The following is a 57,671-nucleotide window of genomic DNA, read 5'->3' on the forward strand; positions in this document are numbered from 1 at the left end:
GTGCGTACGAACGCACCGGGCCGCCGGTTACCTCCGGGCGCTTTCACGGATCAGGCGACGGTCACCGTGCCGGCCCCCTCCCCCACCGATTCGGATCCCTCCACACTCACCCGGAACACCCGGTCGGTCCCCTCCGCGGTGACGTGCACACCGGCCCCGTCCCGTACGACACGGAACACCGCGGCCGGGGCGCCGGTCAGGTCCGGCACGGTCACCGTGCGCTCGTCCGTACCGGAGCCGAAGACCCGCAGGGTGAGGCCGTCCAGCCAGTCGCCGTCCGGGCGCTGGTCGTCGGCGCCCCAGGGAAGTACGGCGCCGTCCCTGACCAGCAGGGGCACGCTGTCGAAGCCATGGGTCTCGTGCCGCCAGACGGGCCCGGTGATGCGCTCGCCGGTGAGCAGCGAGGTCCAGGTGCCCTCGGGGACGTAGTACTCGACCTCGCCGTCCTCCGTGAAGACCGGGGCGACCAGCAGGTCCGGGCCGAGCATGTACTGCCGGTCCAGCGTGCGGGAGGCGGGGTCGCCGGGGAACTCCGCCAGCATCGGCCGCATCATCGGGACACCCGTACGGTGCGCCTCGGCGGCCACTCCGTAGAGGTAGGGCATGAGCCGGTGCTTGAGCAGGGTGAACTGCCGTGCCACGTCGACGGCTTCCTCGCCGAACTCCCACGGCACGCGGTAGGAGACGTTGCCGTGGAGCCGGCTGTGCGAGGAGAGCAGGCCGAAGGCCAGCCAGCGCTTGAAGACCGCCGGGTCGGGAGTGCCCTCGAAGCCGCCGATGTCGTGGCTCCAGAAGCCGAACCCGGACAGGCTCAGCGACAGCCCGCCGCGCAGCGACTCCGCCATCGCGGTGAACGAGGCGAAGCAGTCGCCGCCCCAGTGCACCGGGAACTGCTGGCCGCCCGCCGTCGCCGACCGGGCGAACAGCACCGCCTCACCCACACCTCGCTCCTTCTCCAGGAGCTCGAAGACGGTGCGGTTGTAGATCTGCGCGTAGTAGTTGTGCATCCGCTCCGGGTCGGAACCGTCGTGCCAGACGACGTCCGTGGGGATGCGCTCGCCGAAGTCCGTCTTGAAGCAGTCGACACCCTGGTCGAGCAGGACCCGCAGCTTGTCGTTGTACCAGGCGCGGGCGGCCGGGTTGGTGAAGTCGACCAGTGCCATACCCGGCTGCCACAGGTCCCACTGCCAGATGTCACCGTTGGCCCGCCGCACCAGATAGCCGTGTTCGGCTCCCTCCGCGAACAGGGCCGACTTCTGGGCGATGTAGGGGTTGATCCACATGCTGATGCGCAGCCCGCGCTCCTTGAGGCGGGCCAGCATCCCCTCCGGGTCGGGGAAGACCTCGGGGTCCCAGAGGAAGTCCGACCACTGGTACTCGCGCATCCAGAAGCAGTCGAAGTGGAAGACGCTCAGCGGGATTCCGCGCTCCGCCATGCCGTCGACGAAGGAGGTGACGGTCTCCTCGTCGTAGGACGTGCAGAAGGACGTGGTCAGCCAGAGACCGAACGACCAGGCCGGGGGCAGCGCGGGCCTGCCGGTCAGGGCCGTGTAGCGGGACAGGACGTCCTTCGGGGTCGGGCCGGCGACGATGTAGTACTCGATCGACTGGTCCTCGACGCTGAACTGCACCTGCCCGACGGACTCGGAGCCGATTTCGAAGGAGACCTTGCCGGGGTGGTTGACGAAGACGCCGTAGCCGCGCGATGACAGGTAGAACGGGATGTTCTTGTAGGCGAGTTCACTGCTGGTACCGCCGTCGGCCTGCCAGATGTCGACACTCTGGCCGTTCTTGACGTACGGGGTGAAGCGCTCGCCGAGACCGTAGACGTTCTCGCCCACGTCCAGGGCGAGTTGGGCGATCATGTGATGGACACCGTCGGGCGTGGTCGCGAACGCCGTCCCCTTCGCGTCCACCTGGGTGAGCCGTCGGCCGTCGCCGTCGAGGAAGGTGATTCCCCAGGGTCCGTCGCCGTCCATGCGTAGCGTCAGCGGCCCGCTGGTGAGCTCCGTGACCGCACCGTCCCGGCGGGTGCGGGCGACGGGGGTCGCCGTGTCGTCCGCGAGCAGCGTGAAGTCCGGCCCGCGCCGGGCCTTTCCCGCGTGATGGGTGGTGCGTACGCCGATGACGCCCTCGGCCGGGGAGAAGCATTCGACCGTGATCAGCGGTGTGTTGAGCGTGTCTCCGCGCGCCGCGACAGGCTTGACCGCCGCGTACGCCGTGAACCGGTCGTCATCGACACGCAGATCGCGGATCTCCGTTGCGTAGGACGCGCGGACACCCTCACGCATCAGCCAGAAGCCGTCGGTGAACCTCATGCGGACTCCTTGCCGGGGATGACGTCGATGCGGGCGAGACGCAGGGACCCGGAGAGGCCGATACTCAGCTCGTGCACCCCACGGAGGTCGAGCGCGGTCTCGACGGTGCGGTACTCGTACGGGCCCTGGTCGCCGGAGAAGAGGGTGCTCAGGCTGTGTCCGCCCACACTCACGGCGATGGCTCCCTCTCCCGAGACGAGGAAGGCCAGTCCGGCCACGCCCTCGCCGAAGTCGCACGCCCGGTAGACGAGATGCCCCTCTCCGCCCGCGGAGGCGGGGGCGACGACGTCACCCTCCGTCTTCCTGCGGTCGAGGATCACCGTGTCCTTCTGCCTGTCGTAGTCGGCGGCCTCCAGTCCTCGCGCCACCACAGGCCGCGGGCCCCGCGCTTCCCCGTCGACGACCTCTGTGGCGGTCAGCCGGATGTCGGCGCTCGACGCGCCCGCGAGGATCTCGTACGCGCCCGGCTCGACGGCCCATCGGCCGTGCGCCACACTCCAGTGACCCAACTCCTCTACGGGCACGACGAATTCGACGCGCTCCGCGGCGCCGGGTGCGAGGTGCACCCGGCGGTGGCCGACCAGCTTGCGCAGCGGCAGGTCCACGTGATCGCCCAGGCCCGGGAGCCGGCGTCCCAGGCCCTTGGGGGCCGGCTCATCCTTCTCCGCGGGCCCGGCCGCGCGGACGTACACCTGGGCCACCTCGTCGGCGGCGGTCGCCCCGTCGTTGGTGACGGTCAGTGATACCCGCAGCTGCTCACCGTCCACCTCCGTCCGCAGTGCGGAGTAGCTGAAGCCGGCGTAGCCGAGGCCGTGTCCGAAGGGGAAGAGCGGGGTGCCGCTGAAGTAGAGGTACGTCTGCCGGGAACCGATGATGTCGTAGTCGAACAGGCCCGGCAGATCGTCGTCGCTCGCGTACCAGGTCTGCGGGAGCCGTCCGGCCGGGGAGACGTCACCGGCGAGTACGCGCGCGAGCGCGGTACCGGCGGCCTGGCCTCCGTGCGCCGTCCAGAGCAGGGCCGGCAGTCCTTCCGCCGCGTCGACGACGGCGTACGGGTAGGCGGAGGCGAGGACGAGGACCGTACGCGGGTTGGCGGCGTGCGCGGCGCGCCACAGACGGTCCTGCTGGGCGGGGAGGGCCAGGGTGGTGCGGTCCTCGGTCTCACGGCCGTTGATGTGGGGGTCGTTGCCCGCGACGACGATCACGGTGTCGGCGGCCGCGGCGACCCGGGCCACGGCGTCGGCGCCGTACTCGACGGTCTCCGGCTCGAAGACCGTGGCGTCGTCCCGGGAAATCTTCTCGCCGGATTCGGCAACCTTCGCGCCGTCGGCGGCGACAGACACGTACCCACCGGTCCCGATGTGCAGAAGGCGGTGCCCGCCGTCGTGCCCCTCCACCGCTTCCAGGCGGAACGTCTCCTGGACGACCCAGCCGCCCGGCTCGTCCGCGGACGCCCTGACGTATCCGTCGTCGGCGACGGAGAGGTACAACCCCTCGTCGGTACGCAGGGTGAGAACGCCGTCGCCCCAGTCGACGAGGGCCAGTTCGGTGGCCTCCTCGCCGCAGGTCAGCGGGGGCAGGTCGGTGCGGCCGGCGAGGAGGGCCGGGTCGAGGGCGCCTTCCGCGCCCCGCGCCTCTGCGTCCTTCGCCCCGTCGGCCACGGGCACGCGGAGCCAGCCGTCGGAGCTCTTCAGCCGGACGCGGTCGACGCCCTCCGTGAAGAGGACGTTCTCGGCGCCGTACCGTTCGCGGATTCCGTCGAGCGTCGTCGAGCGGTGCATGAGCGTGCCGCTGTACCAGTCGAGCTTGCAGGCGTCGGCGAGAAGTCCGACCACTGCGACGGTCCGACCCTGCTCGGGCTCCAGGGGCAGCAGGCCGTCGTTCTTGAGCAGCACGACGGCCTGTTCGGCTGCCTCGAGGGCGAGCGCGCGGTGCTCCTCGGTGTCCAGGTCGTCCACCCGTGCGTACGGATCGAGCTCCGGGTCGAACTCTCCGAGCGCGAAGCGCATGGCGAGCAGCCGGCGGACCGCCGTGTCGATGTCGCTCTCGTCGATGAGCCCCTTGGCGAGCGCGTCGCGGATGCGGCCGGTCATGACCGTGGAGTCCGTGCCGTGGTCGGTGAAGCTGTCGACACCCGCCTTCAGGGCGGCCGCGGTGGCCTCCTCGTGGGTGTCGAAGTAGTGCTCGGAATCGACCAGGTTGGAAGGCGCGCCCGCGTCCGAGCAGACGACGAGGGGCTGGTCGGTCCAGCGCCTCAGGTGCTGCTCAAGGAGCGGCGAGACGTGGTTCGGGCGGCCGTTGACCAGGTTGTAGGCGGGCATGACTCCGGCCACGGCCCCGGCCCGCACGGCGTCGCGGAAGGCCCGCAGGTCGTACTCGTGCAGGACGCGCGGGCGGACCGACGAGGAGGCGGTGTCACGGTCGGTCTCGTTGTTGTGCGCGAGCCAGTGCTTGAGAACGGGGGCGGTGCGCCAGTAGCGGGGGTCGTCCCCGCGCAGCCCCCGGGTGTAGGCGACCGCGATGGCGGAGGTGAGGGCCGGGTCCTCGGAGTACCCCTCCTCGCCGCGGCCCCACAGCGGGTGGCGCAGCAGATTCACCGTCGGCGCCCAGACGTTGAGCCCGACGCGGTCGTCCTGGGCGCGCTTGGCCCGCACCTCGTTGCCGACGGCCTCGCCGATCCGGCGGACCAGGTCGTCGTTCCAGGTGGCGCCGAGGCCGACGGCCTGCGGGAAGACGGTGGCGGGCCCCATCCAGGCGACCCCGTGCAGGGCCTCCTGTCCGGTGCGGAACGGGCCGAGCCCCAGCCGCTCCACCGCCGGGGCGAACTGATGCAGCATCGCGATCCGCTCGTCGAGCGTGAGCCGTCCGAGCAGATCGTCGGTGCGCCGGGAGAAGGACAGCTGCGGGTCGCGGAAGGGAAGCGGATGGTCCGTCACGTGCGGGTCCCCTTGGAGAGGTGGGAGGTTTTCCGGTCTGCGGGTGCCGAGTGGTCCCTCGGCGCGAGGAGAAGATCTTTCGAAGCGCTTCGATGCTCTGCGGCCAACCCCGCAGGTGTCAAGGGCGCTACCGCCCCAAAGAGGCTCTTCCGGACGCATCGGAGCCACATCGCACCGGGAAACGGTTCGGAAACAGGTCGGAGGAATATCGAAACGAACTCTTGTGTGGCCGGGACCCTTCACTTAACCTCGCTGCAACATCGAAGCGCTTCGACGAGGCAGCCCGTTGACCGCTTCAGCTCAGCCGGTGCAGTGCCGACCGGCTCGGCCGGTAACGCCCCTACCTCAGACACAGGGCCGAGCGGCAGTCGCCGCCGCGGGCCGTCCTGTTGCACCACGAAGGGTTGACGCAATGACGCCGAACTCCCCCTCCGCTCCCAGCCGGAGACGATTCCTCGCCTCCTCCGTGGTTGTCGCGGCAGCCGTGGGCGGCGGGATGCCGCTCCTCGCCGCCTGTGGCGGCGGTTCCGGTGGCTCGAAGAACGAGGGCACCACCACGGGTCAGAAGCTGAAGGACATCCTTCCCGCCTACGTGCCCTCGAAGGCCGTCACCCCTGACATCCCCAGCAAGAACGGCTCCGCCGACGGATTCACGACGGCGCTCCCGGCCGACAAGCTGGCCGTGTCCGTGCCGAAGAAGCTGGGCAAGGGCAGCGAGATCAGCATCATGGCCCCGCTGTGGGGCACCTCGCCCGGTGAGGGCAACGCCTACTGGACGGCGATGGACACGGCCGCCGGCGTCAAGGTCAAGTGGCAGAACCAGGACGGCAACGTCTACGGGCAGAAGCTCGGCGCGGTGCTCGCGTCCAGCTCCATCCCGGACGCCGTCGTCGTCCCGGGCTGGGAGCTCAGGGGCAAGATCCCGAGCGCCATCGCCAACAAGTTCGCCGACCTCGGCCCCTACCTGTCGGGCGACAAGGTCAAGGCCTACCCCAACCTGGCGGCCATTCCCACCGGCGCCTGGCAGCGCGGCATCTTCGCCGGCCAGCTGCGCGGGATCCCCATGCCGGCCGAAGCCACGCCCAACATCACCCCCTTCTACCGCGCCGACATATTCGAGGAGAAGGGGTACGAGGTCCCGACCAGCACGAAGGAGTTCTACGACCTCTGCAAGGAGATCAACGCGCCCACGAGCAAGGTGTGGGCGTGCAGCGACATGACCTGGTCGGCGTACAACTTCTTCGGGGTGCTGCCGGAGAAGCCCTACTACTGGCAGCTGGTCGACGGCAAGCTGGTGAATCGCTACGAGACCCAGGAGTACCTGGAGGCGCTGGAGTGGTCGCGCTCGCTGTACTCGGCCGGCTTCGTGCACCCGGACGCCAAGGCGGAGACCGGCGACATGCGCACCACGTTCTCCTCCGGCAACGTCCTCATGTACAACGCGGACATCTCCGACTGGTACGCGGCGACCGCCGTCCAGCGCCTGGACAAGCCGGAGTTCCGGATGGGGGCGATGGACATCTTCGCCCACGACGGCGGTGACCCCGTCCTCTACGCGGCCTCCCCCTCCAACATCTGGTGCTGCGTCAGCAAGAAGGCCGACAAGAAGGTCGTCGAGGACCTCCTCGCACTGGCCAACTTCACCGCCGCTCCGTACGGGACCAAGGAACAGCGTCTGCGGGCGTACGGCGTGGAGGGCACCCACCACACCCTCAAGGACGGGGTGCTCGTCAAGAACGACAAGGGCAACAACGAGGTCTTCGCCACCTACGAGTACATCGCCACCTCCGCGCCGTACCGCGCGTACCCGGACTACCCGGACGTCGCCAAGGGTGTCATCGAGTGGCAGCAGCGCCAGGGCGCGCACCTGAGGAAGCCGCTGTTCCACGGCATGCAGATCCAGGAGCCCACCCGGTACACCGAGCTCAACGCACAGTTCGAGGCCCTGGAGAAGGACATCGTGCGCGGCCGCAAGAAGGTCAGCGACATGCAGCAGCAGGTCTCGGACTGGAAGACCAAGGGCGGCGACAAGCTGCGCGACTGGTACAAGAAGCTGCTCGACGAGACCGGTGAGTCGGCCTCCTGACATGTCACTGAGCACAGATGACCGGCGCGCGCAGGGGTCCTCCTCTGCGCCGCCGTCGGTCGAGAAGGATGGACCTGCCCGCGGGCAGGTCCAGGCAGCCGCGAAGATGCCACTGCGGCACCGGCTACGGCGTGACCGGACGCTGCTTCTGATGACCCTGCCGGCGATGCTGCTGCTGCTGGTCTTCGCCTACATCCCCCTGGCGGGCAACGTCGTCGCCTTCCAGGACTACGACCCGTACGTCGCGGACAACGCCTTCCAGGCAATCACGCAGAGCCCCTGGGTCGGTCTCGAGTGGTTCCAGCAGATGGTGAACGACCGGCTGTTCTGGTCGGCGCTGGGCAACACGCTGACGATCTTCCTGTTGCAGCTGACGCTCTTCTTCCCGGTGCCGATCCTGCTCGCGCTGTTCATCAACAGCTTCGTGCGACCCCGGGTCCGGGCGGTGGCGCAGGCGATCCTCTACCTGCCGCACTTCTTCTCCTGGGTCCTCGTCATCACGGTCTTCCAGCAGATGTTCGGCGGCGCGGGGCTCATCGCGCAGACGCTGCGGGAGAACGGCTACGAGGGCTTCGACCTCATGACGAACCCCGGTCTGTTCAAGTTCCTGATCACCTTCGAGATGATCTGGAAGGACGCCGGCTGGGGTGTCATCGTCTTCCTCGCCGCCCTGGCCTCGGTCAGTCCGGAGCTCTACGAGGCGAGCGCGATGGACGGCGCGAACCGCTGGCGCCGGATGTGGCACGTCACGCTGCCCGCCCTGCGCCCGGTCGTTGCACTGCTGCTGGTCCTCCAGGTGGGCAACGCGCTCACCGTGGGCTTCGAGCAGATCCTGCTCCAGCGCACGGCCGTCGGGCCGGGCGCCTCCGAGGTCCTCGATACCTACGTGTGGAACGTGGGCATCCAGTACGGCGGCTTCAGCTACGCGGCTGCCGTCGGGATCGCCAAGGGAATCTTCGGTCTGCTGCTGGTCCTCGGGGCCAACAAGGTCGCCCATCTCATGGGTGAGCAGGGGGTGTACAAGAAGTGAGCGGCCTGCTCTACCGAATGACCGGCGTGGCCGGGGTCAAGCCCGGTACGCGGGGCCGGCTGCGGCCGGTGTGGGAGGAGGAGCCCACGAAGGCGGGCCTCGCCTCCAAGGGCGTGGTCCTGGTCCTGGCCTGTCTGGCCGTGCTCTTCCCGCTCTGGGTCGTGATCGTCACCAGCCTCTCCTCGGTGAGAACCATCACCGAGGCCGGTGGGCTGGTGGTGATCCCGCGCGGCATCACGTTCGTCGCCTACCAGGAGCTCCTCGGCGGCGGCCAGGTCACCCGGGCCGCGGTGGTCAGCATCTGCGTGACCGTGGTCGGGACGCTCTTCAGCATGGCCGTGTCGATCATGTGCGCCTACGGCCTGTCCCGGCCGGGTTCCGTGCTCCACCGGCCGCTGCTCCTGTTCATGCTCGCCACGATGTTCTTCGGGGCAGGCCTGATCCCCACCTACCTGGTGGTCCAGGGGCTCGGACTCACCGATTCCTATCTGGCCCTGATCCTCCCGAGCGCGCTGAACGTCTTCAACATCCTGGTCCTGCGCGCCTTCTTCATGAGCACGGCGCAGGAGCTCGTCGAGAGCGCCCGCATCGACGGGGCGGGTGACTTCCGCATCCTGTGGCAGATCATCATGCCGCTGTCCCGCGCGGTCATCGCGGTGATCACGCTCTTCTACGCGGTCGGTTACTGGAGCGCCTGGTTCAACGCGTCCATCTACATCAGCGACCCGGAGATGATGCCGCTGCAGAACGTGATGAACCAGCTGGTCCTCAAGCAGGAACGGCCCACCGGTCTGACGCAGGTCATCAACACGGGCCACCTCTCCCTGCTCGCCATCCAGATGGCGGTCATGGTGCTGGCGCTGATCCCGGTCGCGTTCCTCTCGCCGTTCGTGCAGAAGCACTTCAAGGAAGGCATGCTCACCGGCGCCGTCAAGGGCTGATCCGCACCGCCTGCACCGCACTCACCTGTCACTCCCCTCCGGAGGGTCTTCGTCATGCGCGCTTCGTCGGTCCCGCAGCCAGAACCCGTCCCGCACCCGCGGCGCCGGACCGTCCTGGCCGGTGCGGCGGTGGTCGCGGCCTCGGCGTCCGTGCTGCCGGCGGCAGCGACGGCCGCGGCCGCCGGGCGGCCCGCGAAGTACCGGCCGCACCGCTGGCGCACCGCCGCCATCGGCGGGACGGGCTTCGTGACGGGCATCCTCTTCCATCCGGCCGTGCGCGGTCTCGCCTATGCCCGCACGGACATCGGCGGCGCCTACCGCTGGGACGACCGCAGGTCCCGGTGGACGGCGCTCACCGACCACCTCGGCTGGGACGACTGGAATCTGCTGGGCGTCGAGGCGATGGCCGTCGACCCGGCGCACCCGGACCGGCTGTACCTGGCACTCGGGACGTACGCGCAGGCGTGGGCGTCCCCGGGGGCGGTCCTCAGATCCGATGACCGTGGCGCGACCTGGGCGCGTACGGATCTCGATGTGCGTCTCGGGGCCAACGAGGACGGCCGGGGCTGCGGCGAGCGGCTCCTGGTCGATCCGCGCGACAGCGAGACGCTCTGGCTCGGTACGCGCCACGACGGGCTGCTGCGCTCGGAGGACCGCGGTGCCACCTGGACCGTCGACGCCTCCTTCCCGGCCACGGCGTCGGCGAGCGGCCAGGGCGTCACCCTGCTGGTGGCGGCCGGCCGGACCGTTTACGCGGGCTGGGGGGACGGCGGCACGGCCCTCTACCGTGGAGACGCCTCCGGCGGCTGGGAGGCCGTCCCCGGGCAGCCGTCCGCCGGTGCTGCGACGAGGCTGCCGGTCCGTGCCGCGTACGACGCGGGCAGCCGTGCGCTGTACGTGAGTTACGCGGACGGACCGGGCCCGAACAACCAGGCCGACGGTTCGGTGCACCGCCTCGACACGGTGACCGGGACCTGGACCGACGTGACCCCCGTGGCCCCGGGCGACGGCGACGCGTTCGGGTACGGCGGGGTCGCCGTCGACACGGCCCGCCCGGGCACGGTCGTCGTCTCCACGAACAATCGCTGGGGAGCGGTGGACACCCTGTTCCGCTCCACGGACGGCGGGACGAGCTGGACCTCGCTCAAGGACACGGCCGTGCTGGACGTGTCGGAGACCCCGTATCTGAAGTGGGGCGGGGAGCCCAAGTTCGGCTGGTGGATCCAGGCCGTCGCCGTGGACCCGTACGACTCGCGGCACATCGTGTACGGCACCGGCGCGACGATCTTCGGAACCCGCGACCTGGTGCACTGGGCCCCGGAGATCCGAGGTCTGGAGGAGTCGGCGGTGCGACAGCTGATCGCGCCGCCCTCGGGCGCCCGGCTGATCAGCGGGCTGGGGGACATCGGGGTCATGTACCACGACTCCCTGACCGCGTCCCCGTCGCGCGGCATGGCGTCGAACCCCGTGTTCGGCACGGCTACCGGACTCGCCCTGGCCACCCTGAAGCCGTCGTACGTCGTACGGACGGGCTGGCCGTCGGGCTCCGACTCGGCCGGCGCCTGCTCCCGCGACGGCGGGGCGAGCTGGCAGCCCTTCGCCTCCCAGCCCGCGATCGCCGCTTCGGCACCCGGTCCGGTGGCGGTCTCCGCCGACGGGGCGACCCTGCTGTGGTCGTTCGTCCACTGGGACGGCACGAAGTACGCGGCACACCGGTCCACGGACGGCGGGGTCACATGGGCCGAGGTCGCCACGTTCCCCAAGGGCGGCACTCCGGTCGCCGACCCGCTCGACCCGAAACGCTTCTACGTGTACGACACGGACACGGGCACGGTCTCCCTCTCCGCGGACAGGGGCGCCACCTTCACCGAGGGTGCGAAGGGGCTCCCTTCGGGGGATGTGCAGTTCCGCATCGCCGCGGCGCCGGGACGCTCCGGCGACCTGTGGCTGTCCGCCAAGGACAACGGGCTGCTGCGCTCGACGGACGGCGGTCGGACGTTCACTCCGGTGGCCGGCTGCCAGGCCTCGCACGCCCTCGGGTTCGGCAAGGCCGCCCCGTCCAGGAAGGGGGCGGGCTACCCGGCGGTCTTCCAGACCGGGCGGGTCTCCGCGACGTACGACGGTGTGGCCGTGCTCCGCTCGGACGACGCGGGCGCGACCTGGGTCCGTATCAACGACGACGCCCACCGGTGGGGGTGGACCGGAGAGGTCATCACCGGTGACCCACGAGTCCACGGCCGTGTCTATCTGGGCACCAACGGCCGCGGCATCCAGTACGCAGATCCCCAGTAGAGGAACGAGACGTCCATGCCGTCCCTGCACGACGCCACCCGTGGCCGCATCCTCTTCGGAGGCGACTACAACCCCGAGCAGTGGCCCGAGGAGGTGTGGGCCGATGACGTCCGGCTGATGAAGGAGGCCGGGGTCAACACCGTCACCGTCGGTGTCTTCTCCTGGGCGATGATCGAACCCCGTCCGGGAGCACGGGAGTTCGGCTGGCTGGACCGGCTCATGGACCTCATGGGCGCCAACGGGATCGGGGTCGTCCTCGCCACGCCGACGTCGTCACCGCCGCCGTGGATGGGAGCCCTGCACCCGGAGACGCTGCCGCGCGCCGAGGACGGGACGCTCGTCAACTACGGTTCCCGGCAGCACTTCTGCCCGAGCTCACCGGTCTACCGGCGCTATGCCGCGGCCCTCACCGAGGACCTCGCCGCACGCTACGCGGACCATCCGGCGCTCACCGTGTGGCACATCAACAACGAATACTGCACGCACTGCTGGTGCGACGAGACGGCCGCCCACTTCCGCCGCTGGCTGGCATCCCGCTACACCACCCTGGGCGCGCTCAACGACGCCTGGGGCACGGCGTTCTGGAGTCAGCGCTACGACACCTGGACGGAGATCCTGCCGCCGCGCCGGGCGCAGTACATGCGCAATCCCGCCCAGGAGCTGGACTTCAAGCGGTTCACCTCCGACGCCCTGATGGAGTGCTACGTCGCCGAGCGGGACATCGTCGCCCGGCACACCCCGCACATCCCGGTGACGACCAACTTCATGCCGCTGTGGTCGGGCCAGGACGCCTGGGCCTGGGCGGAGCAGGAGGACATCGTCTCCGTCGATGTCTACCCGGATCCGACGGACCCGTGGGGCGGCCAGTACAACGCCATGCTCGCCGACATGACCCGCTCGCAGGCCCGCGGGCCGTGGATGGTGATGGAGCAGGCGGCCGGACCGGTCAACTGGCGGAGCGTCAACCACCCCAAGCCGGCCGGTCTCAACCGGCTCTGGTCACTGCAGGCGGTGGCCAGAGGCGCGGACGCCCTCTGCTACTTCCAGTGGCGGCAGTCCCGGCAGGGCGCCGAGAAATTCCACTCCGGGATGCTGAGCCACGCCGGTGAGCACGGCCGTACGTTCCGGGAGGTCAAGCGCATCGGCTCCGAACTCGCCCTGCTCGGTTCCGAGTTGAGCGGCACCGAGGTGCCCGCCGAGGTCGCCGTGCTCCACGACTGGGACGCCTGGTGGTCGAGCACCCAGGAGGGCCGCCCGTCCTCCCTGGTCTCGTACACGGAGCTGGTCCGGGCTTGGCACAGGGGTCTGTGGGAGAGCGGGATCGGCACGGAGTTCGCCCGCCCCGAAGCCGACCTGAGCGCCTATCGCATGGTGCTCGTGCCTCAGCTCCAGCTCCTCGGCGACGCGGCGGTCGACAACCTCGTCGCGTATGTGCGGGGCGGCGGCACGCTCGTGTGCGGGTTCTTCACCGGCGTCGCGGACACGGACGACCGGATCAGGCCCGGCGGCATGGACGGCCGGCTGCGTGACCTGTTCGGGATCAGCACCGTGCACGAGTGGTGGCCCCTGGACGCGGACGCGACCGTGGAGTGCGACGGCTTCCGAGGCACCCTGTGGTCGGAGGAGCTGGAACCCGACGGCAGTGCGGAGACCGTGGCCGCGTACCGCGGCGGCGAGCTGGACGGGCTTCCTGCGGTACTCCGCAAGGGCACCGCCTGGTACGTCTCGACACTGCCCGAACCCGAGGCGCTGCGCGGCCTGCTCGGCCGGGCCGCCGCCGATGCCGGGGTGCGCCCCGTGCTGGAGGGACTGCCCGCCGGGGTCGAGGCGGTGCGGCGCGGCGGGCTTCTCTTCCTGCTGAACCACGGCCGGTCCCCCGCCGGGGTGAAACTGCCGGGCCGGTACGTCGACCTGCTCACGGGTGCCGAGTCCGACGGCGCTGTGGAGCTGGACCGCTACGGCGTGGCCGTGCTCGGAGAAGCCTCCGCATGATCGACGGCACGTGGGAGCCCTGCCCCGCCACCCGCTGGGAGGACGCCTTCCTCAGCGGCAACGGCCGTCACGGGGCGATGGTGTACGGAGACCCGGCGGACGACCGGGTGATCGTCAACCACCACACCCTGGTGCGGCCCAACGGGAGCGAGGACCTCCGGCCGCCGGAGCTCGCCGACCGGCTCGACCGCCTTCAGGACGCGCTCCTGTCCGGGGACACGACGGCGGCCGAGGACTTCGGCGCGGGGCGTCCGCTGGTGTGGGTGCAGCCCTTCCACCCGGCGTTCCGGTCGCGCGTGCGCCGCACCCGGGGGCTCCACGAGGCGGTCGCCGGATACAGGCGCGAGGTCGACTTCACCACGGGTGAGGTGACCGCGTCGTACGAGGCGTGGCGCAGCGGTGTCTTCGTGTCGCGGGCCGACGACGTGGTCGTGCAGCACGTCACCGACCTCGGGCTGACCGCCGAGATCGTCCTGGACCACCTCCTGCCCGGCGCCCCCGCACAGCTGGCGGTCGGACGCTCCACCGTGCTGACCCCGGAGGGCGCGCACCTGGCACTGCGGGTGGGCTATCCGGACAGCGCACTCGGGTACACGGGCGTCACCGTGGCGCGGGTGGACGGCGGCAGTGTCTCCGTGGCCGGCGAGGGCATCCGGATCGAGGGGGCGCGGAGCCTCACCCTGACGACCCGGGTCGTCCGCGGGCCCGGCCGCCCGGACCTCGGGGAGCTGTGGGCCGCTCTGCCGCGCGAGGACTACGCCACACTGCTGGACCGGCACCGGCCGCTGCACCGGACCGCCTACGGGCGCGCCTCCTTCACGCTGCGGGACGCCGCGCCGGAGCGTGAGCTGTCCGGCAGCGAGCTGCTGCGTGCCCCGAAGTCTCCCGCGCTCCTGGAGAGACTCTTCGCGGCCGGCCGCTACCACCTGCTCTCCGCCTCGGGACTGCTGCCGCCCAGGCTCACCGGCCTCTGGACCGGCGACTGGGACACCGCCTGGTCCGGAGCCTTCACCACGAACGCCAACCTCAACCTCCAGGTCGCCTCCGCCGCCGCGGCCGGGCTCCCTGAGGTCACCGAGGCGCATGCGGCCCTGATCAACGGGCAGTTGGCCGACTGGAAGGACAACGCCCGCGCGCTCTTCGGGGCCCGGGGCGTCGTCGCCCCGTCCCACACGGACGGCGAGTCGGGCCACACCCGGCACTTCCAGCGCGCCTATCCGCTGCATCTGTGGACGGCCGGGGCGGACTGGCTGCTGCAGCCGCTCCTGGAGCACGCCGAGGTCACGACGGGGACTCCGGACGCCGCTCTGACCGAAGCCCTCGTCCAAGTGGCACTGTTCTACGAGGACTTCCTCAGCCGCGAGGACCCGGACGGAAACCTGGCGCTCGTGCCCTCGTACTCCCCGGAGAACCGGCCGGCCAACGCGAGCTGGGTCACGGTGAACGCCACGATGGACATCGCGGCGGCACGCCACGCCCTGACGACGGCCGCCGAGCACGCCCTCGGACACCCGTCGGCCGGCCTCTGGCGGTCACTCGCGGCCCGGCTCCCGGCATATCCGGTGAACGAGGACGGGGCGCTCGCCGAGTGGGCGTGGCCCGGCCTTCGGGAGACGTACGACCACCGCCACCTCAGCCACCTCTACCCGGTGTGGCCGCTGGACGCGATCAATCCGTACGACACCCCGGAGCTGGCCACGGCCGCGCACCGCGCGCTGGAACTGCGCGGCTCGGAGAACGACTCCGCCCACGGGCATCTGCACCAGGCCCTGATCGCCGCCCGGCTGCGGGACCCCTCCCGGGTGTCGGCGGCGCTGGGCGCGGTGCTGGGCGGCGACTTCTTCCACGACTCGCTGATGAGCGCGCACTACCCGTCCCGGAACGTCTACAACGCGGACGCGGCCCACACCCTGCCCGCCGCAGTGATCGAGTCGCTCGTCCAGTCGGCACCCGGCCGCCTGGTGCTGCTGCCCGCCGTCCCGGCGGCGTACCCGGCGGGTGAACTCCGGGGTGTGCGCACGCGGTTCGGCGCTCTCCTGGACCTGCGGTGGTCGGAGGACGGCGCGACGGCCGTGCTGCGTCCCACCCGCGACGCCCGCGTCGATCTGCGTACGGGCGACGGGCTCGCCCTCACCGAGACCTCCGCCGGAAACCCCCCGGCTCCGCTGGAGCTGACGGCCGGCGTGGACCGCGTCCTCACCCTGGGGCCGCGGTAGCAGTCCTCCATCCCCACATGGAAGGAACACCCCATGGCACGATCCACCCTGACCAGGCTGCTCCTGGCCCCGACGGCAGCCGTGGCCGCGCTGATCGGCTTCGCCGCTGCCCCGGCCCATGCCGCGATCTGGACCTCGTCGGAGCAGTGGGGCAACTACACCACGTCCGACGGCTACATCCTCTACAACAACATCTGGGGCTCCGGCGCGGGCACCCAGAGCATCTGGGCCAACTCGTCGAGCAACTGGGGCGTGACGGCGAACCACCCGAACACCGGTGGCATCAAGTCGTACCCGAACGCCAAGAAGATCGTCAACAAGCCGATCACGTCACTCTCGTCGCTGACCAGCGGCTACAACGTGACGGTCCCGTCGTCCGGCGCGTACAACACGTCGTACGACATCTGGGACACGGACTACGACTACGAGGTCATGCTCTGGGTGAACTACAACGGTGCCGTCGGCCCCCTCGGCACCTCCCAGGGCAACGTCACCCTCGGCGGGCACACCTGGACCGTCTACAAGGGCGACAACGGCGCCAACGAGGTCTTCTCGTTCCTGCGGACCTCGGACTCGTCCTCCGGCACCGTGGACATCCTGCCGATTCTGAAGTGGATCAAGGACACCAAGGGCTGGTGGGGCAACGAGACCATCGGTGACGTCCAGTTCGGCTACGAGATCACCTCGTCGTCGGGCGGGCTGAACTTCACGACCAACGGATTCAACGTCTCGTCGAACTGATCCGGCGGGCACAGATCCTGACGGGCCCTGATCCTGACGGGCGCCGATCCTGACGGGCCCTGATCCTGACGGGCGCCGATCCTGACGGGCCGGGGGACGCCCCCGGCCCGTCGGTGTGCACCGGCTGCTGCTCAGCGCGCGTCGGGGCTGCCGCCGGCCAGCCAGCGGGCGGTCTGCGTCCAGCGGTCGGGCGAGGACGCCCCCAGGAGCGCCGCGAACCGCTCGGGGCGGGCGAGCAGCCGACGGTCACGCGGGTGCAGCGCCGTATGCGCAAGCAGCCAGCCGGCCAGCGCGTGCGGGTCGACAGGGCCGGGACCGCGCAGCTGCTCGGCGTACGCCGCACGCGCCGCCTCCGGGTCCCCCGCGACCAGCAGCTCGTCGGCCGTCGGCGACCGGCGGGCCTCGAACTCCCGCAGCTGGTAGAGGCGGGCCCGGTCGTCCTGCCAGTACCCACGCCCCGGATCCGGGACGACGAGCGGTTCACCACCCGGTACGGGGGCGGCCCCGGAGCGCAACGCCTTGACGAGGTTGTCCTTGTCGTCCTCGCCGCAACGCAGGTTGCGCAGCCGCCACTCCACCCGGTGGCTGACCGCCGACGCCCGCGCCCTGGCCACGGTCGCGGGTTCCAGCGGCTCCCTCAGCCAGCCGTCGACGGTCTCGGACAACCGGGCGACGAGCCGTCGGCCGGGTTCGCTGAGCCGCGCATGTGTCGCCAGGGTGCGCAGGACCATGCGGGTCTGGAGCCGGCGCAGCGCGAAGAGGAACGGCGCGCGTCCGGCCGGGTCCGCTTCGGCGTCGCCGATCCGCTCCCGCCAGAAGCCGGTGACGCCGACGAAGGCGTACGCGCCGTGGAGGAGACCGGGCAGGTGACGGGGGTCGGCGCGCCAGGGCGCGTAGTGGCGCTCGGACCGGTCGTCGTCGAGGAGCGGGAAGAGGTGGAGCAGGGCGCCGAGTTTGCTGTGCTGGAACTCGTGGACGAGGGTCTCGGCGAGGGCGAGGCCGTCCCGCGGCCGGGCGATCACCATGGAGGCGAAGGCATCACCGGTGGAGGCGCTGAGCCCCTCGGCCGGCACGGGGAGCCCCGCGTCACCGTCCTTGGCCTGCCAGGGAACGATGCGGCTGATCTCCTCGGGCCGCAGTCCGCCGGGGCCGGTGCCGCCCCGGCGCAGGATGGCCACGGCGTCCTGGAACAGCTCCTTCCAGGCCCGCAGTTCCTCGGGGTCGAGACGGCCGGGCGCTATCGGCTCGTCCAGGTCGCGGTAGGGATCGAGGTCGTCGAGCTGGACGGCGCGCGCCCCCGGGCCGGTGTTCAGCCGGTGAACCGGCAGCCAGTGCGCCGATTCCGGGTCGGTGAGCGGGCGCACGACGATGTCCGGCCCGTGCTCGGTGCGGACGGTGAGGGTTCCGTCGGACACCGACGCCCGTACCGCCCCGAATCCGTCGTCGTCCTGGCCGGGCAGCCGGACCATGCCCAGCGCAGGCAGGCTGACGGCCGCGCCCCCGGCGGGCAGGAGCAGCTCGGCATCCGTACCCGCGTGCACAGCCGCCGCCGCGGCCACGGCGGCGATCTGTCCGGCGTCGGCCCAGAGGGGCGGCCCGGAGGCCGTGCCGTGCAGCCTCCGGAGCGTGTGGGCGAGCCAGCTGCCGACCTGGGGGGTCAGCAGCAGTTCGTCGACGGGCCCGGGAGCTCGGGTTGCAGCAGCCTCCAGGGCAGGCCAGATCGCCTGGGCGTCGAGGGTTGCCAGAATGCCGGGGTCCGCGTCGAAGAAGTCGAGGAGCTCTCGGAGGAGCAGGAGACGACGGGTACGTTCGCCCCGGACCAGGAACGCGACGGCCTCGGGCGAGCCGCCGCCTGCGGCGATCTCGTCGAACAGCGGGCCGGGCATACGGATCGGCGCGTACACATCGCTCCCTGTCGTGGACGGATTCATCGCGGCGGCGCACTCGGCCCTCACTACTCGGCCCGCCCCGGTTCACCGCCCCCCATCGCGTTGGTGCGCGCACGCCGGAGTTCGGCGAGCAGGCGTGCCGCACCGTCCGGAGCGGGCAGGCGCCTCAGATCGGCGACGCCTACGGAAGCCAGGTCCATGAGATCGGACTCGATGTGATCAGGTGTGCCGTCGGCGGGCACCGGCTGGTACAAGGCGCGCTCCCCCTTCGCGAGCGGTGGCACAGGATGCCACCGTTTACTCCATCATGACGACTGAGACCCCTTCCCGAAACCCGTGTGATCACGCCAGCAGATCACATCCCAGGCTCCGGGTCCGAGAGGAAGTCCTGCACGCTTGACTTGAGTTCGGACGCACGGACGGGGTCGTCGTCAATCAGGGTCACTGCCGCATACAGCTTCCACAGGCCGTCCGGCTGTGCCCTGACGGCGCGAAAGATCCCGATCACGTCCGTACGCGGCATGGGGTGCCTCGGCATCCGGGCGACGACGGCGGAGGGCAACTCGTTGACCAGAATCTGCCGTTCGTCACGGTCGTTCATCAGCGGATACGCCAGCAGGGCCGTGATGACCCTGGCGGCCGGAGGCTCCGCAGGCTGGGCACGCACACTCTCGCCCCACCCGATGAGCTCGCGGCGTTCCGGCGTCTCCAGACGGAGGCTGGGGACCTGCGTGGTGTGGCCCGCTTCGCGGAGAGCGCTCATCCTCGCCTTCACCGCATCGAACAGGGGCAGGGCCTCCGGCAGCGGATCGTCCGGGAGCTCGCGCAGCACGATGTCCGAGAACAGGCCGAGCCGGCGCTCCGGATCGTTTCCTGCCCGCTGCCCGCGACCGGCCGCGAACATCAGCGTCTGCTCGTGCGCGGCGACCCGTGCGCCGGTGGGAAAACGCTCGGTGGACAGTGACTGCGCGAAGTGGTGCTGTTCATCGAAGGTGCGGCACGCGTCCACCATCCACATCTGCAGTCCGAAGCCTGAGGCCACATCGCTCCTCAGCCGGGTAAGGGCGGATTCGACGTCGATGGCACGCCGGTCGGTCAGGGTGGCGTCGGCGGTGTAGAGCGCCAGGTTCTCGTATCCGTCCAGCACACCGTGGCCGCCCCACCACACCCACAGCGCCTCGTCCCTGCGGCCCGGGATGTCCTCGATGAAGGCACGCCTCAGGGAGTCGTGGTCGGCCGGGCGGAACGGCACGTCAGGGGCTGCCCCGGGCAGGGGCGCGAGATGGAGCTGTATCTGGCTGTCGGGAACGCCGCGGGCCAGCAGCCAGTCACGGAAGCGCATGGCGTCCCGGGCGGGCCCGGGAAGGTCCCAGCCGGACCCGGCGGCGTACCGCTCGATGCCGACGACCAGGGCGAAGATGCGCTCCGGCGGTATCCGTCTGCGGTTCACGGCAGCCGCTCCCCGATCGCACGGTAGACGGCCGGATCGGTCCAGTAGGCGCTGTGCGCCACGGGGAAGGGCTGCCGGCTGTCGGTCGCGATGTCCTGGGCGCGGCCGGGGAAGAGCGGTTCGGCGGCGTACCCGAGGAGATCGCGGCAGTCGTAGACATTCAGCCACGGCGGAACGTGGTCGGGCAGCGGATCCGGATGGGCGAGCGAGGGCAGCGCGCCCGTCTCGTACAGGAAGGGGCCCTGCGAGCCGACGGTTATCAGGAGTCCGACCCCTGGCAGCGGGCCGGATATGAGTGTGTCGAGCGCGATGATGCCGCCGAGACTGTGGCCGAGCAGGACGACGGGCGGCTCCACCGTTGCCACGAGCTCCCGCAGGCCCTGACGCATGTCCTCGCCCCTGGCGAGGTACTTGAGGATGTCACCGGCTGCCGGGTGCGCGGCGTCGGTGAGCGCGCGGCGGCGTCGCACGGCGTAGCGGGAGCCGAGACGTACGAGGGGCCGCCCGGCCATCCGGAGCAGGGGCCCGCGGCCTGTGCCGGGGGGCGCGGCGCCCAGGCGCTCGGCGAGTGCGGCGACAGCCGCGTCCCTGACGTCGCCGCCACCCTGCACGGGGCTGTCGGCCGCGAGTTCCGTCGCGATGACCGTGGCGGTCAGCGCCCGGGCCAGTACCCACGCCAGGGCCTCCTGGTCCAGGGCCTCGGCGGCGGGGCCGAGCAGAGGGCTGCGCGCCAGCTCGGCCGCAGCCTCCGGAAGCCCGGGACCGAGCGCGCCCGCCCGAGGCTCACTCTCTGCCGCGAGCCGGCGGAGTAGCGACCTCGGACGTTCGTCGGGAAAGGCCGCACCGGGCGGTGTGACGCGCGGGCCCGCTCCGGCGGCGGCAATGGCGAGCTCGGCCGAGGGGTCCTCGTACAGGCGGGCCCACTCCTCCGTCTCGTCGGGGCCGTCAAGGTCTCCGGCGCCCCGGCCGGTCCCGGCGCCCGGTCCGGCCGGAATGCTGGCGCCGTCCGCGACGAGCTTCGCCCCGTGCGGCCCGCCCCAGTCGTACGCGAGGATACGTACGCCGGAAGCCGTTTCCGTCAGCCCTGAAACGATCCGCGCCAACAGCGTGCTGAGGTGCGGTTCGCGCACACCTGTGCCGTGAGTGAAGACCACAGTGGTCATGTGCCGCCCCCGTTGCCTTGCGCTGCGGCCCTGCCCGCCGCCATGGAGGCGGCGGGCAGGACTGACGGTTACTCGGTCGTTCGCGACGTCACATCGGCAGCGGGGTGATGTCGCATTCGATGCGCTGGTGCAGCCTGGCCGCGGTGTGCCAGGGGTGGTTCGCCCCCAGCAGGCGCGCAAGCCCGTCCACGGCAATACGGTTGAGGCGGTCGGCCTCCTCCGACTCGCCGAGTCCGCGCCGGTCGAGCCCCAGATTCGCCGTGCAGGCGAGCGTCAGCGGATGCTCGGCCCCGGCGGTCTCCGTGAGCTTGGGAAGCAGGTCCGCATCGGCAGCCATGGCCTGCGCGAAATCCAGCCGTGCGTAATGGTCGTTGGCACGGCACATCGCCGCGGTCAGCGTGCTGATGTGCAGCATTCCGAGGGTGTTTTCCAGGCCCTCCAGCGCCTGGGCATCCAAGTTCTCCGCCCGGTCCGTGTCGCCCTGCGCCCGCAGCGTCGCGGCAAGGTTCACCCTGGCGAACTGGGTGTAGGGATGGTGGTCACCAAGCACCTTGCGGTAGGCGGCCAGCGTCTGCTCGCCCAGTTCCCGGGAACCGACGAGGTCGCCGTTCAGTCGGCGCTCGACCATGGTGTGGATCGCGGCACCGAGAGCATCGGTGTTGTTCAGACCGTAGCGGGTGGTGAATCGCTCAAGGGTCTGTTCGGCCAGGTCGGACCCTCCCTCGACCACACCGGCCCTGCGCCGGCACACCGCGAGATTCAAGGCGGCACGGATCGTCGCCGCGTTCGTCTCCCCGAAGTGGGCCACGTAGGGCAGGTAGTTGGACTCCTGGAGTGCGCGGGCACCCAGGTAGTCGCCTGCCTCACGCAGGTCGATGGCCAGTCCGTTCAACGTGTTGAGCGTCAGCCCGTTCACCGGGCCGTACAGCAGCTCCCTCTGTCGCGCGGTCTCCTCGTCGATCTCCCGCGCCGCTGAGAAACTGCCGTTCAGTCTCAGCGCCACACCGTAATCGTGCGCCGCACTCAGCGTCGTGGGGTCCTCCGGCCCGAACAGGTCGCTCGCCCGGGTGAACGCCTCCTCGGCCAGCACGCGCGCCTGCTTGAACTCACCCCGGTGCCGCAGTGCACCGGCCATCTGCCACATGGAGTCGATGAGTTCCTCGTCGGGAATCTGCGCCCCGCGTGAGATCGCCAGAGCCCGCTCGTTGTGCACGATCGCCTCGCCGGGGCGCCCGAGCAGCCGCAGGTAGAAGCCGAGGAGCTTGGTGATCCTGATGACGTGCAGGTCCTCGTCACCGGACTGGGCACGCCAGGCGGACCAGGCGAGACTGGCCTGGGCGGCGCCCGATTCGTGCGCGCCCCAGTAATAGAGGAAGAAGACCATGTCGTAGACGAGGTCACGGACCCACCCGTCGGAGCTCTCCACCGCTCCGGACGCGATCACATGCGGGAGGATCGCCTGGTAGGCGGGCCACTGGTCCGGTGAGGCAGGTGCGCCGGGCTTGGCGGTCGTGAGCAGCAGGTGAGCCGCCCGCGTCATCCTGGCCCGCTCCTCGGGATCCATCCTGGCCACGATCACGTTCTGCATCAGCCGGTGCATCTGGAGGGTGGAGGTCTTGTGGTCCAGCCTCACCAGGGACAGCTTGCTGAGGTCCCGGGTCGCCCGGGCCAGCAGCAGGGGGTCTCGCAGGACCGGGTCCAGCTCAGGAGTGACCTGGACGTTGCGTCCGCCCCTGAAGAGGTTGAGCGGGATGGGCTCCGGCGCCATGCAGGCGCAGATCTCCAGGAGTTGACGTGCAGCCGGGTTGTCCTGCGAGAGGCGCCCGAGAGAGATGTCCCAGACCGCCGCGACGGGAAGCGGGTAGTCGGGGGACGGGACGAGCTCGTGGATCTCGGGCCGGCGCTCCTCCAGCAGTCCGAGGTACTCGTCGACCGGCATCCCGGTCGCGGCGTGCCAGGCCCCCGCCTGCTCGACCGCGAGGGGCAGGTCGCCGAGCGCCGCAGCGAGCCGGTCCGCGTCTCCGGAACTGAGGCCACGGGCACGGCGCTGCAGGAGTGCGATGCTCTCGTCCCGGTCGAAGACGTCGACGCTGAGGGGCGTGGCGACACGCTCCCACTCACGGTTGCGGGAGGTGACGATGATCTTCCCTGGCCCGCCGTTGGGGAAGAAGGACCGGACGGCCTCGATGTCCTCGGCGTTGTCGAAGACCAGCAGCCAGTTGTCGAACGGCTTGCCCGTACGGAGCGCCTCGCGCACGGCGGGCACCGCGGCGTTGGCCTGCGGTCCCACCTCGAGCCCGAGGTTGCGGGCCAGGTCGGCGAGGGCGCCGAGGATCAGGTTCTCCTGCTCCGAGGGAATCCACCAGATGACGTTGAACTCGCCGCTGTGCCGGTACACGTACTCCACGGCGATCTGCGACTTGCCGACACCACCCATGCCGTGGAGGGCATGTGGAAGGACGGCAGTGGTCTCATCCTCCCGCAACTGCCGTTCCACCGCTGCCAGAAGACTCTCCCGACCGGTGAAGTTCGGGTTCTTCGGCGGCACGTTGCCCATGATCTTCGGCTGGCCCGTTCGGACAAAACGGAGCTCCGGCGCTAGGGCGGGCGTGCGCTCGTCGACCCGATCCTGCTCGGTGTCTACGGGTGGTGTCGTCGGCGACACAGATCCTCCTGGTGGAACCGTCGAATGCGACGGGGAAGCGGGGCCGTTCTCATTCACATCAGATGCCTCTTTATCATCTCTTGCCCCCTCCGTTTGCTCTACCGCGCCATCCGAAAGCATGTCGTTCAGGTGTGCCGCCCGGCGCCGGTAGGGCAGTCCTCCCAACGCACGCAGGACGGCCAGTTCGATGCGCAGCCACGCCTGTCCGCCGCCGCGCTCCGGAAGAGCCGCCTGCGCCGGATCGCGCAGCGCGGCGCGCAGTCGTATGCCCTGTGCCTGACTGGCCCGCGACTCCGCCAGCAGGCTCACGGCCCGCGCGAGTTGGGTGCGGTTGCCGGTGGCCAGCAATGCCTCGCGGATGCCGTCGGCGAAGTCGGGTCCGCCCTCGCCGTCCCGCTCCCAGTCGATGAGGCCACCCATCATCACCTCGGCAAGATGCTCGGGGCGGGACTCGGGAAAGGCGCGGGCCCGCAGCTCCTCGATGACGTCGAAACGTAGGGGCGCCACCGCCAGGAGGACGGCGAGGTGCCGTGCGAGCGGGCTGGCCAGGGCGACGAATCTGCGCACGGTGTCCGCCGCCGCGCGCGGCCCGTCGATCCTCGGTGCTCGCACCCCCGCCGCTGCCACCCCCTTGGCCATCGCCCCCGCCAGGACTACAGGCAGTGTCCGCCGCACGCCGCGTTCGCCGGTGACCAGATCCGCCCAGGCACGGAACGAACCGGGGTGCAGGCTGAGAACCGGCACGGGTACCGACCCGTCACCCGTATCGGGCAGGAGATGGGCGTGTTCGGGTACCCCGCGCGGCGGCCGGCAGAGGAAATGGCGGTTGAGCGACCCGAATCCGGCGGCGTCCAGCCGGGCCCGGAAGGGGTAGACCGAGGACCGGTGACGCAGATACGTGGGCAGCAGGTGGACAAGTGCCGTCGGCCCGGCCGCGGAGAGCCGCCCCAGCAGCTCGTCGGCACCGCCCTCGGCCCACCCGGGCGCCAGCCCGTCGGTCACGACGAGAAACAGCCGCGACCCCCGGCCGTCCAGCAGTTCCGCGGGGTCGGCGCGCCGGTTGCCCGGCCAGCGCAGGGCAGGTGCCTCTCCGCCGGGCAATGAGACATCCACCGTACGGACGTCCCGGAAGGCCCCGCTGCGCACGGCCTCGTCGGACAGCTGACGTAAGGAGCCTTCCCACACGGGCATGGTGGGCGCCGTGTCGATGATCAGCATCAGGTCGAAGGCGCGTTCCTGGACCGGATCGAGGTAGGGGATCCAGAGCCCGTCGATCACACCGTTCTCGGCGGTGCGTGCCTCGTCCAACCGGCTGTCGTGGGGCGAGGGAACCAGCCTGCCGAGTCCGGCCAGGGCCTTGGCCAGGCGTAACTGGACCACTCGACGCGCGGGACGCTTCTCGTAGGGAAGGACCGTTTCGGGCCGGCCGTGCCTGCTCTCCTCGACGCTGCTGATCTCCGCACCGCGGAGGTCCACGTCGCTGCTCCCGGCGGGCACAATCTCCGGTGGCCCGGGGGTGAAGGGCGGAGCTGTGACATCGCCGGCCGGCTCCGTCCCCTCATCAGGTGAGGGTTCCGGGGCCGGGTCCGCATCGCCGTCCGCTCCACGGCCCGCCCGGTGCCAGGCCGCCGCGAGCCAGACACCGTCGGCGAGATCCTGCCAGCTCGCCTCGCCATCCGGTTCCTGGAGGCTGCCGCCGCTCGGCATGAGCGCCGCATCGGGGGCACGTTCCCGTGGCGAGCCGTTCATCAGCGGCCCTTCGAGAGGTCGCGGAGAAGCATCTCGATGAGCTTACGCCCGTCGCTGTCGGCACGGAATCCATGCGCTGTGGTGAGCTGCACGGCGTTCAGCAGCTGATCGACCGACTGGGTGCCCCCGCCGTCCAGACGCCTGACGAAGTCGTCCACGAGGTCCTCGACGCCTTCGGGGCGCCGGCCCAGATGGCTGATGACTATGGAGACGAGATGTTCACGGCTGGGCGGGCGCATCTCCAGCGGCAGGCAGCGGCGCCGGAAGGCGGCCGGGAACTCGCGCTCGCCGTTGCTCGTGATAACGACGACGGGGAACTCCGCGCACTCGACCCTGCCCGCCTCGATGACGGCCCGGCCCTGGGGGTCGTCGGTGAAGACGGACACCTCTGACACACCGGCACGCACCAGTTCCGGGATCTCGTAGCTGCCGTTCTCCAGGACGTGAAGGAGATCATTGGGCAGGTCGATGTCACTCTTGTCCAACTCGTCGACGAGCAGCACCCTGGGGCGCCCGTAGGCGAGCAGAGCCGTCCCGAGGGGGCCGAGGGTGACGAAGTCGCCCAGATCGGGGGCGGCTCCCGCACCGCTCTCCCCCTCGCGGGTGCCCCCGGCACGCCAGGCGGCGATGGCCTGCGCCCTTCCGATGGCGTCGTACTCGTACAGCCCGCCGCGCAATGTGGTGCGGCTGACGATGCTCCACGGCAGCACCCTGCCCAGACCCAGTTCCTGGGCGATCAGATATGCCAGGGTGGATTTTCCGACTCCGGGCGGCCCGGTGATCAACAGGGGACGACGCAGCAGGAGGGCGGCGTTGACCGCGTTGATCTCCTCCTCGCGCAACTGCGGGCCCTCCTGCACGGTGCCGAGCCGGCGCAGCGCCGACTGCGCGTCGTCGGGGGGATCCTGCTGCAGCGGACTCCCGGCGAACACCCTCCAGGGCGGCGGCTTCGGCATCTCCGGCGGACCGCCGGCCGGAGGCTGCCCGGTTGCGTGGAACACCCTCCAGGAGGGTGGCGTGACGGACTGCGCTGCCGAGACATGCTCGGTCATGCTGTCAACTCCTCGCAGTCGATCAGGCGGTTGGGATCATCCCATAATAGTGCTAAATGCTTTCCAAGGGACCAATTGTCACGATTCATCCCCTCAGCTTTCTTGCGCAACGTGCTTACCCACGACGGGATTTGTGCCGGGGGGTGGGCAAGCAACAGCGTCAGCACCTCGCCGGACAGGTCGGGACTGTCTGTTCTCCGGTCCCAGGCTGCAAGGCCCACCCCCTGAGCGATCGCGGTGACGAGTGCTTCCAGACCGAGACCGGGCAGTGCGGGGACGTCGAGTATGACCGCGGTCAGATCCGGGTTCGATATCAGCTTGGCACGCCAGCGGTCGAGCCGCTCACCGTCCTCGCCGTGCCAGCGGTACGACTCGGCCACACCGGCATTCCTGAGCTGCGTCCAGCGATCCCGCCACAGCGGCAGATAGCCGCCCTTCTGCGCCGCTCTCATGCGTTCGAGAGATCTCAGATGAACGTGATACTCAAGGCTGATCGGCAACTTTTCACCACTCCATGTACCCATTTCCAACCGGGCCATGTCGTGGTTGAGCAGTGTGAACGGCAGGACGAACTCGACCTGCACCGGCGGCTCGTTCGCCATCGCCGGCATGTCCGCCCACCGCTCCTTCCCTCGCCCGATGGCGCGCTCGACCTCATTCGCCAGCTGGTCGAGGGTCGTGGGGCGCACGTCCCCGGCCACCGGCTCCCAATAACCTGGCGCGGCATTGACCCAGTGGCGTACGTAGATATCGGCCGAACTGTCGTCTGCGGGCTCCACCATCACGACGAGGCAACGCGCCACGTCCGGGTCGGCGGTCGGTAAGGCCTCGATCGCGCGCCTGCGTTCGTCCAGGGCCCGCACCACTTCTCCGCCGGCCTCCCTGGCCCACATGTCCGACCACGCCCTGAGCCCCTCGCGGAGCGCCGGTTGTTCCAGAAACGCCGTGATCTCGACCAGCACGAGCGCGGGGGGCAGACCGTCGGCCTGGGTGTTGACCCGGCACAGGTGGTCGAAGCGCTGGGCGGGAGTCTGACCGTACGGCACGTCGACACCCAGCTCATGGCTCAGGAGTGCGTGCAGACGGCCGTCGTCGACGCGCCGCACATCGGCCAGCAGCCGGTGGATGTCCCGCACCGCGACGTCGGTGAACTCAGGGGACGCACCGGCCATCGAAGCGTCGGTCCCGGCATCCTCGACGAGCAGCTTCAGCCGGGCCCTGCAGTCGGGGCCCGCGATGACGCCCGCAGCGTAGACGATCGCCGCGAGGCCTGTTTCGTGCCTCAGGGCATCCCTGACGAAGGACAGCATGTCGGCCCGTGGATTGGTGCGCCGATAGGTGATCGGCTCACCCAGCCGATCCGAGGCGAACGACACGAACAGGGCGCATTGATCGCGATCGGTCACAAAATCCTGCACGCACAGGAATTCGACCAGCACCCCGATGAGTCGCACCCTGGCCTCGTCCGGCTCTTCAGCTCCGGGCAGTCCGTGCACCACCACCGACCACCCCCGTCGAGTCGGTACCGCCTTAATGACAGACCGTGAAGTTATCACGTCGGATCTTCAGCAACCAGGCTCATTCCAGGGCCCGTTGACCACCTGTGACACAAGTGTCCCGACCTCACCGGGACACACCACCCGGACGAGTGAACGCGCCCCGCACCACTCAGACCGGCGCCGGCCCAGAGCTCGCACGCACCGTCAGAACCGGTTCCAGCAACTCCACTTCGTCCGTACCCCGGCCGGCGAGCTTCGCAACCACCTGTTCCACCGACCGGCGCCCCATCTCCTGCGCCGGGATGGCCACCGAGGTGAGTCGCACCGATGCCTGTGTGGCCACCTGTTCGGGGCAGATGGCCACGACGGACACGTCCTCCGGCACGGCCCGCCCCTGCTGCTGGAGCAGGTTGAGCAGCGGCTCCACGGCGGCCTCGTTCTGGACGATGAAGCCGGTCGTTCCGGGCCGCTCGTCGAAGATCCGGCCCAGGGTGCCGGCCATCGCGGCGTACCCGCCCTCGCAGGGCCGGTGCAGGATCCGCATCCCGGTCTCCTGCGCCTTGGCACGTATGCCGTCCACGGTCCGTTCGGCGAAGCCGGTGTGCCGTTCGTAGACGGCGGCCGCTTCTCCGATCACCGCGACCTCGCGATGTCCGAGGCCGGCGAGATGGTCCACGCAGAGCGCCCCGGTGGCCTCGAAGTCGAGGTCCACGCAGGTCAGGCCGGAGGTGTCGGCAGGGAGGCCGATGAGGACGGCGGTCCGGCCCGAATCGCGGAGCAGCGGCAGCCGTTCGTCGTGCAGTTCGACGTCCATCAGGATCATCGCGTCCGCCAGCGAACTCCCCGCGATCCGGCGGACTGCCGCGGGGCCCTCCTCGCCTGTGAGCAGCAGGACGTCGTAGCCGTGTGTGCGGGCGCTCGTGGCGACGGCGATGGCGATCTCCATCATCACCGGCACATACATGTCCGTGCGCAGCGGCACCATCAGCGCGATGATGTTGGACCTGCTGCTGGCGAGGGCGCGCGCACCCGCGTTGGGGTGGTAGCCCAGCTGTTGGATACTGAGCTCGACCCGTTCCCGGGTGGAGGCCGAGATCGACCGCTTGCCGCTGAGGACGTAGCTCACCGTGCTCGCGGAGACTCCGGCGTGCTGGGCGACCTCGGCAAGCGTGACCATTCGGCTTCTCCCCTACAGTGGGCGACCGCAAGGGAGAGCGGGTGAAGCGCTTCGACAGCGCCTTGCTGTGCTCCCCTTCGCACTCTGACATGCACAGACACCGTGGAGCCTAGACTCGCTCACAGGCACTGTCCAGAGTGGAGTCGAAGCGCTTCGACCGATCTCACCGGCATAGGCCCACTGCCGCACACCGTGTCTCAGGACGCGGAAGGTGTCCAGCCTGCCAGCCAGTCGGCGGTCTCCTGCTCCGCGGCCTGGGCGTCGGTGAGCTGCGGCCGGTTGCTGCTCGCGGAACCGGATCCGGCACCGGTGTTCTTGTACTCCGCGAAACGGTCGTCCTTCCAGGAGAAGCCGCTCATGTCCGTCCACGGAGCGGACTTGACCGCTGAGCTGAGCGTCGTGTTGCGGAAGGTGGCCATCGGGTCGAGCGTCGCGTCGCCGCCCGCGTGCCACGGCCGGCCGAGGTAGAAGGACGACGCCGAGACATCGCCGTTCACGGTCGAGCCGGTTATCAGGAAGCCCTTGCGGTCGGCGGCCGTGCTGGGGGCGGCGATGTAGCCGGCGGAGCTGCCGTCCCATCGCTTCTTCAGGGTGATGACCGACTTGTCGATCACCGCGGTGGCACGTCCGAATATGAAGTCGACGTTGCCGACGACGTAGGAGTTGGTCATGTGGACGCGGCCGAGTGTCGCCTTGGACGCGGTGTCGAGCAGCAGGGTGTCCTGGTCCCCTGTCACGATCACGGAGTCGAGGATGACCTTGTCCGCCGCGGTGCGCAGGGCCACGGCCTGGAGTCCGCTCATGTTCTGGTTGGCGGCCTCGTCGAAGTCGTTGGAGATCGTGAGGTTGCGGGCCTGGAACCCGTTGGCCTCGGCCGCGACCGTCGCGCTGCCGCCGGTCCCGTAGGTGCCCGAGCCGTCGGGCTTCTGGGTGCCGGAGGCGTTGTTGTAGACGATGACGGTGTCGTTGCGGCTGGAGCCGCTGCCCTGGAGGGTGACGTTCTGCTTGGTGGAGGGGATCTTCACCAGCTCTCGGTAGGTGCCGGGCTTGATGGAGACGACGACCCGCGCGGTGTTGCCCGCGGGGACCGCGTTGACCGCCGCCTGCACGGTCGAGTACTGCCCGCTGCCGTCCTTGGCGACGGTGAGGGTGGTCGCCGCCTCGGCACCGGAGGCCGACCCGAACGTCCAGACCGAGGCGACGGCCAGGAATGCCGTCGCCCCTGCCGTCATCGCTCTGCGCGGTCCCGGGTGGAGAGCGGTGCCTCGTCGTCGATTGGCTGCCATGGCCTGATCCGTTCGTCGGGAAGAGGTGGGGTTCCGCGCAGTAGTCGCCGCAGCCATCCCAAAGGTTGCCGGGCCCGGACGTCACGACCGCCGAAGGTTGCCGGGCCCGGACGTCACGACCGCCGAAGGTCGCCGCGCCCCTCGCGTCACGAACGCCGAAACCGTGCGTCCCGCTCCCGGACGGCCGTCCCGGGGCCCGCCGAGCGGAGCACCACGTCGAGGGCGCGGGCGGGGTCCGCGGCGTACACGTTGCTGAACCAGGCCATGTTGGCCTCGACCACCGCCCACTGCCCGTCCCCCGCGTCGTCCGCCTGACGCATCAGGCCGACGTCGAGCACCACCCCGCTGGGCAGGGTGTCCGCGCACGCCCCGGCCAGCCGCCGGACGAAGTCGCGTACCGCGGGCTCGTCCGTGTGGCCTGCCAGCGGCGCCACGTCGAGCCTGCCGAAGGCGGCGTACTGCGAACCGGTCCTTATCTCCCCGTCGAGCAGGTGGAGCCGGAACTCCTTGACCCAGGTGACCACTTCGCTGATCTGGACCGGGGAGCCGTCGTGGATGCCTGCGGGGACACGAAGGTCGTTGCCGTCCGCGTACACGGCGGCCGGGAAGCTCTTGTCGGTGGGCGGCTTCACGAAGACCGGGCCCGGTGCGCGGCGGGCCTCACCGAGCGGTACGCACCGGACGTGGCGGCCTGTGAACGCGTACGGCAGCGCGTCGAGCCAGCCGTCGCCCGGCTCGAGGAGCGCGATCCCGAGGCGGTCGGCGGCCGAGTCGGCGAAGTGCGGACCGCCGTAGTAATGCGCCCGGATGCCGGACGCCGGCAGGTCGCGGAGGCCGTCGCGCGGCAGGATCGTCACGTCCATGCCGCGCTCGCGGGCCGCACCGGCCAGCAGGGTGGCCGTGGTGGAGCGGTGCGGGGCGAGGGCGAGGAGATCAGCCATGCCGCCGCAGCTTACGGGCGCGGGGCCAGTAAGCTGCGGCGGGCCTCAGGAGACCGGTTCGGCATCAGGAGACCGGGACGAGCTTGAACTGCTGGCAGGTGTTGTTCAGCCAGGTCCACTGCCGCACGTCGGCGCCGTCGGCCGTCGAACAGTCCGCCACGTCGGCGACCTTCCCGGTGGCCTGGTTGACGATGCGCACCCAGCCCCCGGCCTCGGTGGTGACGAAGCGGAAGCGCTGGCAGGTGTTGTCGAGCCACGACCACTGGCGCAGGTCGGCGCCGTCGGCCGTCGAGCACTCCGCCGTGTCGAGCACCTTGCCCGTCGCGACGTTCACCAGCCTGCTCGTGTCGTCTCCCCTGTCCTCGATGCGCCACCGCTGCTTAGTGGTGCCGTCGCACGTCCACTGCCGCACATCGGCGCCGTCGGCGGCCGAGGCTCCACTCACGTCAAGACACTTCCCGGTGGCCCGGCTGACCACGGTGTACGCGGCCGGGGTCGCCGCCGTCTCCCCGGAGGGCCCGGCCAGTGTCGTGCCGGGAGCGACGGGCGTGCCGAGATTCGGGGTGCCGTCGGAGTTCCAGCTGAACTTCTGCGCACGCGCCGTACGCCCGTTGTCGCAGCCGTCGGACGCCGAATCGTTGGCGTGGTAGACGATCCAGCTCTCCGTGCCGTCGGGTGAGGTGAAGAAGCCGTTGTGCCCCGGCCCGTAGACCCCGGCGGCGTCGTTCCGCTGGAAGACCGGGGTGGACTTCTTCGTCCAGGACGACGCGGAGAGCGGGTTGGATCCGGTCAGGGCCAGCTGCCCCAGCTTGTAGTCGGGGGTCCAGCAGCCGCTGGCGGAGTAGACGATGAACGTCTTGCCGCCCCGCTGGAGCACCTCGGCCCCCTCGTTGACCGTGCCCCCCGACTTCTCCCAGTCGTAGGTGGGCGTCGAGATGGTCGAGAACGAGCCGCTGAGCGTGTACGGATTCGACATCGGCGCGATCACGAGATTCTGCGTACCGCCGCCGCTCGCGCTGCCCAGCAGATACATGGACCCGTTGACCGTGAGCACGCTCGGGTCCAGCATCCAGGTGCTGCCCAGCTGGTTCCTGTACGTGTAGGGCCCCATCGGGTCCGAACCCGTGCTCTGCAGCACGTGCACGCGCTGTGTGGGGTTGTAGTCGGTGATGTTCTGTCCGGCCACGTAGTACAGGTACCAGCGGCCGCCCGAGTAGTGCAGTTCGGGCGCCCAGATGTTGCAGCAGCGCGAGGAGGCGTCGCCCTGCCACACCTGCACGCTCGGGGCGGTGGAGAGCCCGGCCAGCGTGGGCGACTTCCGCATGGTGATGACGTCGGTCCAACTCGTCGACACCAGGTAGTAGTTGCCGTCGTGGTACGAGATCCAGGGATCGGCGCCCTTCTGCGCCTTGACCGGGTTGGTGTACGGACGTCCCTCGGCGGCCGACGCGGATGTCGGCTCGCCCAGGGCGAGCGCCAGCAGGAGGGCGCTCAGCAGGGTCAGTAGGCGACGGGCCATCCGCTGCTCCAGTTCAGAAGGTTGACGCCGAGCTTCGGGGTGCCGTTGTCCTGGCCGTCGTAGTAGTGGTAGACGAGCAGGTCGCCGTCGGAGTCCGCCAGGATCGACTGGCCGCCGGGTCCGATGTAGCGGCCGTGCGACTCCATGACGGGCGTGCCGCCGTTGCTGAGCATGCTGACGCCGTTGCGGTCCTTGTAGGGACCGGTGACGCCGGTGGCCCTGCCCACCTTGATCTTGTACGTCGAGCTGGTGCCGGCGCAGCAGGTGTCGTACGAGGCGAAGAGGTAGTAGTAGCCGTTGCGCTTCACGATGGAGGGCGCCTCGACGGCCTTGGTCCCGGTGGGCCGGGAGGCGAGCGAGCGGCGGGTGGTGTCCCCGGCGTACTGCTTGCCCGTCGACGGGTCGATACGGATCATCTTGATCCCGGTCCACCAGGAGCCGAAGGACAGCCACCACTTGCCGTCGTCGTCCACGAACAGGTTGGGGTCGATGGCGTTGTAGTCGCTCGACGAGCTCGATGTGTACACGATCCCGTAGTCGCTCCAGCTGCCCGCCTGCCCGGTGGTGGAGGCCGCCAGGCCGATGGCCGACGTGTTGGAGCCGAAGGACGAGACGGCGTAGTACATGAGGTACTTGCCGCCCTGGTACGAGATGTCCGGGGCCCAGGGGTCGGACGCCGAGGAGTAGTTCTTCCACCAGCTCGGCTTGGTGGTGAAGGCGTTTCCGGAGCGGCCGAAGGCGGTCCGGTCGGTGGAGGTGCGGAGCTGAAGGCCCTCTCCGGTCGAGTAGAGCAGGTACTGACCGGACGAGCTGCGGATCATGCTGGGATCGTGGACGACGATGTCGCCGTTGACAGCACCCGGGTTGGGGTACGCGGACGCGCTGCCCGGCATGAGGGCGAGCAGGAACGCGGCGGGGAGTACGGCGAGGGTTCTCCTCAGAGTGCGGCTCACGAGGGGACCTCCTTGGGGTCGGGGGTGGGGAGTCCACCCCGCAGTCGCCGCCGGCACCGCTTCGGTTGCCGTGCGCCACCCACTTTCGCCGAAAAACCGGACGCCGTCCGGAATCTCGAACGGCACCACGGCGGGCGGGAGTTGGAGGCGATATGAGAGTTGACTCTCACATATTGCGAGAGGAGACTCTCACGTCATGGACTCCAGTAATCGCCTGGGCGATATCGAGATCAATGACCCGCAAGCAATGCGGGCGTTGGCGCATCCGGTGCGGCTGGCGATCCTTGACCGCTTGCAGCAGCACGGGCCTGCGACCGCCACTCAGCTCGCCCCCGACGTGGGAGCGACGCCTTCGGTGACCAGCTGGCATCTGCGTCACCTGGCCGGCTTCGGCCTGGTTCGCGACAGCGAGGCCGGCACGGACCGCCGCGAACGGAGGTGGGAAGCAGTGGCACGCGGCTTCCGGTTCGAGACGCCGCAGGACGCGGCCGACGAGGAGGGCCGGTCGGCCGCGCGGGTACTGTCGCAGCAGATGTTCCTGCGCCACGCGGACCTGCCGGGCCGGTGGGCAGCAGAGGTGGAGCCCGGACTCGATCCGAAGTGGCAGAGGCCGGCAGGGCTGGCCAGCACCCGCCTCGTCGTTTCTGCTGAGGAACTCGTCGCCATCGAGGACGGGATCGAGCGCATCCTGGCGCCGTACGTCACTCGCGACCCGGCCGAGCGGCCGACAGACAGCCGCGCCGTCCAGCTGATGCGCTACGTCCTGCCGGAAGGTGCGGAAGGTGCCGAGGAGCAGACCGGGCAGACACCGTGAACAGCCGGCAGCAGACCGCTGCTGTATCACTGTGGCGAGATCAACGATTCCGCCGCTTCTGGGCCGGCAACACGGTTTCACAGTTCGGCGACCGGATCACCGAACTGGCCCTGCCCTTGATCGCCGTCAGCGCCCTGAACGCCTCGGCCAACCAGGTGGCGTGGCTGACCGCACTCATCTGGACCCCGAATCTGCTCGCAATCCTCCTGGGGGCCTGGGTCGACCACCGGGCTCGTAAACGCCGCCTGATGATCATTGCCGACCTGGTGCGCGCGGCAGTGCTGCTCAGCGTCCCGGCTGCCTACCTGTCAGGAGCGGTGTCGCTCGGTCAGCTGTATGCCGTGGCGTTGCTCACGGGCGCCGCCGGAGTCCTGTTCAACACCGCCTATCCGCCGTTCTTCGTGGGCCTCGTGCCACGCGCGTCCTACGTGGACGCGAACAGCAAACTCAGCGCCAGCCGATCCGCGTCGCATGTCGCCGGCCCAGCCATCGGCGGCGCTCTGATCCAGGTCTTCACCGCTCCCGTCACCCTCGTCGTCGATGCCCTGACCTTCCTGGCATCGGCGCTCCTGATCGGGCGTGTCCGGGTGGACGAACCGCCGGCAGCGGGCGATGCCACCGCACCCCCACTTCTGCAGCGCGCCAGGGAGGGACTGGCACTCGTCGTCCGGCACCCGGTGCTGCGGGCCGGTCTCGGATGCGCGGCGACCGTCAACTTCTTCACGTTCCTCGCGGGCAGCGGACTGATCGTGCTGTTCGCCAGCCGGAACCTCGGTCTGTCCGCAGGAGTCATCGGCATCGCGTTCGGCATCGGCGCGACGGGTTCGCTCATCGGCGCCCTGGTCGCTCCGGAAGTCTCACGACGATTCGGCGTGGGGCGCAGCATCGCCGTCGGCGCGGTGCTCTTCCCCGCGCCGATCGCCATCGCCGCCGCGGCGGACGGCCCGTTCTGGCTTCGCGCCGGGGCTCTGGCCGCGTGCGAGTTCCTGTCCGGCTTGGGTGTCATGCTGTTCGACGTCAACCTCAACGCCCTTCAGACCACCGTGATCCCCGACGGCCTGCGCAGCCGCGTGGCCGGCGCGTACGGCACGATCAATTACGGGGTACGGCCCATCGGCGCCGTCGTCGGCGGATTCCTGGCCACCGTGATCGGGTTGAGGGCCACCCTCCTCATCGCCGCCGTGGGCGGAGTCCTTTCGCTGCTCTGGCTACTGCCGTCACCGATACCTCGCATCCGCTCCCTGACTCCGGACGAAGCCGCGGATGCGGCTGGTTGATCCTGTCCTCACCCAGGAACACGCTGCACCGGCAGCGCGCCATACGGGGGCGGCACGCCGCGGCACGGCGGAGGGGCGGCGAGGGGCGTCCAGCACGAGGCCGGACGGCCGACGTCCGGTCCGCGGCAACTCCCCCGTCGGCCCTCAGCCGTGAAGCAGCACGGGGAACGCCTCCATGTCGTTCTGCGTCATGACCGGCAGTTTGCGGATCTCGTCGTCGTCGATCGCGAGCTTCAGCTCCGGGAAACGCCCGAAGAGCGCGGGCAGGGCGATTCCGGCCTCGACGCGGGACAGCGCGGCGCCGGGGCAGATGTGGGGGCCGTGGCCGAAGGTCATGTGCCGGATCGGAGTCGGCCGGGTGATGTCGAAGGCATCGGCGTCGTCCCCGTGCTGGGTGACGTCGCGGCCGATGGCCCGGTAGGAGATCACGACGCCCTCCCCCTTGGCTATGACCTGGTCGCCGACCTGGATGTCCTCGGTGGCGAACCGCATCAGCAGGTGGGTGGTGGGCGTGTCCCAGCGCAGGGTCTCCTCGACCACCGTTTCCCACAGGATCTCCCCGTCCAGCACCCTCCGCAGTTGGTCGGGGTGGGCGAGCAGTGCGCGTACGGCGTTGAGGATGAGACCGATCGTGGTCTCGTGCCCCGCGGCCACCATCGCCTTGAGGTTGCCGACCACCTCCTCCTCGGTGAGGGGCTCCCCGCCCTCCTCGGCGAGGATCAGCGCGCTGGTGAGGTCGTCGGTGGGGTGCGCGGCCTTCTCCCGGACCAGTTCGGCGTAGAAGACATCGAGCTCGGCCAGCAGGGCCAGCCGGTCCTCCTGCGGGGTGAGCATGGAGAAGAACGCCTTGTACTGCCGTGTCAGCATGGGGTGCAGCGCCTGGTCGACTCCCATCAGCAGCCCGACCACCTTCATCGGGAGCGGCTGTGCGAACACGGCCTTGAGGTCGACGACCCCGTCCTTGCCCTGTTCGGCGAGCGCGTCCAGCAGCTCCGCGGTGAACTTCTCGATGTCCGGGCGGATCGCCTCCAGCCGGCGGGGGGTGAGTGCCTGGGAGGTCTTCGTCCGCAGCCTGCGGTGCTCCTCGCCGTCCACGGTGAACATGGAGCGTCCGGCGTCGATCATGCCGATCAGCGGCCAGGCGTGGGTGACCTCCCCGCTCTGCCAGAGCCCCCAGGCGCCCAGGTCCTTCACCAGGCGTGCGTCGACGAGGAGTTGGCGGGCCTCGGCGTGCCGGGTGACGGTCCAGGCGGGAACCCCGAGGAGCTCGATGCGCGCGAGCGGGACGGAAGCCCGCAGCTGTTCGGTCTCACCGTCGAGGTCCTGGACCATGGGGTCGATGACCACGGTCGCGTACGGGCAGTTCACAACAGGTCTCCAGTCGTGTGTACGGGAGCGAACCGGACGGGGAGCGCGTTCATCCCGCGCAGGAAGGCGGACGGCCGCCGCACGAGATCCGCGGCGGGGACGGCGAGTTCGAGGTCGGGCAGCCGGTCAAGGATGACCTCGATCGCCGTACGGGCAATGGTCTCCGCGATCTCCTGCGCAGGGAAGGGGCAGCGGTACTCTCCGTGGCTGAACGCCAGATGCGCTCCGTTTCCCGCGTGGCGCCCCGCGCCGCCGGATACTGACATCTCCTGGCGTATCAGCGGGTCGGTGTTCGCCGCGCCGAGGCCGAGCAGGAGCATGTCCCCGGCGCGGATGGTCCGGCCGCCGAGCTGGGTGTCGCGGACCGCCCAGCGGCCGGCGAGGATCTGGGTCGGACTCTCCTCCCAGAGGACCTCGTTCATCGCGTCGCCGACACTGCGGTGCCCGCCGGCGAGCGAGTCGGCGAACTGGTCCTCGGTGAGCATGAGCCGCAGGGAGTTGCTGATCCAGTCGGCGGTGGTGAGGTGCCCGGCCGCGGTGACGGCCATCAGGTCGAGGGCGTACTCCTCGTCCGTGAAGGGTTCGGGGTCGGCGAGCATCCGGGAGGTGATGTCGTCGCCGGGCGTTCGCCTCTTGGCCGCCACAAGCCGCTGCATGTGCTCGCCGAAGCGGCCGTAAGCCTCCTGCGCACCCGGTCCCCCGTCGGCCAGGTCCTTCAGGACCCGGGCGATGTCCGTCCCCTCGGCGTCGGGGAAGCCGACGAGGCGCGCGAGGACGAGCACGGGCAGCGGTTCGGCGAAGTCGGCGACGAGGTCGGCGGTGCCACGGGCGCAGATATCGTCGATGAGCCGGTCGGCCAGCTGCTCGCAGTGCCCCCGGATCTCGAACGGGTCCGCGGCCTCGAGGGCGGGCACCACCAGCTCGGAGTGCCGTCGGTGCTCTGCGCCCGCGGTGAAGTAGATGGACGGCATGGGCCGCCCGACCATGGGGAGCAGCGGCCAGTCCTCGGGTATGTGCTCCCACTGGTTCCACAGGCCGACGTCCCTCGGGAAGAGCTCGCCGTCGCTGGTGACCTGGTGGAGCTCGCGGTATCCGACGACCAGCCAGGCCGGAAAACCGCCAGGGAGCTCGACGGGCACCACGGGCCCGTAGGCGTGACGCATGCTCCGGTAGAGGACCTGCGGTTCGGTGTGGAACGCGGGCCCGCTGAGCGGCACGGGGGTGGTGGCGGCGTGCGCGGGGCAGCCACCGCCGGGTGCGGGCACGGCGGATAAGGAGGGGGTCGTCATCGTACGGACTCCTGGAGACGGCTTCGCGCGTTGCGGCCATACGATCAACGCGGCACCACTATAGGGAGGTTGAGTGAAGCTTTGGGCACGGATCGGGACCGCGTTCCGCGCAGGCCTTCACGGCCGGCCTTCCGGCGAAGGGGGCCGTGTGCGGTCTACGTCTACTCGGTGGACCGCTGGGCGGCCTCGCGTGCGCCGACGCTGACCAGGCCGGTCTCGTAGGCGACGATGACGGCCTGGACACGGTCACGGAGTCCGAGCTTGGCGAGGATGCGGGCGACGTGCGTCTTGACGGTCGTCTCGGCCAGGTGCAGGCGGGTGGCGAGCTCGGCGTTGCTCAGCCCCCGGGCCAGCAGGCCGAAGACCTCCAGTTCGCGCGGGGTGAGCGAGGCGAGGTCGCGGTGGAGGGCGGCGGTGTCGCTGCCGCGCTGGGTGAACCGCTCCACGAGGCGACGGGTGATGGCGGGCGCGAGGAGAGCGTCGCCGTTACGGACCGTGCGGACGGCCGCGGTCAGATGCTCGGGGGTGACGTCCTTCAGGAGGAAGCCGCTGGCCCCGGCGGACAGCGCCGCGTAGACGTACCGGTCGAGGTCGAAGGTGGTCAGGATGATGACGCGGGGGCTGCCGGGGAATGGGGTCTCCCCTGCTCGAACGGAGTTGAGAGCTTGGGGAACCGTGAGGATGCGGCGGGTGGCCTCCAGGCCGTCCATCTCGGGCATCCGGACGTCCATCAGGACCACGTCGGGACGTGTGCGGCGGACCGCTTCGACCGCTTCGGCTCCGTTGGTCGCCTCGGCGACGACGTCGATGCCGTCGGCGCCGAGGATCAGCCGGAATCCGGTACGGACCAGGGTCTGGTCGTCGGCGAGGACCACCCGCAGCGGCTCGGTCACGGCGTCTCCAAGGGGATCAGGGCCTCCACACGGTAGCCGCCGGTCAGGCGCCGGCCGGCGTTCAGAGTTCCGGCGTGGACGGCGAGGCGCTCGCGCAGGCCGATGAGGCCCCGGCCGCTTCCGACGGCCGCGCCCGGGTGTCCACCGGTATCGGTGACTTCCACCCGGAGCCGTTCCGGGCCGTATTCGACGGTCACGGCGGCGGTGGCGCCGGACGCGTGCTTCACCGTGTTGGTGAGGGCTTCCTGGACCACGCGGTAGGCGGCGAGTTCGAGTCCGGGCGGGAGGGGACGGGGCGGGCCGGTCACGGTCAGGTCGACGGGCAGCCCGGTGTCCCGGACCCGTCCGACCAGCGTCTCCAGCTGGTCCAGGCCGGGTTGCGGAGCCGGCACCACCACCGCACCGGCCAGGCCCGCGCCTTCGTCCGCCTCCTCGCCCTCGTCGGCCATGGTGAGCAGTCCCATGACGTGGCGCAGCTCGGTCATGGCCGCCCGCCCGCCCGCTTCGACGGCGAGCAGCGCCTCGCCGGCCTGCTCGGGGGAGGTTTTCATGATCTTGCGGGCGGCTCCCGCCTGGATGATCATCACGCTGACGTTGTGCGTGACGACGTCGTGCAGTTCGCGGGCGATCCTGGCCCGCTCGTGCTCGACGGCCCGGCGCAGCGCCTCGGCCTGTTCGCGTTCCAGGGCGGAGAGCCGGGTGCGGCCCTCGTCGGTCCGGAGCTTCCAGGTACGCAGGCCGACGGCGGCCACGGCCATCGGGGCCAGGATCAGCAGGGCGATGTATTCGTTGGGGACGATCGGCGTCACCGAGTTCCCCGAGGTGCCGACCAGGACGACCGCCACCGGCAGCGCCGCCAGGGTCACCACCCGGTACGGGCTGTACACGGCGGCGCTGTAGACGGCGATGACGAACGCGTAGAAGGTCAGCCGCATGACGCTCTGCGGTGTCGCCAGTGTCGCGGCCGTCACCACGCACAGCACGGCGAGCGGGTAGCGGCGGCGCAGCGCCAGGGCACCCGAGGCGATGAACGCGAGGGTCACCATGAAGGCCAGGCCGCCGGGACCGGACGGGCGCGCCATGACGTGCTCCACGCCGGGCGCGATTTCACGCACCACGACGTTGCCGGCGTTGTCGATGCCGTAGTAGACGGTGGTGATTCCGAGTGCCACTGCCACCAGCGCGTCGAACTGCCATGCACGCCGGGTGGGCCGCAGAGGCGGACCAGTCGAAAGCATGGCGTCGCGGACCGTGCGTCGGGCGGCTTCCCGCAGCCGCTCCAGCCTCGTGCGTACGTTCGTCACCGGTTCATTGTCGCCGCCGGGAGGACCCGCGGAGTCAGCCCCGGTGGTCATTCCCGCCGCACCGGATACATCACAGGCCTACATCGCAGGGATGACGTTTCCGGGGATCGTCCCAGTGGGGTACCGCAATGGGTTCGGACGGGCGACGCGCGCGGGCCGGGCCCGCTCCTAGCGTTTCAGCAGCCAACTGACCGTGACCGAGGAGCCCTTCATGACCATGCCGGTGATCGAACTGCGCGAGGTGAGCCGCAGGTACGACGACGGCCCGCCCGCTCTGCACGGGGCGTCGCTGACCGTGCAGCCCGGCGAGGCCGTCGCGATCCTCGGCCCTTCCGGCAGCGGTAAGTCCACGCTGCTCAATCTGATCGCGGGCCTGGACCGGCCCGACACGGGGACCGTCACCGTGGACGGGGTTCGGGTGGACCAGCTGGGCGAGGCCGGATCGGCGCTCTACCGGCGGGCGAAGATCGGCATGGTCTTCCAGTTCTTCAACCTGCTCGACGATCTGACCGTCACCGACAATGTCGTCCTGCCCGCGCGCCTCGCGGGTACGGCACGCGGCGAGGCGGACCGCCGGGCGGCGGAACTCCTGGAACTGCTGGGAATCGACCGGCACGCCCGCGCCTACCCGGGACGACTGTCCGGCGGCGAGCGGCAACGCGTCGCGGTGGCCCGGGCGTTGATGAACCGGCCGGCGCTGCTCCTGGCCGATGAGCCGACCGGGGCCCTGGACACGGCCGCCGGACAGGACGTCAGCAGGCTGCTCACCGGCCTCAACGCCGAGGGCCAGACCATCGTCGTGGTCACCCACGACCTGGCTCTGGCCCGCTCCTGCACGAACCGTACGGTCCGGATCGCCGACGGCCGGATCACCGAAGACGTCCGGTCGCAGGCCGTCGCCTCGGAGGCAGTCCGATGAGCGCGCTCGGCAAGGTGGTGCGCTCGGGGGTGGGACGACGCCGGGTGCAGACGCTGGTGATCGGGCTCACCACGATGATGGCGGTGGCCGCCTCCGTCCTCGGCGGATCACTGCTCGTAATTTCCGGCGCGCCCTTCGACGACGCCTTCGCGAAGCAGCACGGCGCGCATCTGTCCATGCAGTTCGACGCGGGCAAAGCAAGTGCCGGGCAGCTGTCGAGGTCCAAGGACGCCGAAGGGGTGAGCAGCGCGGCCGGGCCGTTCCGTACGGCGACGGTCACGCCACGGGCGGACGACAGCCCCGGGTGGCCGATGACCGTGGTGGGGCGGGGCGATCCCGGCCGGGACGTGGACGAGGTGGCGCTGCTCGAAGGGCGGTGGCCCACGCGCTCCGGCGAGATCGTGCTGTCCGCCGGATCCTCGATCTTCCCGACCATGGGCATGAAGGTCGCCTTCCCCGATCTGTCCGGCGGTCCGACGCTGACGGTGGTCGGTGTGGCCCGCTCGGTCACACAGACCGCCGACGCCTGGGTGGTTCCGTCCCAGATGCCGGCTCTCACCGCGCCCGGCAGCGGCGGCTACCAGATGCTCTACCGCTTCACCGACGCCGGCACCGCCGCGCAGATCGCTGCGGGCGGCAAGGGCGTGACGGAATCCCTGCCGCCGGGAACGGCCGTCGGCGAACAGTCATGGCTCGACGTCAGGAAGACCGCCGAGCGCGACACCGCCCTCTACGTCCCGTTCCTCATCGCGTTCGGCGCCCTGGGCCTGGTCATGTCGGTGCTGATCGTCGGCAACGTCGTCGCGTCGGCCGTGGGCACGGCAACGCGCCGCATCGGCATCCTCAAGGCCGTCGGCTTCACCCCGGCCCAGGTCGTGAGGGCCTACGTGGGCCAGGCGCTGATCCCGGCCGTCGTCGGCACGGCCCTCGGTGTCCTCGCCGGCCATCTGTTCGCCGTCCCCGTACTGGCGGAGGCCGAGGAGGTCTACGGCACCGCGTCCCTGACCATCGCCCCCTGGGTCGACCTGGCGGTGATCGCCGGGATGCTCGGACTGGTGGCGGCGACCGCGTGGGCGAGTGCCTGGCGGGCCGGCCGGCTGCGTACGGTCGAGGCCCTCGCCGTCGGGCGTAATGCTTCGGCGGGGCGCGGCCGGTGGGCAGCCCGGCTGGCCGGACGGCTGCCGTTGCCGCAGCCGGTCGCCCTGGGCCTGGCCCGGCCCTTCGCTCGGCCCGCCCGCGCACTGGCCATGGGCACGGCCATCCTGTTCGGCGCCATCGCCGTCACGTTCACCGTGGGGATGGGCGCCTCGCTCGGCGAGGTGATGAAGGCCAGGGCCCACGACGCCGCCGATGTCGTCGTGCCCGCGCCCTTGCCGGACTTCGGCCCCCAAGGCCCCGACCCCGGCCCCGGCCCCGAGAAGCAGACCGAGGCCGATCCCGCCGATCCCGCCGCGGTCGCCGCGGCCGTCGAGGCCGCCGCCGGAACCGGGAAGTACTACAGCGCCGCGACGGTGAGGGCGACCGTGTCCGGCCTGACCGGCACCATCGACGTGATCGCCTTCTCCGGCGACGCCTCCTGGGGCGGCTACACGATGGTCTCGGGCCGCTGGATCGACGGGCCCGGCGAGGCCGTGGTCCCGACCCCCTTCATGGCCGCGACCGGCACCGGCATCGGCGACACCGTCACCCTGAACGGCCTGGCCGAGCCGGTCACGGTCCGGATCACCGGTGAGGTCCTCGACCCCCGCAACGACGGCATGCAGGTCTTCACCGACTCCTCGACCCTCGCGGCCGCACATCCCGACCTGACGGAGACGAGCCATCACATCGCGGTCACGTCAGGCACCGACGTCTCCGGCTATGTCGAGTCGCTGAACAGGGACCTGACACCGCTGGGGGCCACCGCACGTGCCGGGGGGCTCGACAACGGCAGCGACATGGTCGTCACGCTCAACGCGCTGTCCGTCATCCTCACGCTGATGCTCGTCGCCGTCGCGGCGCTCGGCGTGCTGAACGGTGTGCTGCTCGACACCCGCGAGCGCGTCCGGGAGATCGGTGTCCACAAGGCGCTCGGCATGACCCCCCGGCAGACCATCGCGATGGTCATCACCTCGGTCGTCGTGACCGGACTGGTCGCGGGAGCTCTGGGCGTGCCGCTCGGTGTGGCCCTGCACGGCTGGGTCCTCCCCGCGATGGGTGACAGCGTGGGGCTTCGCTTCCCCGATTCCGTCATCGCCGTCTACCACGCGGCCGAACTGCTCCCGCTCGCACTCGGCGGCCTGCTCATCGCCACCCTGGGCGCGCTCCTGCCCGCAGGCTGGGCCGCCAGGGCCCGAACCGCCACGGCCCTGCGCACCGAATAGGGGACAGTTCCAGTGCGCGTACCTCCGGCCCTCACCGCAAGGAGCGGTGGGGGCCGGTCGGCCGGTTCGCACCGACTGGCGCGGGGGTTGCGGGAGCTCTGGGGGTCCTTACAGCTCCGGGATGTCTGTGGAGCGTGAGAGCAGGGTGGACAGAGTGCCGCGCCCATGTTCTTATGCTGCGAGTCGCCAGAATTTCCAACGTAGTACAACGGCCCGCTCCGAAGTGACACAGCCTCACCGACCCTGCTGAGCCGACAGGTTGACCCGATCGTCTCCAACGAAGAGCGCGCCCCGGAACCGTGCTGAACGCCAACGCGCCACGGCGGTCGGCAGGCAGCCCGCCCTTCCCTCGAATCCGTACCACCGCCTTGCCCCGCACCTCGGCTGACAACGTTGTCGCCCTCGAGAAAGGTCTTCCGTTTCATGGTGCGCACCATCCGCAAGCTCTCCGTCGCCCTGGCCGCCGCTCTGCTGGTCGGCTTACCGACGACACCCGCAGGAGCCGACCACCACGCCACCGCCGCGACGGTCGGCACACCCGCCCCGAGCACGGCCGAGGCGGGGAACCCGATCGTCGAAGGGTGGTACGCCGACCCGGATGTCGCGATCTACGGCAACCGCTTCTGGATCTACCCGACCACGTCCCGGAGTTACAGCGAACAGACCTTCATGGACGCGTTCTCCTCGACGGACATGGTGCACTGGACCAAGCACCCCAAGGTGCTGGACATCGCCGATGTCTCTTGGGCCGAGTACGCGCTCTGGGCGCCCGCGCCGGTCTTCCGCGACGGCAAGTACTACCTCTACTTCGCCGCCAACGACATCCAGAACAACTCCGAGTTCGGCGGGATCGGCGTCGCCGTCGCCGACCGGCCTGAGGGCCCGTACAAGGACGCCATCGGCGGTCCGCTCATCTCCCAGTTCCACAACGGCGCCCAGCCGATCGACCAGGACGTCTTCATCGACGACGACGGCCAGGCATACATGTACTACGGCGGATGGGGCCACGCGAACGTCGTCAAACTCAACCCGGACATGACCAGCCTCGGCTCCTTCTCCGACGGATCGACCTACAAGGAGATCACTCCGGAGAACTACACCGAGGGCTCCTTCATGTTCAAGCGCGGCGGCAAGTACTACATGATGTGGTCCGAAGGCGGCTGGACCGGCCCGGACTACTCCGTGTCGTACGCGATGTCGGACTCCCCCACCGGCCCGTTCAAGAAGATCGACAGGGTGCTGGCCCAGGATCCGGCAGTCGCCCGTGGCTCCGGGCACAACTCGGTCGTCAACGTGCCGGGCACCGACATCTGGTACATGGTCTACCACCGCCGGCCGCTGAGCGAGACCGACGGCAACCACCGGGCCCTGGCATACGACCGGATCCACTTCAACGAGGACGGCACGATCCGGCCGGTCACGATGAAGGTCAACGACAACTTCGGCGACGGGAACGCCGTCGGCTGGCGCACGTACGGCGACGCCGACTGGGCCACGAAGCACGGCGCCTACACCGCCGCGTCGTCCTCCGGTGGCCTGGCCCTCCAGGACACGAATTTCTCGGACCTGATCTACGAGGCCGATGTGACCCTGAAGCACGGCCGCAGCGAATCGGGCCTCGCCTTCCGTGTCACGCAGCCGGGCACCGGCACCGGGGGCTTCCAGGGTTACTACGCCGACCTCGGCCCCGACGGCCTGGTCCTCGGCAAGTCGACGGGCGACGAACGGACGCCCCTGGCGAAGGCGCCCCTGAAGGGGGCGGTCGGCAAGTCCCACCGGGTGAAGGTCGAGGCGATCGGGTCGTCCCTCAAGGTCTACGTCGACGACATGGCCAAGCCGAAGATCAGCACGACGGACTCGTCCTTCGCTTCCGGTGCCAACGGCGTACACGCCACCCGGCTGTCGTCGAAGGCCGGCGCAGCGGGGCCGAGTAAGCCCCTTGCGCGCTTCGACAACATCTCGATCCGCTCCAATGTGTTCAGCTTCGAGGCAGCCGACGCACCGAACCGGTTCATCCGGCACGCGTGGAGCCGGGGCAGGGTCGACCCGGACGTCACGCCGTACGCCGACATGCAGTGGAAGGTCGTGCCCGGCCTGGCGGATCCGTCGGCCGTGTCACTGGAGTCGGTCAACTTCCCCGGAACCTTCCTGCGGCAGCGGGACGGCGAGGTGTGGATCGATGCGCGCACCGACGACGCCGGCTTCCGCTCCGACGCGACATGGCGACGCGTACCCGGACTCTCCGACCGGTCCCTGGCGTCCTTCGAGTCCTACAGCTCGCCCGGCCACTACCTGCGGCACCGCGATGCGCTGCTGTACGTCGAGAGCGTCAGCGCCGCGGATCGACCGGACGCCACCTTCCGCGCCTGGTGACCCGGTGACTCGGTGACCTGGTGACTTGGTGACCCGATGAGGGGGTCCGGCCGGGCAGCGTCCGCCCGGCACGGACTCCCCGTGGGCTGCCGGGCCGACAAGGGATCTTCGGGGTCGGCCGTCGAGCGTCGGGCATCGGGCATCAGGCATCAGGCATCAGGCATCAGGCATCGGTATACGCTGCCTGATCATGCGCATAACAGCACGCGGATCCGCCGTCGGCGCCACCGCTCTTGCCACCGTCCTTCTGGCCGCGGTCACCGGTTGCTCGTCCGGCTCAGGCGGTGGCGACAGCGGTTCCGAGCTGCTCACAGGGCTCGGGACCCTGGCCGGCGACACCAGCACGAAGCAGGTGACGTACCTGGACGCCGCCGACGTACGGAAGCTGAGCAAGGGCGACTCGAAGCGGTTCACCTCGGTCTCACAGCCGAGCAGCCCTCTGCTGAATCCGTACCAGCCCGGTCTGTTGGGGCAGCAGTTCAAGGTGGCCCAGATCGACACAGCAGTCGACACCGACGAGGCCGGCCACTGGGAGGGATCGTTCGACGCATCGGCGATCACCACCTCGCTGAAGTCCAGCGGCTACACGCAGAGCGAGCGCAATGGCCAGGAGGTCTGGTCACATCCTGAGAAGACAGGTGTCTCGCTCCAGGTCTCGGAGGACGAGATCTCCTATTCGGCCCGGGACTCCGACCCCATGGCGGCGGTCGACCCGAAGAAGGGCTCCTCCCTGGCCGACAACAAGGAGTTCCGGCGCGCGGCCGAGTGCCTGGGAGACGTCTACCGTGCGGACTTCAACCCGAGCAGCTCCCCCAATCCGGTGCGCCTGGCCGCCTTGGGCCAGCAGGCAGCCTCCGCTGCGAAGAACACCGAGGTGCTCTGCTTCGTGGTCGAGGACGAGGCAGCGGCAAAGGACCTGGAGGCCGAGCTGCTGTCGGTGGTCAGCGACGAGTCACCGAAGTTCGACGGCACGAAGGTGACCGTGGAGAAGGGCGACCAGCCTGTGGTGCGGGCCGTCGTCCCGGACACCGCCGCTCAACGGCCGGGACGCCTGATCATCTCCGACGTCGAGCTGTGGATGGCCGCCGCCCAGTAGCCCCACGTACCGCGGGGGACTACGGCGCCGCCGTGTCCCCCGCGCTCACTCCGAACGTCAGAGGCACTTTCCGCTCAGCCAGGACATCAGGTCCCTGGTCCACGTCTCGCCGGTGTAAGGACCGTGGTCGATCGTCCGGCCCTTGAGCTGGTCGGCGCCGGTGGCCCACCAGATATCCGTGACGTTGGCCTTGGTGCCCGTGAGGCCTCGGGTCGTGCTGTTGTGCCACATCACGCCCTTGGTGCCGTCCTTGGTGAGCTGTAGGTCGCCTCCACCCCGCCCGCTCCCCAGCTCTTCTGCTGCGCGAGCCCCTTCGGGTGATTCGGCTGGCGAACCTGGTCCCGCTCCCAGGCGTTCTCTCCCGTGGGGTAGCCGCCGTGCCCGAAGACCACCGGGCAGACGGGCAGGGGCGGGGGGCTGCTGTAGCGCTCGAACATGTGGACTCGGTCGAGGCTCCAGCCGCTGGGCTCTTCCCAGCTGTGCAGGGCGTCGCCGAGGGTGCCGTCGGCCTTGGCGGTGAAAGTGATGGTCTTCGCCCGTGTGTCGCTGTATCCGTAGAAAGTCGCGAGGTCGTCGCGACCGTCACCGGCATCGGCGGTGATCGCGTCGAAGGTCCAGTTGCCGGGGGCCCCGGTCCAGGAGGAGGAGTGGGCGCGACGGAACGGACGTCGGGAGACCCCGTCCGGCCACGGGCGTCGGCGGACAGTCCCTGCCGAGCCGTTTCCCCGCGGGGCACCGTCATGTCGGTCGTTGTGAGGCCCAGGACAGAATCACGCCTGTAATTGGCCTTACACCTGTCTCTGACCTCCCAACGACCGGGCGAACGGCGTGTGTCGCCGGCTGGCCTCGGCTTCGGTGAGCTCGTTCACCCGCCCTGGGAACTCGCGGGCTCACGCCGGTCATTCGGTGGCGGTCAGGAACCCGCGGATGTACCCGGCCACGGTGTCCAGGTGGCTTTCGAGCAGGAAGTGTCCGCCTCCGGGAACCAGGTGGATCTCCGCGTTCGGCAGGTCCCTCACGAAGGCGCGTGCTCCGTCCGGGCCGAAGATCTCGTCGCCTGCGCCCCAGACCGCGAGGAGGGGGACCTGGCGTTCGCGGAAGTAGGCGTGCACCTGGGGGTAGAGGGGCGGGTTGCTGGCGTAATCGCGGAACAGGGCGAGCTGCACCAGGTCGTTGCCCGGTCGGTTGACCTCGCGGTGGTCAGCGGCCCAGGTGTCGGGGTCGACCAGCTCGGGTCGATCGACTCCGTGCAGGTACTGCCAGCGGATGGCGTCGAGCGAGAGGGCGGAGCGGACGGCGGGTTCGGTCCGGGGGCCCGGATTATCCCAGTACGCCCATACCGGCTTCCAGAAGTCCGGGACGAAGCCGTCCTCGTAGGCATTGCCGTTCTGCGTGATCACCGCGGTGATCGCGTCCGGGGTGCGCAGGGCCAGCCGCCAGCCGATGGGTGCGCCGTAGTCCTGGACGTACAGGGCGTAGCGGGTGACGCCGAGCTGGGTCAGTAGGGCTTCGGTGATGTCGGTCAGGGAGTCGAAGGTGTACGTGAACGCGTCCACCGGCGGGACATCGGAGTTGCCGAAGCCGAGGTGATCGGGAGCGATGACGTGGAATCGATCGGCCAGCGCCGGAATGAGGTGGCGGAACATGCGCGAGCTGGAAGGGAACCCGTGAAGGAGAACGAGTGTGGGCGCATCGTGGGCTCCTGCCTCGCGGTAGAAGACGCGATGTCCCCGCACCGTCGCGTACCGGTGGCGAATCTCGACCATGACTAACCCCTTTGCGATCCTATGATGGTTACCTCTCGGCACTCAGTAGACCGCCCTTGGAGTAACCTGTCAAACGACTTGATGGAGTTAGCTGAGAAGGTGTGGCCCATGCTGGACGACCAAGCCCTGATGCAGGCCCTCAACAGCACCCCCGTTGAGGACGGCCGACGTCAGGACCTGTGGCGTGACGACCACGCGATGGACGGGTGGGCGCGGGAGCAAGGGGGCCTCGGCGGCGACGAGGAGGAGCGCCGATGGCTGCGCGCCACCCGCGACGCGCTCCAGGAAGTGGAATCGGGCACGTCGACGGAGCCCCGGCTGCACCAACTCCTTGCCGGCGTGCGCAAAGTTCCGCAGCCCAGCGCGTCAGGCATCGAGTGGCACTTGGAGGTGTCGCCGGAGCGCAGGCTGGCCGTGGAACTCGTGCTCGCTTGGGCGGATGTCCAAGAGCGCATGCCCGGCCGCCTGCGGTCGTGCGAGAACCCTGAATGCCGCCTGTTCCTCCTGGATCGCAGTCGCGCCAACACCGCACGGTGGTGCTCGATGAAGACCTGCGGGAACCGACTCAAAGCCCGTCGACACCAGGCTCGGACACGGGCGACGCCACGCCCCGAATGACGCCCCCGGCGAGGCGGCGCCTGCGCTACAGTGGTCGCGAGACGATACGTCTCGACTCACTTGATGCTGTCCGTTGCAGGAGGGGCACCATGGACCACCATTACATCGACGCGGCACCCGGTGTGTGCCTATGGGCGGAGGAGCGAGGCTCCGCCGATGCCCCTCCGCTCCTCCTGATCATGGGTGCGCAGGCGTCCGGTCTCGGCTGGCCGGACGACCTGGTGGACGCACTCGCCGCGCACCATCAGGTGATCCGCTACGACCACCGCGACACCGGCCGATCCACTTGGGCGTTCGACCAGCAGCCGTACGCCATCACCGACCTCGCCGAAGACGCGATCACGGTCCTGGACGGCCTGGGCATCGACCGTGCCCACGTCGTGGGCATGTCCCTCGGCGGAATGCTCACCCAGCTGCTCATCGCCGACCACCCGGACCGCCTGCTGAGTGCGACCCTGATCGGGACGTCCGCGCTCAGCACCAGCCCGTACGTGAAGCCGGACGGAACGCACGTCCCGCCCGAGGAACTCCCCGGCATCGCACCCCACGTGCTGGAGATCTGGTCCCGGCCGGCCGAGGAGCGCGGCCCGGAGGGCGAGCTCGACGCCCGCGTCGCACACTGGCGGGCACTGGCAGGCGAGCAGCTCCCCTTCGACGCGGAAAGCGCCCGCGAGCTGGAGCGGAGGATCATCGAGCACACCGGTCACCACGCCTCCTCCACCGCGCACGCCCGCGCGGACACCTCCGGCATGCTGCGCACCGAGGAACTGGCGAGGACCGACGTGCCTACGCTCGTGATCTCGGCCCCGGCGGAACCGGTCTTCCCTCCCCCGCACCCGCAGCATCTCGCCCAGGTGATCCGCGGGGCGCGCACGGTCGAGATCCCGGGCATGGGCCACGCACTCCCCCGGGAGGTCCTCGCCCCGCTCACCGCCGCGATCCTGGAGCACACCGGGGCGGTGGACGCGTCCGGCGCACCGGACCGCGCCGCCGGACGCTGATGGGAGGCGCCAACCCCAGGCGGCGGGTCGGACACCAGTCCACGAGTCGTTGCTCCACCAGGCCCAGCAACATCGCTGCGGGACCGGTATCCGGTGAGGAATCAGGCTGACCAAGGCTCAGCTCGAAGCGCGCGAAGTGCCGCTGCACAAAGTCTTCTGCAGTGACTACGACTTCCGGATCCCGGACTGGGGCCTGTTGCGAAGTGGATCGTCTGTCAGACCTGCCTGGAATGCTCCGAGCATGGAGATGACAGTGCAGCTGACAATCGACTGCTCCGATCCGCAGCGAATGGTGACTTTCTGGGCCGAGGCCATGGGCTACGTGCCTGAGCCTCCGCCCGGCGGGCACGCCACGTGGCGTGCTCACTGGGCGGCGGTCGGGGTGCCCGAGGCAGAGTTGCCGGCCGGTGCCGGGGATGTTCCGGAGTCCATCATCGATCCCGCGGGACGGGGACCGAGGGTGTGGTTCCAGCAGGTTCCGGAGCCGAAGGTCGCCAAGAACCGGTGGCACTTCGACCTGAAGGTCGGTGGGGGCCGTGACGTCCCACTGGACGTCCGCACTCAGCGGGTCAAGGCTACGGTGGAACGGCTTGTCAAAGCTGGTGCCACCGTGCTGCGGATCAAGGATGAGCCGGACATGGGACTCTACGCCGCCGCCATGCAGGACCTCGAGGGCAACGAATTCGACGTCGTCTGAGAGCCGTTGTGACGGTGCTGTCACAGCCACTTGTTCACGGCTGCGACCAGCGCAGTCGCCTCGTGACGGACGGAGAGCTCGTCGTACGTCGTGGGCACCCGCCCCTGTGCCTTCTAAGTCGGTTGATGCCACCACTCGACCGCATGCCGAACCCTGTAGTCCTCGGCGTCGAATCTGGGCGGCGTGAGCGACGGGGCACTCCCGCACCCCGGAGCCGTAGGAGCCGAGGGCGCCGGGGCGAATGCCCCGCACCCAGCGGTTGTCGCGGGCGGCCGTTGCCCCGACCATGGGGAGGCATGCCGCCACGGACGGGAGGGCGAGTTGACGGACCCCTGGGTGGCTCTGGCCGCCGACGCGAATCCCGGCGCCCGGCTCGGTGAACTCCGCCGCGCGCACGAGGTGTTCACCTCCGACGGACGGCTGGAGACACCGGTGCGCTCCGTGGTGGGCCAGTCGTGGCGTCGCTCCGCCCGTGCGCGGGTCAGCCCGGACGGCGCGGCGCTGGTCGAGCTCTGCCCGGACGAACTCGGACCGTATCGGGACACACACCCCCTGGCTCACGTCATGCCGATGATCCGCGAACTCATGAGTGCCTACGCCATGGACGGAGAACATCTGCTCGCGGTCTGCGATGCGCACGGCAGGCTGCTGTGGGTCGAGGGGCATGCGCGGGCCCGTCGGCGCGCGGAGCGGATGAACTTCGTGGAGGGCGCCCGCTGGGCCGAGTCGGAGGCCGGGACGAACGCGCCCGGCACGGCACTCGCTATCGACCGCCCCGTCCAGGTGTTCGCCGCCGAGCACTTCCTCCGGCCGGTCCAGCAGTGGACGTGCGCGGCCGCCCCGCTGCACGACCCGCACACGGGCCGGGTGCTCGGTGCCGTCGACATCACCGGCGGGAACGGGCTCGCGCATCCGCACAGCCTGGCGTTCGTACAGGCTGTGGCGCGCGCCGCCGAGTCCCAGCTGGCACTCGTGGCGCCACGGCCCGTCGGCGGGTCGGCACAGCTCTCCGCACTCGGCAGCGACGAGGCGCTCCTGGTTCTGGGCGGGCGCAGGATTCGGCTCAGCAGACGCCACAGCGAGATCCTGGTGACGCTGGCCCTCCACCCGGAGGGCCTCAACGGCGACGAGCTCCTTATCGAGCTGTACGAGGACGAGTACGCCCCCCCGGTGACGATGCGGGCCGAACTCGCGCGGCTGCGACGCCTTCTGGGACCCGAGCTGCTGCGCTCGCGTCCCTACCGACTGGGCGCGCCGGTGGATGCCGACTTCGACACCGTCGCGCGGAGGCTGGAGTCCGGGGCGGTGGCAGCCGCGCTCGGCGCGTATGCGGGACCTCTGCTGCCGCGTTCGGAGGCACCGGCGGTCGTCCGGCTCCGACGCCGGATCGCCGGCCAGCTGCGGGCCGCGCTGATCGCGCGGGGCGATCCGGGGCTCCTCGCCGACTGGGTGTACAGCCCCTGGGGCGCGGAGGACCTCCCTGTCTGGCGAGCCCTCGCCGCGGCGGCGCCCCAGGAGCGGCGGGCGGTACTGCTGGCGAGGGTCCGGGCGCTCGACGCGGAGCAGCGCGCGTAGTCCCGCACAGGCAACCCTGGGCGCGGTCCGTGCAACGGCGTTGCAACGTCGCGCTGCCTAGCCTCGCGCCGAGGGCCGTCCAACGGCGGGCGGCACCGGATCCGGGAGGCCACAGAGATGACCCGTTACGCCGCACCGGGCACCGAGGGTGCCATCGTCTCGTACGAGTCCCGTTACGACCACTGGATCGGGGGCGCCTATGTCCCGCCGGCCCGTGGTCAGTACTTCGAGAACCCAAGCCCCGTCAACGGCCGCCCCTTCACGGAGATCGCCCGCGGTACCGAGGACGATGTCGAGCGTGCCCTGGACGCCGCCCATGCGGCGGCCCCCGCCTGGGGAGCCGTGTCCGCGGGTGACCGTGCGACCGTCCTGAACCGGATCGCCGACCGAATGGAAGAGCATCTGGAGGAGCTGGCGGTAGCCGAGAGCTGGGAGAACGGCAAGCCGGTGCGCGAGACGCTGGCTGCGGACATTCCGCTGGCCATCGACCACTTCCGGTACTTCGCGGGTGCGCTGCGCGCCCAGGAGGGCTCGCTCAGCGAGATCGACGACGACACCGTCGCCTACCACTTCCACGAGCCACTGGGTGTGGTGGCTCAGATCATTCCGTGGAACTTCCCCATCCTGATGGCTGTCTGGAAGCTCGCCCCCGCGCTGGCTGCCGGGAACGCGGTGGTCCTCAAGCCGGCCGAGCAGACCCCCGCGTCCATCCATGTGTGGATGAGCCTGGTCGCGGATCTGCTTCCTCCCGGCGTCGTCAACATCCTCAACGGCTTCGGCGCGGAGGCGGGCAAGCCGCTCGCCTCCAGTCCGCGGGTCGCGAAGATCGCCTTCACGGGCGAGACCTCGACGGGGCGCCTGATCATGCAGTACGCCTCGGAGAACCTCAAGCCCGTCACGCTGGAGCTGGGTGGCAAGTCTCCGAACCTCTTCTTCGACGACGTATGGGCGCTGGACGACGACTTCCGCGACAAGGCGCTCGAGGGCTTCACCATGTTCGCCCTCAACCAGGGCGAAGTGTGCACGTGTCCTTCGCGGGCGCTGATCCAGCGCGGCCACTACAGCGAGTTCCTCGAAGCCGGCATCGCCCGTACCGAAAAGATCGTGCCCGGGCATCCGTTGGACACCGACACGATGATCGGCGCGCAGGCCTCCGACGAACAGCTGAAGAAGATCCTTTCGTACCTCGAGATCGGACAGCAGGAGGGCGCGAAGATCCTGACCGGCGGTCAGCGCGTCGAGCACGGGGGTGAGCTGGAGGGCGGCTACTACGTCCAGCCGACGATCTTCGAGGGTGACAACCGTATGCGGGTCTTCCAGGAGGAGATCTTCGGCCCCGTGGTCGCGGTGACGTCGTTCTCGGACTTCGACGACGGGATCAGGACGGCGAACGACACGCTGTACGGGCTCGGAGCGGGCGTGTGGACCCGGGACACCAACACCGCCTACCGGGCGGGCCGCGCCATCAAGGCGGGCAGGGTCTGGACGAACTGCTACCACGCCTATCCGGCCCACGCCGCTTTCGGCGGATACAAGCAGTCGGGCATCGGCAGGGAGAACCACAAGATGATGCTGGAGCACTACCAGCAGACGAAGAACCTCCTGGTCTCGTACTCGCCGAAGAAGCTCGGCTTCTTCTAGGGCGCGACGAGACGATGAGCGAAGGTGCCTGACCTGGCAATCCGGCCGTCAGGCACCTTCGCTCCAAGCCGGGTCCCGTCCCGTTCAGAGGCCGCCCAGCTCGGCTGCGAGGTCCGCATCGCGCATGCCCGGGAAGGCGTAGCCGTCGGTCTCGTCCCACGGAACGTCGAGGTCGTCCATGTGTACGTGCCACTCCGCTCCTGGCAGCGCGCGACGCAACTGGCTGACCGAGCCGAGCACATGGTCGAGCACCGGCAGGACCTGGCCGGGATCGAACGGCATCTTGGTGGACCCGGCCACGACCTCGTCCGGCCGGCTGTCATCACTGTCGTACAGGTACAGACTTTCCTGGTCCTCGTACGGGAAGGACGACGTACGGGCGGCGACAATGCGCTCGACAGCGGCCGTCTCGGCATCCGTCAGTGGCATCGACCGGCTCGCACAGTAGTAGAGAGAGACGCTCATGGCCCGAGCGTACCGAGGAGGTACGACAGAGCCGGAAGGTGCCGCAACCGGTCGGCTCCCGGCTGCCGGAGCGATCCGACTGCGGCGCCCTCCGGCGGCCGATCTGTCGTCGACCCGGGCCCGGAATCCTGTGGTGGGATGGTGCCGTGAGCCGCACCGTGGAAGAGACGAACCGCCGGATGCTCCGCGCGCGGGACGCGATGGACCGTGCGTACGCGCAGCCGCTGGACGTGCCGGCCCTGGCCCGGATCGCCCACGTCTCCCCGGCACACTTCGCCCGTACCTTCCGCGCCACCTTCGGGGAGACTCCGCACCGCTATCTGCAGCGTCGCCGCGTCGAGCGGGCGATGTTCCTGCTGCGGGAGACCGGCCGCAGTGTCACTGACATCTGCTACGAGGTCGGCTTCGGCAGCACCGGTACCTTCAGCCGCACGTTCCGCGACATCGTCGGCCGGTCGCCGAGGACGTACCGCAAGGAAGCGGCGACCATGAACGTACCCACCTGCTTCACGAAGGCCTGGACACGGCCGAGTGCCTGAGCCGTCTGTGCGACCCCTCCGCACAGGCCGCGGGTTGAGCAGTTCTGGATAAGTTTTCGCCGAGCCCGCCGACTAGCGTGATGCACATGTTCAACGCGATCACGCACTCACAGATCTACGTCCTCGACCAGGACGAGGCCCTCGACTTCTACGTCGGCAAGCTCGGCCTGGAAGTCAACGCCGACGTCGACATGGGCTTCATGCGCTGGCTCACCGTCAGCGTCCCCGGACATCCGGACCGCCAGGTCCTGCTGGAGAAGCCCGGTCCTCCGGCGATGTCCGAGGAGACGGCCGAGCAGGTCCGCGCACTGCTGACGAAGGGCGCGCTGGGCAGCGCGCTCATCCTCACCACGGACGACTGCCGGAAGACGTACGAGACCCTGCTGGCCCGGGGCGTGGAGTTCACCGATGAGCCGACGGAGCGCCCGTACGGGATCGACTGCGGCCTGCGCGACCCCTTCGGCAACCACCTCCGCTTCACCCAGCTGAAGGACTGAGAACAGGGGGCGGGGGCGCCTGGACAGCAGTGATGGTCCGCCGCTGGCAGCCGGTCGTCGCCGCCCCGGATGGTCCGCCGCCGCCCCTCCTGCGGCCGCGCGGAGACCATCACGCGGAGAAGCGGGGGTGATTCCGGTCGCGCCAGTCCCGAGGCGATTCTCCGTATGCCTGCTTGAACACCTTGCTGAAGTGGCTCGCATCCACGAAGCCCCACCTCCGCCCTGTCGCCGCGATCGTCCGCAGCCGTCCGCTCGGGCCGGCCAGCTCTCGTCTGCATTCGGCCAGGCGGCGCGTACGGATCCAGTCCCCGAGGCTGATCCCCGACCGGGACAGCACCGCATAGAGGTGACGTACGGAGATGTCGTGGGCTGCGGCAATCCGTGCCGCCGAAAGATCGGGGTCAGCCAGGTGCGTCCGGATGAAGTGGGTGACCCGCAGGCTGAGTGTCGCCTCCAACGGGACCTTGGCCAGGCTTGAGTTGCCGTGCTGGGACGTCAGCACGGCACGGAGGAGTTCGACGCTGGGTTCCACGACGGCGTCGGCGTGCACGCCCTGGTGCAACTCGTCGCTGCCGGCCAGTTGGGAGAAGTAGCTGAAGGCGAGGCGCGCAACAGGGTTGTCGGATCCCAAAGTGACGGTCGAGGTGTCTCGCAGCAACCGGTCGGGGAGCGCGAGTGCCGAGCGGGGGAAACGCAGGAAGTGGTGGTCGACTCCCTCGTCGAAGAGAAGTGTGTAGGGAGCGATCGATTCGTAGACGGCGAACTCCCCCGGCCTCAGTACGCACTCGCGACCGTTCTGCGCGACCAGGCTGGTGCCCGTCACCTGCAGGCCGAGGAAGACGGCCGGCTCCTCGTCCTCCCGGGCCAGCGTCTCCGTCCGACGGACAGTGACCGCGGTCGCCCGAGCCGAACAGATCCTGAGCGGTCCGACGGTGCCGAGCCCTATGCGGACGGAGATGTCCTCAGCCGGAGGACCGTGGTCGATATCGACCGCCACCACGGATTCCCAGACCGCGTGCCGGATCACTTCCTCGCGGTCCTGCGGCTGTATGAACTCGGTGTCCAGGACCGGGCTCACGAGGCGAGCCCCCGTCTGCGTCGATCACGGAAACAGCCTGACATCATCTCGGCCCGTTCCCCCACAAGTCCCCCTCGGCACGGACGGTTCCCGACATGAGTCTGTCGGGATTCTCACTCTCTGTGCAACGGCTTCGACCGGCACGCGCAAGGCCGTCGCCTGACGCGGCGCCGACTTGAAGCTGCGCACCACTGACAAAGTTC

Annotated in this window: 42 protein-coding genes and 1 pseudogene; 20 read left to right on the forward strand and 23 right to left on the reverse strand. The window is 69.9% G+C overall.

Annotation, left to right across the window (positions count from 1 at the left end; all coding sequences use genetic code 11):
- Positions 1 to 50: 50 nt before the first annotated feature.
- The gene (gene yicI, locus ACFWFI_RS06615) at positions 51 to 2,318 is read right to left on the reverse strand and encodes an alpha-xylosidase (RefSeq protein WP_387386297.1); all 2,268 of its coding nucleotides are present in this window, start codon (positions 2,316 to 2,318) and stop codon (positions 51 to 53) included.
- The gene (locus ACFWFI_RS06620; RefSeq protein ID WP_387386300.1) at positions 2,315 to 5,254 is read right to left on the reverse strand and encodes a glycoside hydrolase family 3 C-terminal domain-containing protein; all 2,940 of its coding nucleotides are present in this window, start codon (positions 5,252 to 5,254) and stop codon (positions 2,315 to 2,317) included. Before ACFWFI_RS06620 ends, yicI begins: the two co-directional genes overlap by 4 nt.
- 412 nt (positions 5,255 to 5,666) lie before the next feature.
- On the opposite strand from ACFWFI_RS06620, the gene ACFWFI_RS06625 reads away from it, so the two are divergent.
- The 7 genes from ACFWFI_RS06625 to ACFWFI_RS06655 are packed head-to-tail and all read left to right on the forward strand — an operon-like array spanning position 5,667 to position 16,552.
- Positions 5,667 to 7,340: an extracellular solute-binding protein gene (locus ACFWFI_RS06625; RefSeq protein ID WP_387386302.1), complete on the forward strand. Its 1,674-nt coding sequence runs from the start codon at positions 5,667 to 5,669 to the stop codon at positions 7,338 to 7,340.
- 1 nt (position 7,341) lies between these two features.
- The gene (locus tag ACFWFI_RS06630) at positions 7,342 to 8,370 is read left to right on the forward strand and encodes an ABC transporter permease (RefSeq protein ID WP_387386304.1); all 1,029 of its coding nucleotides are present in this window, start codon (positions 7,342 to 7,344) and stop codon (positions 8,368 to 8,370) included.
- A 17-nt stretch (positions 8,371 to 8,387) separates the two neighbouring features.
- Positions 8,388 to 9,311, forward strand: a complete 924-nt coding sequence (locus tag ACFWFI_RS06635) for a carbohydrate ABC transporter permease (protein WP_387386384.1) — start codon at positions 8,388 to 8,390, stop codon at positions 9,309 to 9,311.
- Between the two features lie 54 nt (positions 9,312 to 9,365).
- Positions 9,366 to 11,603, forward strand: a complete 2,238-nt coding sequence (locus ACFWFI_RS06640; RefSeq protein ID WP_387386306.1) for a sialidase family protein — start codon at positions 9,366 to 9,368, stop codon at positions 11,601 to 11,603.
- Between the two features lie 15 nt (positions 11,604 to 11,618).
- Positions 11,619 to 13,595: a beta-galactosidase gene (locus ACFWFI_RS06645; RefSeq protein ID WP_387386309.1), complete on the forward strand. Its 1,977-nt coding sequence runs from the start codon at positions 11,619 to 11,621 to the stop codon at positions 13,593 to 13,595.
- Complete coding sequence (locus tag ACFWFI_RS06650) at positions 13,592 to 15,811, forward strand: glycosyl hydrolase family 95 catalytic domain-containing protein (RefSeq protein ID WP_387386311.1); 2,220 nt, start codon at positions 13,592 to 13,594, stop codon at positions 15,809 to 15,811. Before ACFWFI_RS06645 ends, ACFWFI_RS06650 begins: the two co-directional genes overlap by 4 nt.
- A 33-nt stretch (positions 15,812 to 15,844) precedes the next feature.
- A complete protein-coding gene (locus ACFWFI_RS06655; protein ID WP_387386312.1) occupies positions 15,845 to 16,552 on the forward strand; it encodes a glycoside hydrolase family 12 protein in 708 nt (235 codons plus the stop codon).
- Positions 16,553 to 16,683: 131 nt separating this feature from the next.
- Here ACFWFI_RS06655 and ACFWFI_RS06660 read toward each other — a convergent pair whose 3' ends face one another.
- From ACFWFI_RS06660 to ACFWFI_RS06715, 12 genes and pseudogenes are all read right to left on the reverse strand, one after another.
- The gene (locus ACFWFI_RS06660; RefSeq protein ID WP_387386314.1) at positions 16,684 to 18,456 is read right to left on the reverse strand and encodes an aKG-HExxH-type peptide beta-hydroxylase; all 1,773 of its coding nucleotides are present in this window, start codon (positions 18,454 to 18,456) and stop codon (positions 16,684 to 16,686) included.
- A gap of 50 nt (positions 18,457 to 18,506) precedes the next feature.
- Positions 18,507 to 18,695, reverse strand: a complete 189-nt coding sequence (locus ACFWFI_RS06665) for an aldo/keto reductase (protein WP_387386317.1) — start codon at positions 18,693 to 18,695, stop codon at positions 18,507 to 18,509.
- Positions 18,696 to 18,796: 101 nt separating this feature from the next.
- A complete protein-coding gene (locus tag ACFWFI_RS06670; protein ID WP_387386319.1) occupies positions 18,797 to 19,891 on the reverse strand; it encodes an effector-associated domain 2-containing protein in 1,095 nt (364 codons plus the stop codon).
- Positions 19,888 to 21,054, reverse strand: a complete 1,167-nt coding sequence (locus ACFWFI_RS06675; protein ID WP_387386322.1) for an alpha/beta fold hydrolase — start codon at positions 21,052 to 21,054, stop codon at positions 19,888 to 19,890. Before ACFWFI_RS06675 ends, ACFWFI_RS06670 begins: the two co-directional genes overlap by 4 nt.
- 88 nt (positions 21,055 to 21,142) lie before the next feature.
- Positions 21,143 to 25,468, reverse strand: a complete 4,326-nt coding sequence (gene fxsT / locus ACFWFI_RS06680) for an FxSxx-COOH system tetratricopeptide repeat protein (RefSeq protein ID WP_387386324.1) — start codon at positions 25,466 to 25,468, stop codon at positions 21,143 to 21,145.
- Complete coding sequence (locus tag ACFWFI_RS06685; protein WP_387386327.1) at positions 25,468 to 26,520, reverse strand: AAA family ATPase; 1,053 nt, start codon at positions 26,518 to 26,520, stop codon at positions 25,468 to 25,470. The genes fxsT and ACFWFI_RS06685 overlap by 1 nt, the downstream gene beginning before the upstream one ends.
- The gene (locus ACFWFI_RS06690) at positions 26,517 to 28,019 is read right to left on the reverse strand and encodes a VMAP-C domain-containing protein (protein WP_387386330.1); all 1,503 of its coding nucleotides are present in this window, start codon (positions 28,017 to 28,019) and stop codon (positions 26,517 to 26,519) included. Before ACFWFI_RS06690 ends, ACFWFI_RS06685 begins: the two co-directional genes overlap by 4 nt.
- Before the next feature lie 169 nt (positions 28,020 to 28,188).
- Entirely contained in the window at positions 28,189 to 29,196 is a 1,008-nt protein-coding gene (locus ACFWFI_RS06695; RefSeq protein ID WP_387386332.1) for a LacI family DNA-binding transcriptional regulator, read from the reverse strand.
- Positions 29,197 to 29,393: 197 nt separating this feature from the next.
- A pseudogene (locus ACFWFI_RS06700) lies at positions 29,394 to 30,362 on the reverse strand (pectinesterase family protein); the annotation flags it as partial.
- 266 nt (positions 30,363 to 30,628) lie between these two features.
- Entirely contained in the window at positions 30,629 to 31,423 is a 795-nt protein-coding gene (locus ACFWFI_RS06705) for an ATP-grasp domain-containing protein (RefSeq protein WP_387386334.1), read from the reverse strand.
- Between the two features lie 64 nt (positions 31,424 to 31,487).
- Positions 31,488 to 32,942: a family 43 glycosylhydrolase gene (locus ACFWFI_RS06710; RefSeq protein WP_387386336.1), complete on the reverse strand. Its 1,455-nt coding sequence runs from the start codon at positions 32,940 to 32,942 to the stop codon at positions 31,488 to 31,490.
- Complete coding sequence (locus tag ACFWFI_RS06715; protein WP_387386387.1) at positions 32,924 to 33,835, reverse strand: arabinan endo-1,5-alpha-L-arabinosidase; 912 nt, start codon at positions 33,833 to 33,835, stop codon at positions 32,924 to 32,926. The genes ACFWFI_RS06710 and ACFWFI_RS06715 overlap by 19 nt, the downstream gene beginning before the upstream one ends.
- Before the next feature lie 256 nt (positions 33,836 to 34,091).
- Between ACFWFI_RS06715 and ACFWFI_RS06720 the strand changes: the two genes are divergently transcribed.
- Positions 34,092 to 34,709, forward strand: a complete 618-nt coding sequence (locus tag ACFWFI_RS06720; RefSeq protein WP_387386338.1) for an ArsR/SmtB family transcription factor — start codon at positions 34,092 to 34,094, stop codon at positions 34,707 to 34,709.
- On the forward strand, positions 34,706 to 35,986 hold the full coding sequence (locus ACFWFI_RS06725) for an MFS transporter (protein WP_387386339.1): 1,281 nt from the start codon (positions 34,706 to 34,708) through the stop codon (positions 35,984 to 35,986). The genes ACFWFI_RS06720 and ACFWFI_RS06725 overlap by 4 nt, the downstream gene beginning before the upstream one ends.
- A gap of 144 nt (positions 35,987 to 36,130) precedes the next feature.
- Here the strand turns inward: ACFWFI_RS06725 and ACFWFI_RS06730 are convergent, their stop codons facing one another.
- The 4 genes from ACFWFI_RS06730 to ACFWFI_RS06745 all read right to left on the reverse strand — a co-directional run bounded on the left by ACFWFI_RS06730 (position 36,131) and on the right by ACFWFI_RS06745 (position 40,774).
- Complete coding sequence (locus tag ACFWFI_RS06730; RefSeq protein WP_387386389.1) at positions 36,131 to 37,318, reverse strand: cytochrome P450 family protein; 1,188 nt, start codon at positions 37,316 to 37,318, stop codon at positions 36,131 to 36,133.
- 32 nt (positions 37,319 to 37,350) lie between these two features.
- Positions 37,351 to 38,643, reverse strand: a complete 1,293-nt coding sequence (locus ACFWFI_RS06735) for a cytochrome P450 (RefSeq protein ID WP_387386341.1) — start codon at positions 38,641 to 38,643, stop codon at positions 37,351 to 37,353.
- A gap of 161 nt (positions 38,644 to 38,804) precedes the next feature.
- A complete protein-coding gene (locus tag ACFWFI_RS06740) occupies positions 38,805 to 39,536 on the reverse strand; it encodes a response regulator (RefSeq protein WP_387386343.1) in 732 nt (243 codons plus the stop codon).
- Positions 39,533 to 40,774 carry a sensor histidine kinase gene (locus ACFWFI_RS06745; RefSeq protein WP_387386392.1) on the reverse strand — a complete coding sequence of 414 codons (1,242 nt, stop codon included), beginning with the start codon at positions 40,772 to 40,774 and terminating at the stop codon, positions 39,533 to 39,535. The genes ACFWFI_RS06740 and ACFWFI_RS06745 overlap by 4 nt, the downstream gene beginning before the upstream one ends.
- 277 nt (positions 40,775 to 41,051) lie before the next feature.
- On the opposite strand from ACFWFI_RS06745, the gene ACFWFI_RS06750 reads away from it, so the two are divergent.
- From ACFWFI_RS06750 to ACFWFI_RS06765, 4 genes are all read left to right on the forward strand, one after another.
- Positions 41,052 to 41,759 carry an ABC transporter ATP-binding protein gene (locus tag ACFWFI_RS06750; protein WP_387386345.1) on the forward strand — a complete coding sequence of 236 codons (708 nt, stop codon included), beginning with the start codon at positions 41,052 to 41,054 and terminating at the stop codon, positions 41,757 to 41,759.
- Positions 41,756 to 44,122 (forward strand): ABC transporter permease, encoded by a 2,367-nt coding sequence (locus ACFWFI_RS06755; protein WP_387386348.1) that lies wholly within the window; start codon positions 41,756 to 41,758, stop codon positions 44,120 to 44,122. Before ACFWFI_RS06750 ends, ACFWFI_RS06755 begins: the two co-directional genes overlap by 4 nt.
- Before the next feature lie 423 nt (positions 44,123 to 44,545).
- Positions 44,546 to 46,495 (forward strand): family 43 glycosylhydrolase, encoded by a 1,950-nt coding sequence (locus ACFWFI_RS06760; protein WP_387386351.1) that lies wholly within the window; start codon positions 44,546 to 44,548, stop codon positions 46,493 to 46,495.
- A 190-nt stretch (positions 46,496 to 46,685) separates the two neighbouring features.
- Positions 46,686 to 47,591, forward strand: a complete 906-nt coding sequence (locus ACFWFI_RS06765; protein WP_387386352.1) for a hypothetical protein — start codon at positions 46,686 to 46,688, stop codon at positions 47,589 to 47,591.
- Between the two features lie 57 nt (positions 47,592 to 47,648).
- Here the strand turns inward: ACFWFI_RS06765 and ACFWFI_RS06770 are convergent, their stop codons facing one another.
- The 3 genes from ACFWFI_RS06770 to ACFWFI_RS06780 all read right to left on the reverse strand — a co-directional run bounded on the left by ACFWFI_RS06770 (position 47,649) and on the right by ACFWFI_RS06780 (position 49,357).
- Positions 47,649 to 47,822, reverse strand: a complete 174-nt coding sequence (locus ACFWFI_RS06770) for a hypothetical protein (protein WP_387386355.1) — start codon at positions 47,820 to 47,822, stop codon at positions 47,649 to 47,651.
- Complete coding sequence (locus ACFWFI_RS06775) at positions 47,822 to 48,028, reverse strand: hypothetical protein (protein WP_387386357.1); 207 nt, start codon at positions 48,026 to 48,028, stop codon at positions 47,822 to 47,824. Before ACFWFI_RS06775 ends, ACFWFI_RS06770 begins: the two co-directional genes overlap by 1 nt.
- Positions 48,029 to 48,490: 462 nt before the next feature.
- On the reverse strand, positions 48,491 to 49,357 hold the full coding sequence (locus ACFWFI_RS06780) for an alpha/beta fold hydrolase (protein ID WP_387386359.1): 867 nt from the start codon (positions 49,355 to 49,357) through the stop codon (positions 48,491 to 48,493).
- A 108-nt stretch (positions 49,358 to 49,465) separates the two neighbouring features.
- Here ACFWFI_RS06780 and ACFWFI_RS06785 point away from each other — a divergent pair, with 108 nt between their 5' ends.
- From ACFWFI_RS06785 to ACFWFI_RS06805, 5 genes are all read left to right on the forward strand, one after another.
- Positions 49,466 to 49,975, forward strand: a complete 510-nt coding sequence (locus tag ACFWFI_RS06785) for a CGNR zinc finger domain-containing protein (RefSeq protein WP_387386362.1) — start codon at positions 49,466 to 49,468, stop codon at positions 49,973 to 49,975.
- Positions 49,976 to 50,064: 89 nt separating this feature from the next.
- Entirely contained in the window at positions 50,065 to 50,976 is a 912-nt protein-coding gene (locus ACFWFI_RS06790; RefSeq protein ID WP_387386365.1) for an alpha/beta fold hydrolase, read from the forward strand.
- A gap of 241 nt (positions 50,977 to 51,217) precedes the next feature.
- Positions 51,218 to 51,673, forward strand: a complete 456-nt coding sequence (locus ACFWFI_RS06795; protein ID WP_387386367.1) for a VOC family protein — start codon at positions 51,218 to 51,220, stop codon at positions 51,671 to 51,673.
- Between the two features lie 321 nt (positions 51,674 to 51,994).
- A complete protein-coding gene (locus ACFWFI_RS06800) occupies positions 51,995 to 53,248 on the forward strand; it encodes a GAF domain-containing protein (protein ID WP_387386369.1) in 1,254 nt (417 codons plus the stop codon).
- 117 nt (positions 53,249 to 53,365) lie between these two features.
- Entirely contained in the window at positions 53,366 to 54,889 is a 1,524-nt protein-coding gene (locus ACFWFI_RS06805; RefSeq protein WP_387386372.1) for an acetaldehyde dehydrogenase ExaC, read from the forward strand.
- An 84-nt stretch (positions 54,890 to 54,973) separates the two neighbouring features.
- Here the strand turns inward: ACFWFI_RS06805 and ACFWFI_RS06810 are convergent, their stop codons facing one another.
- Positions 54,974 to 55,354, reverse strand: coding sequence for a hypothetical protein (locus ACFWFI_RS06810; RefSeq protein ID WP_387386375.1), 381 nt, complete (start codon positions 55,352 to 55,354; stop codon positions 54,974 to 54,976).
- Positions 55,355 to 55,533: 179 nt separating this feature from the next.
- On the opposite strand from ACFWFI_RS06810, the gene ACFWFI_RS06815 reads away from it, so the two are divergent.
- A complete protein-coding gene (locus ACFWFI_RS06815; protein ID WP_387386395.1) occupies positions 55,534 to 55,893 on the forward strand; it encodes a helix-turn-helix domain-containing protein in 360 nt (119 codons plus the stop codon).
- An 86-nt stretch (positions 55,894 to 55,979) separates the two neighbouring features.
- Positions 55,980 to 56,390 (forward strand): VOC family protein, encoded by a 411-nt coding sequence (locus ACFWFI_RS06820; protein WP_387386377.1) that lies wholly within the window; start codon positions 55,980 to 55,982, stop codon positions 56,388 to 56,390.
- Between the two features lie 109 nt (positions 56,391 to 56,499).
- Here ACFWFI_RS06820 and ACFWFI_RS06825 read toward each other — a convergent pair whose 3' ends face one another.
- A complete protein-coding gene (locus tag ACFWFI_RS06825) occupies positions 56,500 to 57,468 on the reverse strand; it encodes an AraC-like ligand-binding domain-containing protein (RefSeq protein ID WP_387386380.1) in 969 nt (322 codons plus the stop codon).
- Between the last annotated feature and the right edge of the window lie 203 nt (positions 57,469 to 57,671).

Origin of the sequence: Streptomyces sp. NPDC060209 (assembly GCF_042728155.1) — a bacterium.
Taxonomy (GTDB): Bacteria; Actinomycetota; Actinomycetes; order Streptomycetales; family Streptomycetaceae; genus Streptomyces.

What these genes read in the sequence shown, in the direction of transcription:
- yicI (WP_387386297.1), bottom strand. Translation starts at nt 2,318, where the DNA reads ATGAGGTTCACCGACGGCTTCTGGCTGATGCGTGAGGGTGTCCGCGCG.
- ACFWFI_RS06625 (WP_387386302.1), top strand. Translation starts at nt 5,667, where the DNA reads ATGACGCCGAACTCCCCCTCCGCTCCCAGCCGGAGACGATTCCTCGCC.
- ACFWFI_RS06630 (WP_387386304.1), top strand. Translation starts at nt 7,342, where the DNA reads ATGTCACTGAGCACAGATGACCGGCGCGCGCAGGGGTCCTCCTCTGCG.
- ACFWFI_RS06635 (WP_387386384.1), top strand. Translation starts at nt 8,388, where the DNA reads ATGACCGGCGTGGCCGGGGTCAAGCCCGGTACGCGGGGCCGGCTGCGG.
- ACFWFI_RS06640 (WP_387386306.1), top strand. Translation starts at nt 9,366, where the DNA reads ATGCGCGCTTCGTCGGTCCCGCAGCCAGAACCCGTCCCGCACCCGCGG.
- ACFWFI_RS06645 (WP_387386309.1), top strand. Translation starts at nt 11,619, where the DNA reads ATGCCGTCCCTGCACGACGCCACCCGTGGCCGCATCCTCTTCGGAGGC.
- ACFWFI_RS06650 (WP_387386311.1), top strand. Translation starts at nt 13,592, where the DNA reads ATGATCGACGGCACGTGGGAGCCCTGCCCCGCCACCCGCTGGGAGGAC.
- ACFWFI_RS06655 (WP_387386312.1), top strand. Translation starts at nt 15,845, where the DNA reads ATGGCACGATCCACCCTGACCAGGCTGCTCCTGGCCCCGACGGCAGCC.
- ACFWFI_RS06675 (WP_387386322.1), bottom strand. Translation starts at nt 21,054, where the DNA reads ATGACCACTGTGGTCTTCACTCACGGCACAGGTGTGCGCGAACCGCAC.
- fxsT (WP_387386324.1), bottom strand. Translation starts at nt 25,468, where the DNA reads ATGAACGGCTCGCCACGGGAACGTGCCCCCGATGCGGCGCTCATGCCG.
- ACFWFI_RS06685 (WP_387386327.1), bottom strand. Translation starts at nt 26,520, where the DNA reads ATGACCGAGCATGTCTCGGCAGCGCAGTCCGTCACGCCACCCTCCTGG.
- ACFWFI_RS06695 (WP_387386332.1), bottom strand. Translation starts at nt 29,196, where the DNA reads ATGGTCACGCTTGCCGAGGTCGCCCAGCACGCCGGAGTCTCCGCGAGC.
- ACFWFI_RS06705 (WP_387386334.1), bottom strand. Translation starts at nt 31,423, where the DNA reads ATGGCTGATCTCCTCGCCCTCGCCCCGCACCGCTCCACCACGGCCACC.
- ACFWFI_RS06710 (WP_387386336.1), bottom strand. Translation starts at nt 32,942, where the DNA reads ATGGCCCGTCGCCTACTGACCCTGCTGAGCGCCCTCCTGCTGGCGCTC.
- ACFWFI_RS06715 (WP_387386387.1), bottom strand. Translation starts at nt 33,835, where the DNA reads ATGCCGGGCAGCGCGTCCGCGTACCCCAACCCGGGTGCTGTCAACGGC.
- ACFWFI_RS06720 (WP_387386338.1), top strand. Translation starts at nt 34,092, where the DNA reads ATGGACTCCAGTAATCGCCTGGGCGATATCGAGATCAATGACCCGCAA.
- ACFWFI_RS06730 (WP_387386389.1), bottom strand. Translation starts at nt 37,318, where the DNA reads ATGGTCCAGGACCTCGACGGTGAGACCGAACAGCTGCGGGCTTCCGTC.
- ACFWFI_RS06735 (WP_387386341.1), bottom strand. Translation starts at nt 38,643, where the DNA reads ATGACGACCCCCTCCTTATCCGCCGTGCCCGCACCCGGCGGTGGCTGC.
- ACFWFI_RS06745 (WP_387386392.1), bottom strand. Translation starts at nt 40,774, where the DNA reads ATGCTTTCGACTGGTCCGCCTCTGCGGCCCACCCGGCGTGCATGGCAG.
- ACFWFI_RS06750 (WP_387386345.1), top strand. Translation starts at nt 41,052, where the DNA reads ATGACCATGCCGGTGATCGAACTGCGCGAGGTGAGCCGCAGGTACGAC.
- ACFWFI_RS06755 (WP_387386348.1), top strand. Translation starts at nt 41,756, where the DNA reads ATGAGCGCGCTCGGCAAGGTGGTGCGCTCGGGGGTGGGACGACGCCGG.
- ACFWFI_RS06760 (WP_387386351.1), top strand. Translation starts at nt 44,546, where the DNA reads ATGGTGCGCACCATCCGCAAGCTCTCCGTCGCCCTGGCCGCCGCTCTG.
- ACFWFI_RS06765 (WP_387386352.1), top strand. Translation starts at nt 46,686, where the DNA reads ATGCGCATAACAGCACGCGGATCCGCCGTCGGCGCCACCGCTCTTGCC.
- ACFWFI_RS06770 (WP_387386355.1), bottom strand. Translation starts at nt 47,822, where the DNA reads ATGTGGCACAACAGCACGACCCGAGGCCTCACGGGCACCAAGGCCAAC.
- ACFWFI_RS06775 (WP_387386357.1), bottom strand. Translation starts at nt 48,028, where the DNA reads ATGTTCGAGCGCTACAGCAGCCCCCCGCCCCTGCCCGTCTGCCCGGTG.
- ACFWFI_RS06780 (WP_387386359.1), bottom strand. Translation starts at nt 49,357, where the DNA reads ATGGTCGAGATTCGCCACCGGTACGCGACGGTGCGGGGACATCGCGTC.
- ACFWFI_RS06785 (WP_387386362.1), top strand. Translation starts at nt 49,466, where the DNA reads ATGCTGGACGACCAAGCCCTGATGCAGGCCCTCAACAGCACCCCCGTT.
- ACFWFI_RS06790 (WP_387386365.1), top strand. Translation starts at nt 50,065, where the DNA reads ATGGACCACCATTACATCGACGCGGCACCCGGTGTGTGCCTATGGGCG.
- ACFWFI_RS06795 (WP_387386367.1), top strand. Translation starts at nt 51,218, where the DNA reads ATGGAGATGACAGTGCAGCTGACAATCGACTGCTCCGATCCGCAGCGA.
- ACFWFI_RS06805 (WP_387386372.1), top strand. Translation starts at nt 53,366, where the DNA reads ATGACCCGTTACGCCGCACCGGGCACCGAGGGTGCCATCGTCTCGTAC.
- ACFWFI_RS06810 (WP_387386375.1), bottom strand. Translation starts at nt 55,354, where the DNA reads ATGAGCGTCTCTCTCTACTACTGTGCGAGCCGGTCGATGCCACTGACG.
- ACFWFI_RS06815 (WP_387386395.1), top strand. Translation starts at nt 55,534, where the DNA reads ATGCTCCGCGCGCGGGACGCGATGGACCGTGCGTACGCGCAGCCGCTG.
- ACFWFI_RS06820 (WP_387386377.1), top strand. Translation starts at nt 55,980, where the DNA reads ATGTTCAACGCGATCACGCACTCACAGATCTACGTCCTCGACCAGGAC.